Origin of the sequence: Methylobacterium mesophilicum (assembly GCF_036441335.1) — a bacterium.
GTDB classification, from domain to species: Bacteria; Pseudomonadota; Alphaproteobacteria; order Rhizobiales; family Beijerinckiaceae; genus Methylobacterium; species Methylobacterium mesophilicum_B.
In genome coordinates this window covers 1-52342 of record NZ_MLBW01000018.1, presented here as the reverse complement: position 1 = coordinate 52342, position 52342 = coordinate 1, and the positions used below count along the sequence as shown (strand labels likewise).

General features: G+C 72.2%; 58 protein-coding genes and 1 tRNA gene. 32 read left to right on the top strand and 27 right to left on the bottom strand.

Going from position 1 to position 52342, the window contains the following annotated elements; genetic code table 11:
* The coding region (locus tag MMR14E_RS13610; RefSeq protein WP_331315013.1) for a peptidylprolyl isomerase at nt 1-804 on the top strand (804 nt) is incomplete at its 5' end.
* Nucleotides 805-849: 45 nt separating this feature from the next.
* On the opposite strand, the gene MMR14E_RS13605 is transcribed toward MMR14E_RS13610, so the two are convergent.
* Both MMR14E_RS13605 and hemH read right to left on the bottom strand, forming a co-directional pair.
* The gene (locus MMR14E_RS13605) at nt 850-1008 is read right to left on the bottom strand and encodes a hypothetical protein (protein ID WP_012317739.1); all 159 of its coding nucleotides are present in this window, start codon (nt 1006-1008) and stop codon (nt 850-852) included.
* A 93-nt stretch (nt 1009-1101) separates the two neighbouring features.
* The gene (gene hemH / locus MMR14E_RS13600; protein WP_331315012.1) at nt 1102-2184 is read right to left on the bottom strand and encodes a ferrochelatase; all 1083 of its coding nucleotides are present in this window, start codon (nt 2182-2184) and stop codon (nt 1102-1104) included.
* A 284-nt stretch (nt 2185-2468) separates the two neighbouring features.
* Between hemH and MMR14E_RS13595 the strand changes: the two genes are divergently transcribed.
* Nucleotides 2469-3158 (top strand): uracil-DNA glycosylase, encoded by a 690-nt coding sequence (locus MMR14E_RS13595; RefSeq protein ID WP_331315010.1) that lies wholly within the window; start codon nt 2469-2471, stop codon nt 3156-3158.
* Nucleotides 3159-3183: 25 nt separating this feature from the next.
* On the opposite strand, the gene MMR14E_RS13590 is transcribed toward MMR14E_RS13595, so the two are convergent.
* Nucleotides 3184-3597 (bottom strand): hypothetical protein, encoded by a 414-nt coding sequence (locus MMR14E_RS13590; RefSeq protein WP_331315008.1) that lies wholly within the window; start codon nt 3595-3597, stop codon nt 3184-3186.
* Nucleotides 3598-4071: 474 nt separating this feature from the next.
* Between MMR14E_RS13590 and MMR14E_RS13585 the strand changes: the two genes are divergently transcribed.
* From MMR14E_RS13585 to MMR14E_RS13570, 4 genes are all read left to right on the top strand, one after another.
* A complete protein-coding gene (locus MMR14E_RS13585) occupies nt 4072-4341 on the top strand; it encodes a hypothetical protein (protein ID WP_331315006.1) in 270 nt (89 codons plus the stop codon).
* Between the two features lie 115 nt (nt 4342-4456).
* The gene (locus MMR14E_RS13580) at nt 4457-5269 is read left to right on the top strand and encodes an enoyl-CoA hydratase (protein ID WP_331315005.1); all 813 of its coding nucleotides are present in this window, start codon (nt 4457-4459) and stop codon (nt 5267-5269) included.
* Between the two features lie 127 nt (nt 5270-5396).
* Nucleotides 5397-5717, top strand: coding sequence for a hypothetical protein (locus MMR14E_RS13575; protein WP_331315004.1), 321 nt, complete (start codon nt 5397-5399; stop codon nt 5715-5717).
* Between the two features lie 65 nt (nt 5718-5782).
* The gene (locus MMR14E_RS13570) at nt 5783-7219 is read left to right on the top strand and encodes a phospholipase D-like domain-containing protein (protein ID WP_331315003.1); all 1437 of its coding nucleotides are present in this window, start codon (nt 5783-5785) and stop codon (nt 7217-7219) included.
* Here the strand turns inward: MMR14E_RS13570 and MMR14E_RS13565 are convergent.
* Nucleotides 7137-7922: an endonuclease/exonuclease/phosphatase family protein gene (locus MMR14E_RS13565; protein ID WP_331315002.1), complete on the bottom strand. Its 786-nt coding sequence runs from the start codon at nt 7920-7922 to the stop codon at nt 7137-7139. The two genes, MMR14E_RS13570 and MMR14E_RS13565, sit on opposite strands and share 83 nt — an antisense overlap.
* 535 nt (nt 7923-8457) lie before the next feature.
* Between MMR14E_RS13565 and secA the strand changes: the two genes are divergently transcribed.
* The 4 genes from secA to MMR14E_RS13545 all read left to right on the top strand — a co-directional run bounded on the left by secA (nt 8458) and on the right by MMR14E_RS13545 (nt 14797).
* Nucleotides 8458-11349: a preprotein translocase subunit SecA gene (gene secA, locus MMR14E_RS13560; RefSeq protein WP_331315001.1), complete on the top strand. Its 2892-nt coding sequence runs from the start codon at nt 8458-8460 to the stop codon at nt 11347-11349.
* Nucleotides 11350-11356: 7 nt separating this feature from the next.
* Nucleotides 11357-12028 (top strand): dethiobiotin synthase, encoded by a 672-nt coding sequence (gene bioD / locus MMR14E_RS13555; RefSeq protein ID WP_331315000.1) that lies wholly within the window; start codon nt 11357-11359, stop codon nt 12026-12028.
* 113 nt (nt 12029-12141) lie between these two features.
* The gene (locus MMR14E_RS13550) at nt 12142-14085 is read left to right on the top strand and encodes a KUP/HAK/KT family potassium transporter (RefSeq protein WP_331314998.1); all 1944 of its coding nucleotides are present in this window, start codon (nt 12142-12144) and stop codon (nt 14083-14085) included.
* Nucleotides 14086-14392: 307 nt separating this feature from the next.
* Nucleotides 14393-14797, top strand: a complete 405-nt coding sequence (locus MMR14E_RS13545) for a CsbD family protein (protein ID WP_331314996.1) — start codon at nt 14393-14395, stop codon at nt 14795-14797.
* A 109-nt stretch (nt 14798-14906) separates the two neighbouring features.
* On the opposite strand, the gene tolB is transcribed toward MMR14E_RS13545, so the two are convergent.
* The 4 genes from tolB to tolQ all read right to left on the bottom strand — a co-directional run bounded on the left by tolB (nt 14907) and on the right by tolQ (nt 18856).
* Nucleotides 14907-16244: a Tol-Pal system beta propeller repeat protein TolB gene (gene tolB, locus MMR14E_RS13540; RefSeq protein ID WP_331314994.1), complete on the bottom strand. Its 1338-nt coding sequence runs from the start codon at nt 16242-16244 to the stop codon at nt 14907-14909.
* 68 nt (nt 16245-16312) lie between these two features.
* The gene (tolA, locus tag MMR14E_RS13535; RefSeq protein WP_331314992.1) at nt 16313-17656 is read right to left on the bottom strand and encodes a cell envelope integrity protein TolA; all 1344 of its coding nucleotides are present in this window, start codon (nt 17654-17656) and stop codon (nt 16313-16315) included.
* A gap of 9 nt (nt 17657-17665) precedes the next feature.
* Nucleotides 17666-18112, bottom strand: coding sequence for an ExbD/TolR family protein (locus MMR14E_RS13530; protein ID WP_020093363.1), 447 nt, complete (start codon nt 18110-18112; stop codon nt 17666-17668).
* A 27-nt stretch (nt 18113-18139) separates the two neighbouring features.
* Nucleotides 18140-18856 (bottom strand): protein TolQ, encoded by a 717-nt coding sequence (tolQ, locus tag MMR14E_RS13525; RefSeq protein WP_012317751.1) that lies wholly within the window; start codon nt 18854-18856, stop codon nt 18140-18142.
* A 308-nt stretch (nt 18857-19164) separates the two neighbouring features.
* Here tolQ and MMR14E_RS13520 point away from each other — a divergent pair, with 308 nt between their 5' ends.
* Complete coding sequence (locus MMR14E_RS13520; protein ID WP_331314991.1) at nt 19165-19953, top strand: HpcH/HpaI aldolase family protein; 789 nt, start codon at nt 19165-19167, stop codon at nt 19951-19953.
* A gap of 12 nt (nt 19954-19965) precedes the next feature.
* Here MMR14E_RS13520 and ybgC read toward each other — a convergent pair whose 3' ends face one another.
* From ybgC to ruvB, 3 genes are all read right to left on the bottom strand, one after another.
* Nucleotides 19966-20418 (bottom strand): tol-pal system-associated acyl-CoA thioesterase, encoded by a 453-nt coding sequence (gene ybgC, locus MMR14E_RS13515; RefSeq protein WP_331314989.1) that lies wholly within the window; start codon nt 20416-20418, stop codon nt 19966-19968.
* A gap of 90 nt (nt 20419-20508) precedes the next feature.
* The gene (locus tag MMR14E_RS13510) at nt 20509-21234 is read right to left on the bottom strand and encodes a DUF4142 domain-containing protein (protein WP_331314987.1); all 726 of its coding nucleotides are present in this window, start codon (nt 21232-21234) and stop codon (nt 20509-20511) included.
* A gap of 368 nt (nt 21235-21602) precedes the next feature.
* Entirely contained in the window at nt 21603-22658 is a 1056-nt protein-coding gene (ruvB, locus tag MMR14E_RS13505) for a Holliday junction branch migration DNA helicase RuvB (RefSeq protein ID WP_331314985.1), read from the bottom strand.
* A gap of 291 nt (nt 22659-22949) precedes the next feature.
* On the opposite strand from ruvB, the gene MMR14E_RS13500 reads away from it, so the two are divergent.
* Both MMR14E_RS13500 and MMR14E_RS13495 read left to right on the top strand, forming a co-directional pair.
* On the top strand, nt 22950-23180 hold the full coding sequence (locus MMR14E_RS13500) for a hypothetical protein (RefSeq protein WP_331314984.1): 231 nt from the start codon (nt 22950-22952) through the stop codon (nt 23178-23180).
* Between the two features lie 149 nt (nt 23181-23329).
* Nucleotides 23330-23719: a hypothetical protein gene (locus MMR14E_RS13495; RefSeq protein ID WP_331314983.1), complete on the top strand. Its 390-nt coding sequence runs from the start codon at nt 23330-23332 to the stop codon at nt 23717-23719.
* Here MMR14E_RS13495 and MMR14E_RS13490 read toward each other — a convergent pair.
* On the bottom strand, nt 23691-24047 hold the full coding sequence (locus tag MMR14E_RS13490) for a hypothetical protein (RefSeq protein WP_331314982.1): 357 nt from the start codon (nt 24045-24047) through the stop codon (nt 23691-23693). The two genes, MMR14E_RS13495 and MMR14E_RS13490, sit on opposite strands and share 29 nt — an antisense overlap.
* Nucleotides 24048-24121: 74 nt before the next feature.
* Between MMR14E_RS13490 and MMR14E_RS13485 the strand changes: the two genes are divergently transcribed.
* Together MMR14E_RS13485 and MMR14E_RS13480 are read left to right on the top strand one after the other, a co-directional pair.
* Nucleotides 24122-25018 (top strand): diguanylate cyclase, encoded by an 897-nt coding sequence (locus MMR14E_RS13485; protein WP_331314981.1) that lies wholly within the window; start codon nt 24122-24124, stop codon nt 25016-25018.
* A gap of 212 nt (nt 25019-25230) precedes the next feature.
* The gene (locus MMR14E_RS13480) at nt 25231-25917 is read left to right on the top strand and encodes a response regulator transcription factor (protein ID WP_331314979.1); all 687 of its coding nucleotides are present in this window, start codon (nt 25231-25233) and stop codon (nt 25915-25917) included.
* A 35-nt stretch (nt 25918-25952) separates the two neighbouring features.
* Here the strand turns inward: MMR14E_RS13480 and MMR14E_RS13475 are convergent, their stop codons facing one another.
* The gene (locus MMR14E_RS13475; protein WP_331314977.1) at nt 25953-27164 is read right to left on the bottom strand and encodes a DNA topoisomerase IB; all 1212 of its coding nucleotides are present in this window, start codon (nt 27162-27164) and stop codon (nt 25953-25955) included.
* A 137-nt stretch (nt 27165-27301) separates the two neighbouring features.
* Here MMR14E_RS13475 and MMR14E_RS13470 point away from each other — a divergent pair, with 137 nt between their 5' ends.
* From MMR14E_RS13470 to MMR14E_RS13455, 4 genes are all read left to right on the top strand, one after another.
* Nucleotides 27302-28465, top strand: a complete 1164-nt coding sequence (locus MMR14E_RS13470; protein ID WP_331314975.1) for a glycosyltransferase — start codon at nt 27302-27304, stop codon at nt 28463-28465.
* A gap of 2 nt (nt 28466-28467) precedes the next feature.
* Nucleotides 28468-29127, top strand: coding sequence for a methyltransferase (locus MMR14E_RS13465; protein WP_331314973.1), 660 nt, complete (start codon nt 28468-28470; stop codon nt 29125-29127).
* Between the two features lie 184 nt (nt 29128-29311).
* Entirely contained in the window at nt 29312-29878 is a 567-nt protein-coding gene (locus MMR14E_RS13460) for an NAD(P)H-dependent oxidoreductase (RefSeq protein WP_331314971.1), read from the top strand.
* Between the two features lie 67 nt (nt 29879-29945).
* Nucleotides 29946-30560 carry a cytochrome b gene (locus MMR14E_RS13455; protein WP_331314969.1) on the top strand — a complete coding sequence of 205 codons (615 nt, stop codon included), beginning with the start codon at nt 29946-29948 and terminating at the stop codon, nt 30558-30560.
* Nucleotides 30561-30602: 42 nt separating this feature from the next.
* Here the strand turns inward: MMR14E_RS13455 and MMR14E_RS13450 are convergent, their stop codons facing one another.
* Both MMR14E_RS13450 and MMR14E_RS13445 read right to left on the bottom strand, forming a co-directional pair.
* A complete protein-coding gene (locus MMR14E_RS13450) occupies nt 30603-31526 on the bottom strand; it encodes an AprI/Inh family metalloprotease inhibitor (protein ID WP_331314967.1) in 924 nt (307 codons plus the stop codon).
* Nucleotides 31523-32488, bottom strand: coding sequence for a 2-hydroxyacid dehydrogenase (locus MMR14E_RS13445; protein ID WP_331314966.1), 966 nt, complete (start codon nt 32486-32488; stop codon nt 31523-31525). Before MMR14E_RS13445 ends, MMR14E_RS13450 begins: the two co-directional genes overlap by 4 nt.
* 244 nt (nt 32489-32732) lie before the next feature.
* On the opposite strand from MMR14E_RS13445, the gene leuC reads away from it, so the two are divergent.
* Both leuC and MMR14E_RS13435 read left to right on the top strand, forming a co-directional pair.
* Nucleotides 32733-34145: a 3-isopropylmalate dehydratase large subunit gene (leuC, locus tag MMR14E_RS13440; protein WP_331314964.1), complete on the top strand. Its 1413-nt coding sequence runs from the start codon at nt 32733-32735 to the stop codon at nt 34143-34145.
* A 67-nt stretch (nt 34146-34212) separates the two neighbouring features.
* A tRNA-Leu gene (locus MMR14E_RS13435) sits at nt 34213-34297 on the top strand.
* A gap of 712 nt (nt 34298-35009) precedes the next feature.
* Here MMR14E_RS13435 and MMR14E_RS13430 read toward each other — a convergent pair.
* The 4 genes from MMR14E_RS13430 to MMR14E_RS13415 all read right to left on the bottom strand — a co-directional run bounded on the left by MMR14E_RS13430 (nt 35010) and on the right by MMR14E_RS13415 (nt 36613).
* Complete coding sequence (locus tag MMR14E_RS13430) at nt 35010-35144, bottom strand: hypothetical protein (RefSeq protein WP_012317769.1); 135 nt, start codon at nt 35142-35144, stop codon at nt 35010-35012.
* Nucleotides 35145-35516: 372 nt separating this feature from the next.
* Nucleotides 35517-35732 (bottom strand): hypothetical protein, encoded by a 216-nt coding sequence (locus MMR14E_RS13425; RefSeq protein WP_331314962.1) that lies wholly within the window; start codon nt 35730-35732, stop codon nt 35517-35519.
* A gap of 4 nt (nt 35733-35736) precedes the next feature.
* Nucleotides 35737-36138 carry a DUF393 domain-containing protein gene (locus MMR14E_RS13420; RefSeq protein ID WP_331315014.1) on the bottom strand — a complete coding sequence of 134 codons (402 nt, stop codon included), beginning with the start codon at nt 36136-36138 and terminating at the stop codon, nt 35737-35739.
* A gap of 22 nt (nt 36139-36160) precedes the next feature.
* Entirely contained in the window at nt 36161-36613 is a 453-nt protein-coding gene (locus MMR14E_RS13415) for an anaerobic typically selenocysteine-containing protein (protein ID WP_331314961.1), read from the bottom strand.
* A 250-nt stretch (nt 36614-36863) separates the two neighbouring features.
* Between MMR14E_RS13415 and MMR14E_RS13410 the strand changes: the two genes are divergently transcribed.
* Nucleotides 36864-37919 (top strand): zinc ribbon domain-containing protein, encoded by a 1056-nt coding sequence (locus tag MMR14E_RS13410; RefSeq protein ID WP_331314960.1) that lies wholly within the window; start codon nt 36864-36866, stop codon nt 37917-37919.
* A gap of 25 nt (nt 37920-37944) precedes the next feature.
* On the opposite strand, the gene MMR14E_RS13405 is transcribed toward MMR14E_RS13410, so the two are convergent.
* A complete protein-coding gene (locus MMR14E_RS13405; RefSeq protein ID WP_331314958.1) occupies nt 37945-39024 on the bottom strand; it encodes a tartrate dehydrogenase in 1080 nt (359 codons plus the stop codon).
* Nucleotides 39025-39161: 137 nt separating this feature from the next.
* Between MMR14E_RS13405 and MMR14E_RS13400 the strand changes: the two genes are divergently transcribed.
* From MMR14E_RS13400 to MMR14E_RS13385, 4 genes are all read left to right on the top strand, one after another.
* Complete coding sequence (locus MMR14E_RS13400) at nt 39162-39896, top strand: response regulator transcription factor (protein ID WP_331314956.1); 735 nt, start codon at nt 39162-39164, stop codon at nt 39894-39896.
* Complete coding sequence (locus MMR14E_RS13395) at nt 39896-41269, top strand: HAMP domain-containing sensor histidine kinase (RefSeq protein WP_331314955.1); 1374 nt, start codon at nt 39896-39898, stop codon at nt 41267-41269. The genes MMR14E_RS13400 and MMR14E_RS13395 overlap by 1 nt, the downstream gene beginning before the upstream one ends.
* A gap of 181 nt (nt 41270-41450) precedes the next feature.
* Nucleotides 41451-41714, top strand: coding sequence for a GCG_CRPN prefix-to-repeats domain-containing protein (locus MMR14E_RS13390; protein WP_331314954.1), 264 nt, complete (start codon nt 41451-41453; stop codon nt 41712-41714).
* An 84-nt stretch (nt 41715-41798) separates the two neighbouring features.
* Nucleotides 41799-42128, top strand: coding sequence for a GCG_CRPN prefix-to-repeats domain-containing protein (locus MMR14E_RS13385; RefSeq protein ID WP_331314953.1), 330 nt, complete (start codon nt 41799-41801; stop codon nt 42126-42128).
* A 30-nt stretch (nt 42129-42158) separates the two neighbouring features.
* Here MMR14E_RS13385 and MMR14E_RS13380 read toward each other — a convergent pair whose 3' ends face one another.
* The 4 genes from MMR14E_RS13380 to MMR14E_RS13365 form a co-directional block, all read right to left on the bottom strand.
* Nucleotides 42159-43145, bottom strand: coding sequence for an inorganic phosphate transporter (locus MMR14E_RS13380; protein WP_331314952.1), 987 nt, complete (start codon nt 43143-43145; stop codon nt 42159-42161).
* 15 nt (nt 43146-43160) lie between these two features.
* The gene (locus MMR14E_RS13375) at nt 43161-43802 is read right to left on the bottom strand and encodes a DUF47 domain-containing protein (RefSeq protein ID WP_331314950.1); all 642 of its coding nucleotides are present in this window, start codon (nt 43800-43802) and stop codon (nt 43161-43163) included.
* Nucleotides 43803-43920: 118 nt separating this feature from the next.
* Nucleotides 43921-44175 (bottom strand): hypothetical protein, encoded by a 255-nt coding sequence (locus tag MMR14E_RS13370; protein ID WP_331314948.1) that lies wholly within the window; start codon nt 44173-44175, stop codon nt 43921-43923.
* Nucleotides 44176-44295: 120 nt separating this feature from the next.
* Nucleotides 44296-44508, bottom strand: a complete 213-nt coding sequence (locus MMR14E_RS13365) for a hypothetical protein (RefSeq protein ID WP_331314946.1) — start codon at nt 44506-44508, stop codon at nt 44296-44298.
* Between the two features lie 239 nt (nt 44509-44747).
* Here MMR14E_RS13365 and MMR14E_RS13360 point away from each other — a divergent pair, with 239 nt between their 5' ends.
* The 3 genes from MMR14E_RS13360 (at nt 44748) to MMR14E_RS13350 (ending at nt 46037) form a co-directional block, all read left to right on the top strand.
* Nucleotides 44748-44960, top strand: coding sequence for a hypothetical protein (locus MMR14E_RS13360; RefSeq protein WP_331314945.1), 213 nt, complete (start codon nt 44748-44750; stop codon nt 44958-44960).
* Nucleotides 44961-45096: 136 nt separating this feature from the next.
* Nucleotides 45097-45321 (top strand): hypothetical protein, encoded by a 225-nt coding sequence (locus tag MMR14E_RS13355; protein ID WP_331314943.1) that lies wholly within the window; start codon nt 45097-45099, stop codon nt 45319-45321.
* Nucleotides 45322-45839: 518 nt separating this feature from the next.
* Nucleotides 45840-46037, top strand: coding sequence for a hypothetical protein (locus tag MMR14E_RS13350; protein ID WP_331314942.1), 198 nt, complete (start codon nt 45840-45842; stop codon nt 46035-46037).
* A 79-nt stretch (nt 46038-46116) separates the two neighbouring features.
* Here the strand turns inward: MMR14E_RS13350 and MMR14E_RS13345 are convergent, their stop codons facing one another.
* A complete protein-coding gene (locus tag MMR14E_RS13345; RefSeq protein WP_331314940.1) occupies nt 46117-46833 on the bottom strand; it encodes a cache domain-containing protein in 717 nt (238 codons plus the stop codon).
* Between the two features lie 112 nt (nt 46834-46945).
* On the bottom strand, nt 46946-47821 hold the full coding sequence (murI, locus tag MMR14E_RS13340; RefSeq protein ID WP_331314938.1) for a glutamate racemase: 876 nt from the start codon (nt 47819-47821) through the stop codon (nt 46946-46948).
* 286 nt (nt 47822-48107) lie between these two features.
* On the opposite strand from murI, the gene egtB reads away from it, so the two are divergent.
* The 3 genes from egtB to MMR14E_RS13325 are packed head-to-tail and all read left to right on the top strand — an operon-like array spanning nt 48108 to nt 51457.
* Nucleotides 48108-49376, top strand: coding sequence for an ergothioneine biosynthesis protein EgtB (egtB, locus tag MMR14E_RS13335; RefSeq protein WP_331314937.1), 1269 nt, complete (start codon nt 48108-48110; stop codon nt 49374-49376).
* Nucleotides 49377-49394: 18 nt separating this feature from the next.
* A complete protein-coding gene (gene egtD, locus MMR14E_RS13330) occupies nt 49395-50369 on the top strand; it encodes an L-histidine N(alpha)-methyltransferase (protein ID WP_331314935.1) in 975 nt (324 codons plus the stop codon).
* Between the two features lie 26 nt (nt 50370-50395).
* Nucleotides 50396-51457: an adenylate/guanylate cyclase domain-containing protein gene (locus tag MMR14E_RS13325; RefSeq protein WP_331314933.1), complete on the top strand. Its 1062-nt coding sequence runs from the start codon at nt 50396-50398 to the stop codon at nt 51455-51457.
* A 48-nt stretch (nt 51458-51505) separates the two neighbouring features.
* Here MMR14E_RS13325 and MMR14E_RS13320 read toward each other — a convergent pair.
* A partial coding sequence (locus MMR14E_RS13320) for a flavin monoamine oxidase family protein (protein ID WP_331314932.1) occupies nt 51506-52342 on the bottom strand: 837 nt, incomplete at its 5' end.

Here is a 52342-nt window from a genome sequence, read left to right as displayed (position 1 = left end):
GCTTCCCCCGCGGCGGCCCCGGCCGCGGCGCCGAGCGCGGACGCGGTCGTGGCGAGCGTGAACGGCAAGCCGATCACGCAGGGCGACCTCGCCATCGCGGCCGACGACCCGGCCCTGTCGCTGCCCGGCGTCGACGAGGCCCAGAAGAAGAACCTGCTCGTCGACTACATGGTCGACCTGCGCGTCGGCGCGCAGGCCTCCGAGGCCGCCAAGATCGGCGACACGCCTGAGTTCAAGCGCAAGCTCGCCTACTTCCGCGACAAGCTCCTGCTCGACGACTACCTGGAGCAGGAGGCCAAGCGCGCGGTCACGCCCGAGGCGGAGCACGCGATCTACGACCAGACCGTCAAGCTGATGAAGCCCGAGGAGGAGGTGCACGCGCGCCACATCCTCGTGGACAACGAGGCCGAGGCCAAGAAGATCGCCGCGCGGATCAAGGGCGGCGAGGATTTCGCCAAGGTCGCCGCCGAGGCGTCGAAGGATCCGGGCTCGAAGGCCGAGGGCGGCGATCTCGGCTGGTTCACCAAGGAGCGGATGGTGCCCGACTTCGCCAACGCCGCCTTCGCGATGAAGCCCGGCCAGGTGTCCGACCCGATCAAGACCCAGTTCGGCTGGCACGTGATCAAGGTCGAGGAGAAGCGGACCAAGCCGCAGCCGACCTTCGACGAGCTCAAGGAGCAGATCGACCAGCACCTGATCCGCAAGGCGCAGCAGGACATGATCCTGAAGCTCCGCTCGGAGGCCAAGATCGACCGCGCCGACGCGCCCCCGGCCGCGCAGACCGCGCCCGAGCCGAAGAAGTGACGGTCTGAGACTGACCGGCGCGGCCCCGGGGGCCGCGCCGCGTCGTCAGTACGGCCGATCGGGAACGAGGTAGCTGGACTGCGCCGGCGCCGGCTGGGGCGTGATCCCGAGCGCCGAGAGTTCGGCGCTGCGGCGCCCCTCGGCGATCCTGTCGAGCACCGCGATCAGCAGCCACGGGCACGCGATGCCGATGAAGAACGCCATGTGATCCTCCCGCGCCGAACCGAGGGGCCCGTTCGGCTTAGGAAAATAATAGGCGGGCCGGGCCGCGCCGCAAGCGGCACACCGGCCGGGATCTCAGATCCAGCCCTGGAGCTCGCGGCGGACGACGTGCTCGATCACCCGCATGCCGAGGTCGCTGTCGTTCAGGCAGGGGATGTAGGCGAAGCGCTCGCCGCCGTTCTCCTCGAAGTAGTGGCGGTTCTCGCCGTCGAGCTCCTCGAGGGTCTCCAGGCAGTCCGCCGTGAAGCCCGGGGCGACGATCGCCATCCGCTTCACGCCCGACTTCGCGAGCTCCATCACGGTCTCGTCGGTGTAGGGCTTCAGCCACTCCTCGTTGCCGAAGCGCGACTGGAAGGTCACGCGCATCTTGTCCGGCGACAGGCCCAGCGCCTCGCGGATCAGCCGCCCGGTCTTGTGGCACTGGCAATGGTACGGGTCGCCCTTGAGCAGATAGCTCCGCGGCACGCCGTGGAACGAGGTGAGGATCACCTCCGGCTCGAAGTCGAGCTTGGCCAGACCCTCGCGGATCGAATCGGCCATGGCGGCGATGTAGACCGGGTCGTCGTGATAGGGCGGCGAGACGCGGACGGTGGGCTGCCAGCGCATGTCCATCAGCGCCCGGAAGGCCTGGTCGCAGGCCGTGGCCGAGGTCGCGGCGGCGTATTGCGGGTAGAGCGGCACCAGCAGGATGCGGTCGCAGCCCTGATCGAGCAGCGCCTGGATCCGGCCGGCGACCTCGGGCTTGCCGTAGCGCATCGCCCAGTCGACGACCACGGACTCGCCCATGGCCGCCTGCAGGCGCTCGCACTGGCCGCGGGTGATCGTCTTCAGCGGCCCCTCGTTGAGCGCGTTGTTCCAGACGCTGGCGTAGTCGCGGCCCTTCGGCCCGGGGCGCTTCGTCAGGATGATCAGGTTGAGGAGCGGCCACCAGATCAGCCGGGGCACCTCGATCACCCGGCGGTCCGACAGGAACTCCTTGAGGTACCGGCGCATCGGCCAGTAGGACGTGCCCTCGGGCGTCCCGAGATTCATCAGGAGCACACCGACGCGGCCCCAGGCGACCTTCGGGTGGTCGGCCGGAAGGGTATCCGACGCGGGCTGCAGCGGTGCGAGGGGCCGGCCATTCGCCAGCGCGGCGGGTTCGACGCGTTCGTTCATGGCAGCGTTCCGGCGCCGCGCGCCGAGATCCTTCCTCTGGTTTCCGACATCCGGCGGCCGGCGCGTTCGCCTGAACCGGGCCGGAGGCTTAAAACTCCGTCGGGTGCGCTTCCATGTAGGGTGCGAAGCCGCCCTGCGAAGACCGGACGCGCGATGCCGCACCGCGATCGGCGGCACGCTCGACCCCCGTCCCTAAACACGGGCGGCTCCCGGCCGCAACCGCCGCGCCCATGACGGCGCCCGCCCGCCCCCTATCTGCGCGGGGGATCCGACCGCGAGAGACCATGATCGACACGCCCGTCGCCGACGCCCTCACCGCCTTCCGCGCCTCCGGCTCGTCGTGGCTCGGCCTGCCCTTCTTCGCCGACGGGGAGGCCGACGCCGTGGCGGCGCGGGTCGATGCGCGAATCGCCGCGGGCGCGCGCGTGCTGCCCGCGCCGGACCGGATCTTCCGCGCCCTGTCCGAGACCCCGCTTCAGGAAGTGCGCGTCGTCATCCTCGGGCAGGATCCGTACCCGACCCCGGGGGACGCCAACGGTCTCGCCTTCTCGTTCGTGGGCGCCGGCCGCCTCCCCGCCTCGCTGAAGGCGATCCTGGCGGAGGCGGGCTCCGACCGCGCCGCGGGCGGCGACCTGACGCCCTGGGCGCGGCAGGGCGTGCTGCTGCTCAACAGCGCGCTCACCGTCGAGGCCGGCAAGGCCGGGGCGCATCTGCGCTACGGCTGGGCCGCGCTGACCGACGCGGCGGTGCGCGCCGTCGCGGCGCGTCCGGAGCCCGCGGTGTTCCTGCTCTGGGGCGCCCAGGCGCGGGCCAGGGCCGCGCTGATCGACGCCACCCGCCACGGCGTGTTCGAGAGCGGACACCCCTCGCCGCTCAACCGCGCCCGGGATTTTCCCGGTTCCGACCCGTTCGGCCGGGCCAACCAGTGGCTCGTGGCGCGCGGGTGCCGGCCGATCGACTGGCGCCTCGGCTGAGGGCGGTCGCGCTTCCGGGCGTGACCTATTGCGGCTTCGCGGGCGCGGCGGGCTTTGCGGGCGCGGCAGGTTCCTGGCCCGCGGGCAGGAGGACGTTCTTGGCCACCGTTCCCTCGGGCCCGTACTCCCCCGCGACCGCGATGCAGGCCTGGTCGCGGTTCTGCGCCATCTGATTCGACATCAGCGTGAACATCGTCTGCACCCGGTTGCCGAACGGACCCCGCGGCTGAACGTCGGCGATCTGCACGTTCTGCTTCGCCAGCAGGGCCTCGAACTGGTCGCTGCCGATCCGATAGCCGCAGACATTCGACGCCGCGAAGATGTAGGCGGCGAATTCCAGGGCCCGGGGTGCCGGGGCGTTCCGGATCTGCGCCTGCGCCGGCAGGGCCGCGAGCGTGGCGGCGGCGAGGAGGGAGATCCGGGTCGTTGTGGAGCGCATGCGCGGCGGTTCCTCGATCGGGGCAGCCTCTGGCGGGCGGCCTCTGGCGGGCGGGACATAGGCCGGACCCGCGCGCGCGCCAATGCGACCGAAGATGCGGGCAATTCGGCCGTCCCCGTTCACGGCCCGTTGGCCATAGGCCCAGTCGGCCGGCCCGCGCGCCGACGAAAAAGCGGTCGTTTTTCCACGGAAAGCCGGCGCGTGAGAGAGTGTTAACCTGCTCGCGTCACGCCAGGGCCTGCAGTGTGTCCAAATTCAGGCGGTCCGCATCGCATGTACGGCGTCCAATCCCCGGCGGCCTCCATCCCTCTCCCGGCTCGAGACGCCGACCGGCGCGCCCGGCCGGGCGCGCAAGGAGCCGCCAGCGCGGAGCGGCGTGTCGGGCCGGCCGTCCCGGTCGCCGCGGTCTGTCCGCACCGCTTCTCGCGCTGGGCCTGGGGCGAGGGCCTGCGGGCCGGTCAAACCGTCGCGCTCATGGTTCAGGATCTCGGGCAGGCGGAGGCCATGCGCCTCGGCCTCACCCGCCTCGGCCTGCGCGTCGTCTGCCTCGACTGCGCCGGCCGCGACCAGGCGCTGGCCGACAGCCTGTCCGCGTCGGACGCCGCGCTGGTGGTGGTCGATACGGCGCTCGCCGACGCCTATGCCGGCGTGATGGGCCGGCTCGCCGCCTATCCGGCGGTGTGGTGGAACGGTCCGGGCGCCGACTACGCGAGCCTCGACCTCGCCCTGGCCGAGCAGGCCTGACAGCCTCCTCACCGCCGACGGCAGGTCGCGGCGTCGCGAACCTGAGATCGGCGTGCTACCGTCCGGCGACGCGACCGGCCCCGCGCCAGGGAGGCCGGCGCCGGGAGACGCCGCCATGTCCGCAGCCCTTGCCACGGCCCCAGCCGCCAGCCCGGAGGCGCCGGTGCTGCTGCGCAGCGACGCCGACGGGGTCGCGACGCTGACGCTGAACCGGCCGCAGGCGCGCAACGCCCTTTCGATGGCTCTGATGGGCGCTCTCCTGGCCCAGCTCGACGCGATCCGCGCGGATCCGTCCGTGCGCGTCGTGATCCTGCAGGGCGCCGGCCCCGCCTTCTGCGCCGGCCACGACCTCAAGGAGATGCGTGCCGACCCGTCCCGCGAAGCCACCGAGGCGGTCTTCCGCACCTGCGCCCGGCTGATGCTGAGCCTCACGCGCCTGCCGCAGCCGGTGATCGCCCGGGTGCACGGGATCGCCACCGCCGCCGGGTGCCAGCTCGTCGCCACCTGCGATCTCGCCGTCTGCGCCGAAGACGCCCGCTTCGCCACGCCCGGTGTTCAGATCGGACTGTTCTGCTCGACCCCGATGGTCGCCCTGTCGCGGGCCGTGTCGCGCAAGGCCGCCCTGGAGATGCTGCTGGTCGGCGAGCCGATCGACGCCGCTGAGGCCGTGCGGATCGGCCTCGTCAACCGCGCCGTGCCGCAGGCGGAGCTCGACGCGGCGGTGGGCGCCCTCGCGGCCCGGATCGCCGGGAAGGCCCGGCGCGTCCTGGCGATCGGCAAGGAGGCGTTCGGCCGGCAGATCGAGATGGGCCTGGAGGACGCCTACGGCTACACGGCCGAGGTCATGGTCCGGAACATGATGATGGCCGACGCGCAGGAGGGGATCGACGCCTTCCTGGGCAAGCGGCCGCCCCGCTGGGAGCCGTGAGCCGGCCTCCTGGCGCGATACGACGCAGGCCGTTCGGCGCGTGGCGCGTAGGTGATGGCGCCGCCCTGCCCTAGGATCAGGGTCTGTCCGATCCTGCCGGGCTCGGCGCCGCAACGCGGAACGGCTGATGAGCACCCTCGACCTGCTCGGTCTGACGCTGTCCTTCTACGGCACGATGCCGCCGCCGCGCCCGCCGCGGCCGAACCGCAACGGCGCGACCTGGGCCGCCGCCGTGATCTTCGGCGGCGTCTGCATCGCGACCATCGGGCCGATGATCACCATCTGGAGCTTCCACCGGCCCTACGCCGAGGCCAAGGCGCGCTGCATCGCCTCCGGCGGCCGGGTCCTGTACGGGGCCCTCGACGGCAGCGGACCCTATCGCTGCGAGCGGCCCGCGGCCGCCGCGGCCGCCGCACCCATTGCGCATCCGGCCAAGCCGGCGGATTGATCCCCCCGGCGCACGGGCTTTAGGTCGATCCGGCGCCTCCCGACGCGAACCCGGATAGCCTCACCTTGGAAAACGCGATCACCCGCTGGGTCCAGTCGACCGCCCTGATGCGGTCGGATGTCGAGGCCCTGATCGGCTTCGCGCTGGCGATCGGCGTCACCCTGCACGCCCTGCTGCGCAAGCGCCGGGTCAGCGTGGCGGTGGGCTGGATCGGGCTCGCGTGGCTGTCGCCGATCTTCGGCACCGCCCTGTACCTGACCTTCGGCATCAACCGCGTCTCGCGCCGCGCGCGGCGGCTGCGGACCAAGCCCTCCGACGCGACGCAGCTGCCCGACACCGACGACGCCGTGGTGCCGGAGGCGCTCTGGCCCCTCGACCGCGCGATCCGCCGGATCACCGGCCTGCCGGCCTTCGCGGGCAACACCGTGCAGATGTTCCGCAACGGCGACGCGGCCTACCCGGTGATGCTCGCGGCGATCCGCGAGGCCCGGACCAGCATCGGTCTGTCGAGCTACATCTTCCGGGACGACGCCACCGGCGGCGCGTTCTGCGACGCGCTGGTCGAGGCGCAGGCCCGGGGCGTGAAGGTCCGCGTCATCATCGACGGGATCGGCGGCGGCTACTTCCGGGCGCCGGTCTACCGGCGGCTGACGGCCGCCGGGGTGCCGGCGGCCCTGTTCATGCACTCCGCCCTCCCCTGGCGGATGCCCTTCCTCAACCTGCGCTCGCACAAGAAGCTGCTGGTCATCGACGGGCGGACCGCCTTCACCGGCGGCCTCAACATCTCCCACCCGAACCGCGTCGCCCTGAAGCCCGAGCACCCGATCCGGGACACCCATTTCCGGATGACCGGCCCCGTGGTCGAGCAGCTCGCCGTCGCCTTCGCGGCCGACTGGGCCTTCGTGGACGGCGAGATCCTCGACGGCCCCCCGTGGTTCGTCGACCTCGAGCCGTGCGGACCGAGCGTCGCCCGGGCGGTGACCTCCGGCCCGGACGCGGACGTCGAGAAGATCGAGCAGGTCATCCTCCAGGCGCTGGCCTGCGCGCGCCGGTCGGTGCGCTTCGTGACGCCCTACTTCCTGCCCGACGAGCTGGTGACCGGCGCCCTCGCCCAGGCCGCGACCCGGGGCATCACCGTCGACGTGATCATCCCGCGGGTCAGCGACCACCCGTACATCGACTGGGCGACCCGGGCGCATCTCGACCCGCTGCTGCGGGCCGGCGTGAACGTCTGGCTCGACGAGCCGCCCTTCGACCATTCCAAGGCGATGGTGGTCGACGACGTCTGGTGCTTCGTCGGCAGCGCCAACTGGGACATGCGCAGCTTCCGGCTCAACTTCGAGCTGAATGTCGAGATCATCGACGCGGAGCTCGCGGCCGACCTCGACCGGTTCATGCGCGGCAAGATGCAGGCGCGGCTCAGCCGGGAGGATCTCGCCGCGCGCGTCCTGCCGATCCGTCTGCGCGACGCAGGCGTGCGACTGCTGCTGCCATACCTTTGAACCGGGCGGGGGCGTGCGCCTCCGGCGCCGGGCCCAGATGGACGACGATCGGCCGGTGATCGGAGCGCCCCCGCGGCAGCACCGCGTGCGCGTGGCAGACGAGCCCGCGGGCGAGGCAGCGGTCGAGGCGCAGCGGCAGGACCTCGACCATCGCGTGGGTCGATTGCCGCGGCCCGACGTCGCGGAAGCCCGGGATCAGCGCCGGGCCGACGATGTTGTAGTCGCCGAGCACGGCCGCCCGCGGCGGCAGCTCGCTGACGATGCGGCGGAGCTGGCGCCGGTTCAGCATCTGACCGTGCGACAGGTGGACGTTGGCCACGCCGAACTCGCCGAGATCGAGGATCTGGCAGACTCGGTGCACGAGGGCGCCGGACGGCAGCGCGATGACCCGGGGCGGGGCCGCCCAGGGCTTCGGGCTCCACATGGCGAGCCCGTGGATCCGGCCCGGCAGGGGCGCCCAGGCGTAGTGGCCGCCGATCCGGTCCAGCAGGAAGCCGATGGCGCGGGTCGCCTCCTGCATCAGCAGCAGGTCTGGCTTCTCCTGCGCCACCAGGGCGGCGACGTCGTCCACCGCCGCGCCGGTGCGCCGCAGCAGGTTCCAGCTCACGATCTTGAAGGGCTGGTGCGGCCGCTCGGCGGGGCGGATCGGCGTGACGGCTGACGGTGCGGGGACGGAGCGGGCCGGGCGTGCAGCAGGATTCATCGGGCCGGTCTCGTACCTCAACGCGCGGCGCTCCCGCCACCGCCACGCTCTAACGCGCCCGGAGCCGGGACGTTCGACCGCGCTCGCGCCGGACCCGGGCGTGCCGCGGCCGGCCGGGTCGCGGTCCGACCCGCCCGCCCAACGGGGGAAGCGGCGGCCGGCGTGCCGGCGGCCGGGGTCGGGGCCTTCTGGGGCGCCTGGGCCAGCGCCAGTCCCGGCATCGCGATCATGACGGCGAGCGCGCTGACGCGCCGGAGAAGGGCGGTGTTCGGCATACGGGCGAAGTCCTCGGCTCACGTCTCGGCGGCGCGCCGGATCGGCCGGGGCCGCGCCGCGGCACAGGTGGCCCGCGTCGGGCGAGAAGGCAAGCGCGGCCATTTCACCGGTGCCGGAACCGTGACCGTACCGGCATGCGTTGAGGGCTGCCCCTTCCAGGTGCGCCGGGCGATGTTTACCTCTATAAGCCCGGCCAACTCCGTCCAGGCCGGCCCGCCACGCTCACCCGTGGGCGGGCTCGCGCGTCCGCAGGTCCACGATGCTCGGCTCCATCGCCAAGAAGATTTTCGGCTCCTCGAACGACCGCCGCGTCAAGGGCTACCGCCCGCGCGTCGCGCAGATCAACGCGCTGGAACCGGAGATCCAGGCCCTCTCGGACGAGGCCCTGCGCGCCCGCACCGACATGCTGAAGGCCGAACTCGCCAACGGCAAGAGCCTCGACGACATCCTCGTGCCGGCCTTCGCCACGGTGCGCGAGGCGGCCAAGCGCGTCTTCGGCCAGCGCCACTTCGACGTGCAGCTCATCGGCGGCATGGTGCTCCACGAGGGCGGCATCGCCGAGATGAAGACTGGCGAGGGCAAGACCCTGGTGGCGACGCTGCCGGTCTACCTCAACGCCCTGGAGGGCAAGGGCGTCCACGTCGTGACCGTGAACGACTACCTCGCCTCGCGCGACGCCGAGTGGATGGGTCAGGTCTACCGGTTCCTGGGCCTCTCCGTCGGCACGATCGTGCACGGCCTCGACGATGCGCAGCGCAAGGACGCCTATGCCTGCGACATCACCTACGGCACCAACAACGAGTACGGGTTCGACTACCTGCGCGACAACATGAAGTACGAGATGTCCCAGCTGGCGCAGCGGGGGCACAACTTCGCGATCGTCGACGAGGTCGATTCGATCCTGATCGACGAGGCGCGCACGCCGCTGATCATCTCCGGTCCGGTCGACGACCGGTCGGAACTCTACGTGGCGGTCGACGCGCTGATGCCGCGCCTGCGCAAGGAGTTCTACGACCTCGACGAGAAGCAGCGCACGGTCTCGCTGACCGAGGAGGGCAACGAGTTCATCGAGGAGGCGATGCGCGAGGCGGGCCTCCTGAAGGAGGGCGACCTCTACGACGCCCACAACGTCACGCTGGTCCATCACGTGAACCAGGCGCTTCGCGCCCACACGCTGTTCACCCGCGACAAGGACTACATCGTCAAGAACGACGAGGTGGTGATCATCGACGAGTTCACCGGCCGCATGATGCAGGGCCGGCGCTACTCGGAGGGGCTGCACCAGGCGCTCGAGGCCAAGGAGCGGGTCACGATCCAGCCCGAGAACCAGACGCTCGCGTCGATCACCTTCCAGAACTACTTCCGCCTGTACAAGAAGCTCGCCGGCATGACCGGCACGGCCTCCACCGAGGCCGACGAGTTCGCCGAGATCTACAAGCTCGACGTGGTCGACATCCCGACCAACAAGGAGGTCGAGCGCGTCGACGAGGACGACGAGGTCTACCGGACGGTCGGCGAGAAGTACGAGGGCATCATCGCCGAGATCGACAAGGCGCATGCGCGCCACCAGCCGATCCTGGTCGGCACCGGCTCGATCGAGAAGTCGGAGCACCTCGCCGAGATGCTCAAGAAGGCCGGCTACAGCCTGCTCGACTATTCCGACCCGAACGCGCTGACCGACGTCTACGCCGCCGCCCGCGAGGGCCGGGTGACCAAGCGCTTCGCCGTGCTGAACGCCCGCTTCCACGAGCAGGAGGCCTACATCGTGGCCGAGGCGGGCGTGCCGGGCGCGATCACCATCGCCACCAACATGGCCGGCCGCGGCACCGACATCAAACTCGGCGGCAACCTCGAGATGCGGATCGAGAAGGAGCTGGGGCACCTCGCCGATGGTCCGGAGCGCGACGCCGCCATCGCGGCGATCAAGGCGGAGATCGCCGAGAACCGCACCAAGGTGCTGGCGTCCGGCGAGCCGGCCGATCCGGAGGCGGGTCGCAAGAAGGCGCTGCCCGGCGGCCTCTACATCATCGGCACCGAGCGCCACGAATCGCGGCGCATCGACAACCAGCTCCGCGGCCGCTCCGGCCGCCAGGGCGATCCCGGCCGCTCGAAGTTCTACCTGTCGCTTCAGGACGACCTGATGCGGATCTTCGGCTCCGACCGCATGGACGGGATGTTGCAGAAACTCGGCCTGGAGCAGGGCGAGGCGATCATCCACCCCTGGATCAACAAGGCCATCGAGAAGGCGCAGCAGAAGGTCGAGGCGCGCAACTTCGACATGCGCAAGAACGTGCTCAAGTACGACAACGTCATGAACGACCAGCGCAAGGTCGTGTTCGAGCAGCGCCGCGACTTCATGGGCCAGGACAGCGTCCGCGAGACCGTGGACGAGATGCGCGAGGGCGTGATCGACGATCTCGTCACCCGGCACATCCCGGAGAACGCCTACGCCGAGCAGTGGGACGTCGCCGGCCTGCGCGAGCAGGTGAAGGACATCCTCAACCTCGACGTGCCGGTCGAGGATTGGGCCAAGGAGGAGGGCATCGCCGACGAGGAGATGCGCGAGCGCCTGCTCAAGGCGGCCGAGGCGGCCTACGCCGAACGGACCGAGAAGAACGGCGCCGAGGTCACGGCCTATATCGAGAAGCAGGTCCTGCTGCAGACGCTCGACCATCTCTGGCGCGAGCACCTCGTGACGCTGGACCACCTCCGGCAGGTGATCGGCTGGCGCGGCTTCGCCCAGCGCGACCCGCTGAACGAGTACAAGTCCGAGGCTTTCGACCTGTTCAACGGGCTCGTGACCGCCCTGCGCGAGCAGGTCACCGCGCAGCTCTCGCGAGTCGAGATCATGATGCAGGAGCCGCCGGCGGACTACCCGGCCGGCGGTCCGGCGCTGCCGCCGATGTTCGCCCAGCATCTCGACCCGGTCACCGGCGAGAACGAGATGGACTACGCCGGCCTCGGCTCGGGCAGCGACGGCGGCGGGGGCCCGGCCTACGGCTTCGCGGCCCAGGGCCTCGCGGCCGACGGCGCCGTGCTGGAGCGCGACCCGACCGACGCCGCCACCTGGGGCCGCGTCGGCCGCAACGAGCCGTGCCCCTGCGGCTCGGGCAAGAAGTACAAGCACTGCCACGGCACCCTCCAGGCCTGAGGCGGCGATGCCGGCGCGGGCTCTGTTCATCGCCGGGGCGGGAACCGAGATCGGCAAGACCTACGTCACCGCCGCCCTGACCCGGCGCCTGCAGGCGCAGGGACGGGCGGTGCGGACGGTGAAGCCGCTCGCGAGCGGTGTCCCGCCTCTCAGCGATCCCGGCTTCATCGAGAGCGACACAGCCCGGTTGCTGGACGCGCAGGGCCTCGCCCTGGACGAGGAGGCCGTGGAGGCCTGCTCGCCGTGGCGGTTCTCGGCACCGCTCTCGCCCGATCAGGCCGCCGTGCTGGAGGGGCGATCCCTGGACCTGGCCGACCTCGTCGGCTGGTGCCGCGATGAGATCGCCCGCACCGACGGCACGCTGCTGATCGAGGGCGTCGGCGGCCTCATGAGCCCGGTCACCGAGGCCGCCACCGGCCTGGACTGGCTGCGGGCCCTCGGCCTGCCGGCGCTGCTCGTGTCCGGGAGCTATCTCGGGGCGATCAGCCACGCGCTCACCGCCTGCGAGACCCTGCGCTTCCACGGCGTGACGCTGCGCGCCGTGGCGGTCAGCGAGAGCCCGGGCGCTCCGGCCCCCGCCGCGACCGTGGCCGCCGCGATCGCGCGGCATGCCGGGGCACCCGTCGTCTACCTGCGGCGCGGTGACGCCTGCCCGGACGAGCTGGCCGCCCTGATCTGAGCGCCATCGCGCCGTTGCTGGACGGCGCGGCCGCTGCCCCTAGCTTCACCGCTGCGGCGTCGCTTCCGGTTCCCGAATCGTCGGGGCCGGGTGGCGCCCTGGGGAGCCCTGCGGTGAGTCAGACCCTTGCGCCGGCCGCGAGTCCCCGACCCGATACCGGCACGGTCGACGCGGAAGCGGCGCGCGACCGGCTCCGGCCGGCCCTCGTCCTGGGCGCGCTGGGGGTGGTCTACGGCGACATCGGCACGAGCCCGCTCTACGCGTTCAAGGAGGCCGTGAAGGCCGCGACCAGCGGCGGCGCCTCGGTGCCGGCCGCCGCCACCGGCGCGGTGTCGCTGATCCTGTGGTCGCTGATCCTGATCGTGTCGCTGAAATACGCGGTGCTGATCCTGCGCGCCGACAACCGGGGCGAGGGCGGCATCGTCGCCATGCTGGCGCTGCTCGGTGCGCGGCAGGCCCGGCCGGGGACGTGGAAGGCGCTGCTGCTGGTGGTCGGGCTGGTGGGCGCGGCCCTGCTCTACGGCGACGGCGCGATCACGCCGGCGATCTCGGTGCTGTCGGCGATCGAGGGGCTGAAGATCGACGCGCCGGCGCTCGGGCCTTACGTGGTGCCGATCACCCTGGTGATCCTGGTCGGGCTGTTCCTGGTCCAGCACAAGGGCGTGGCCGCCATCGGCCGGGTGTTCGGGCCCGTCATGCTGGTCTGGTTCGTCGTGCTCGGGCTCCTCGGGATCGCCGGGATCGTCGCAAAACCGGAGATCCTGGCGGCGGCCAACCCGTTCCGGGCCGTCGATTTCATGCTCCACGCCGGCTGGCACGTCAGCTTCGCGATGCTCGGCGCGGCCTTCCTGGCGGTGACCGGCGGCGAGGCGATGTACGCCGATCTCGGCCATTTCGGCGCCCTGCCGATCCGCGTCGCCTGGTTCGTGCTGGTCCTGCCGGCGCTGGTGCTCAACTATTTCGGTCAGGGCGCCCTGCTGATCGCCGCGCCCGACGCCCTGGAGAACCCGTTCTTCCGCCTCTGCCCCGACTGGGGCCATCTGCCCCTCATCGCACTGGCCACGATGGCGACCATCATCGCCTCGCAGGCGATCATCTCGGGCGTGTTCTCGCTGACGCAGCAATCGGTCCAGCTCGGCTTCCTGCCGGCCATGCGCATCGTCCAGACGGCGCACGAGGAGCGCGGCCAGATCTACGTGCCGGCGGTGAACTGGCTGCTGGCCGTGGCGACCCTGACCGCCGTGGTGGTGTTCGGCTCCTCCGACGCCCTGGCCGGCGCCTACGGCATCGCCGTCTCGATGCTGATGGGCATCACCACGCTGCTCGCCGCGCTGATCGCGCTCCGCTGGGGCTACAACCCGGCCCTGGTCCTCGCGGTCAACGGCTTCTTCCTGGCCATCGACCTCGTGTTCTTCGCCGCCAACAGCGTGAAGATCCTGGAGGGCGGCTGGTTTCCCCTGGTGCTCGCCGGCCTCGTCGCCGCGATGATGCTGACCTGGAAGAAGGGCAACGAGCTGGTCGAGGAGGCGCGGGCCGCCCTGCGCCTGCCGGAGGACGTCTTCCTCGCCGGTCTGCAGCACCGCGACCTGCTGCGGCTGCCGGGCACGGCCGCGTTCCTCTCGGCGGCCGAGCACGGCATCCCGCTGCACCTCTCGCGCTTCGTGGAGCGCAACCACGCCCTGATGGCGCGCATCCTGATCATCACGGCGCTCTACGAGGAGACGCCCACGGTCCCGCGCGACCAGCGCGCCCACGTGACGATCCTGGCGCCGGATTTCTACCGGGTGATCCTGCGCTACGGCTTCATGGAGGAGGCCTCGATCCCCGAGGGGCTGGCCTGCGCGGTGGAATCGCGCCACCTGCCGCCGCACGTCCTCGACGACATGACCATCTTCGTCGGGCACGAGACGATCATCCCGCGACGGGACAAGCGGGGGATGGCGCCCTGGCGGGAGAACCTGTTCGCCTTCATGCAGCGCAACGCCGAGCGCACCGGCGCCTTCTTCGGGGTGCCGACCCGGCAGGTGGTCGAGGTCGGGACCGAGATCGAGATCTAGGCCCCGCCCAGGGATATTCCCGCGGCCCGGCAAGTCGCCGCGGCGGCGCGGCCCAGACCAGGCCGAGTTGCGGCGAGAGATCGGGACGACGGCCCGCGCGCGATGTGCATGGATCGCCCGCCCGGCATTGGCGTCGTAGTGGCCGTGGTCGTCGATCCGGCCCGGACCTGTTTCCGCCACGGGCGCGCCGAAGCACGGAAACTTGAGGCCGCGCCGCGGCGCCGCAGGGAACCGTAGCCTTCCGCCGTCGTTCCGCCCCGACGCAGGCGTCGCGCCCCCGGGGCGCGCGCCGGATAGGAGAGACAGCATGAACAGGGATCATCTCGAGGGCGGCGTCCGCCATCTGCGCGGCCGGATCAAGACGGCGGCGGGCGCGGTCCGCGGCCGGGCCGGCGATCAGCTCGACGGCGCCTACGACCAGGCCGCCGGCGCGGCCCAGTACGCCTACGGCGAGGCCCGGGACACGGTCCGCGACCTGCGCCACGGCGGCGAGCACCTCGTCGAGGAGGGTCGCGCCCGGTTCCGCGACGTCAGCGAGCGCGGGCACGCCCTGGCGGACGAGGCGCTCGAGCGCGGCCAGCACTACCGCGACCGCGCCGTGCGCCACGGCCGCACCCTCGCNCGGCATGACGGCCGCGGCGAGCGTGGCTGCGCGAGCCGGCGCCGCACAGCGCGCGAATCCCCTCTCGCGTGCGGGAGCGGGACACGGTGAGGGGGCGAGGTGCGGCCGTCACGACCGGAGCCGCCGTCCGCCCGAACCGTATCACCACGGTCGGGAACGGCCCCGGAGCCCGGCTCGTGAGCCGGGCTCCGCGACGGGCTCAGCGGCCCGACAGCAGCGGCGACCAGGTCGGGTCGGACGCGTAGGCGGGCGTCGGAACCGGTTGCTCCACCTTGCCGGTGATGTCGACCATGAACAGCTTGCCGCCGCCCTGGCCGCCCGGATCGCGGAAGAACAGCACGTACTGGCCGTTCGGCGCGAAGGTCGGGCCCTCGTTGTGGAAGCCCTCGGTGAGCACGCGCTCGCCCGAGCCGTCGGGCTTCGAGACGCAGATGGCGAAGCCGCCGTTGCGCTGGCGCGTGTAGGCGATCAGGTCGCCGCGGGGCGAGAAGGCCGGCTGCGAGGCCGAGCCGGGGCCGAAGGTGATCCGGTGCGGGTTCGAGCCGTCCGACCCCATCACGTAGACCTGCTGGGAGCCGCCGCGGTCGGACTCGAAGGCGATCTGCGACCCGTCCGGCGAGTAGGTCGGCGAGGTGTCGATCGCCATGCCGTTGGTGATCGAGCGCTGGGCCTTCGAGGCGAGGTCCATCGTCACGATGTCGGCGTTGCCGCCCTGCTGGACGCTCATCACGATCTTGCGGCCGTCCGGCGAGAAGCGCGGGCTCGCGCTCATCGAATCGACGTTGCCGAGCGCCTGGCGGGTTCCTGTCTCCAGGTTGATCATCTGCACCCGCGGCTGGTGGCCGGTGGCCTGGGCCATGAAGGCGATGTCCTGCGTGGCCGGCGAGTAGCGCGGCGCCACGATCGACATCTCGCCGGTGGTGATCGCCCGGACATTGGCGCCGTCCTGGTCCATGACCATCAGGCGCTTGCGGCGGTTCTCCTTGGGGCCGGTCTCGTCCACGAAGGCGATGCGGCTGTCGAACCACGGCCCGAGGCCGGTGATCTTGGTGTAGACCCCGTCCGAGATCAGGTGGCCGGTGCGCCGGACGTTCGCGGCGTCGGTGCCGTATTGCTGGCCGGTCATCTGCTGGCCGTTGGTCACGTCCCAGAGCCGGAACTCGACCTTGACCCGGCCGCCCTCGCGGACGACCCGGCCGGTCACGAGACCCTGCACGCCGGTGGCGCGCCACTTCTCGAAGTTCGGCGCGGCGTCGAAGTTCGGCTGCTCGGGGAAGCGGGCGTGGTCGAGCGGCGTGAAGTAGCCGGAGCGGCGCAGGTCGTTGGTGACGACGCCGGAGACGAGACCGGCGAGGCTCGGGTCGCCGCCGAAATCCGCGATGGCGATGGGCATCGGCTGGAAGTTGCCGCCGCCGATGCGCAGCTGCAGCTGCGCCTGGGCGGGCCCGGCCAGGACGGCCGTCAGCAGGGTGAAGACCGCGATCAGGCGCGCGGCGAAGGACGTCGGGAGGCGCCCGACGGAGGGCAGGTGCAGCATGGTGGGTCGGATCCGAGTGACGATCTGACGAGGCGGCCGGAACAGGGCGGAAGAAGGGCTGGAAGCCCTCAAGTCGCCGTGAACTCGAACTCCGCGTTGATGGCCTTCCAGTCGTTGTAGTACGGCGCGTAGGTGGCCGGGATGTTGTACGGCGCGCACCGGCGGACCGCCCGGAGCGCGGCCTGGGCGATCGACTGGTCGACCGCGCTCGCCCCGCCGCGCATGATCCGCGGCTCGGTGCTGAGGGAGCCGTTCGGGTTCAGGCGGATGTCGAGCACGGGCAGGACCACGCCCTGGGCCGCGCCGGGGGGCGCCGAGTAACAGCGCTCGATCTGCTGCTGGAGCAGGCCGACCAGGGCGTCGCGCAGCGACGGCGACAGGCGCTGCGCGTTGCCGGTCGCGGCGCCGAGCGCCGCCACCTTCTGCACCGCGTGGCCGGTGGCCCCGGTCGACTGCGACGGCGCCTTCGAGGCGAGCATCGATCGGATGTCGCCGGCGTTGAACTTGTCGGCGAGCTCGGCCTGCTTGCGCGCCTTGGCCTCGGCATCGGCCTTGGCCTTCGCGTCCGCCATGGCCTTGGCCTTCGCCTTGGCGGCGGCCTCGGCTTTGGCGGCCGCCGCGGCCTCGGCCTTAGCCTTGGCGGCGGCCTCCGCCTTCTCGCGCTCGGCTTCGGCCTTGGCCTCCGCGATCTCCTTCTGGCGCTCGGCTTCCGCCTCGGCCTTGGCCTTCGCGTCGGCGGCCTTCTTGGCCGCCTCCTTGGCCGCCTCCTTGGCGGCTTCGGCCTTCTTCGCGGCGGCGGCCTTCTGGGCGGCCGCCGCGGCCTCGGCTTCCTGCTTCTCGATCAGCTTCTCGAGCTGCTCGCGCTTCTCGGCCTCGGCCTTCGCGACGGCCTCGGCCTTGGCCTTGGCCTCGGCCTTGGCGGCGGCAGCCTTCTCCGCCGCGGCCTTCTCGGCCGCCTTCTCTGCGGCTTTCTCGGCCGCCTTGGCGGCGGCCTTCTCGGCGTCGCGCTTCTCCTGCGCCGCCTTCTCCGCCGCCTTGGCGGCCTGGGCCGCCTCCTGCGGGTCGGGCTCCCCGCGCAGCGGCATCTCGTCCGCGTTGGCGAGCTTCATCTCGGCCGTGCGGGTCGGCGCGGTGGGCGCGTCCTGCTTGGAATTCTCGGGCTCGCGGTCCTCGAACTTCTCCGCCTTGCGGTCGGCCCGCGACGTCGCGTTCGGCATCGGCTTGTCGGCCTGGCGCTCGCCCTTGGTGATCTCGGAGAACTGGTTCTCGGTGATCACCTCGACGGGCACGCCTTCCTGGGCCTCCGGCAGGGCCGGGGCCGCGACGCTGACCAGCGCCAGCGCGAGGAGCGCGACGTGAGTGCCGGCGGAGATCCAGACACCCGGTTCCTTGCGGTCGAAGCGGAACTCCACGGGACGGCCCTACTGATGCTCAGGCTCGGTGACGAGGGCGACCTTCTTGAAGCCGCCACCGGTCACGATCGCCATCACCTGTGCCACGCGACCGTAATCGACGCGCTTGTCGCCGCGCACGAAGACGCGCTCCTCGGTCCCGGTCTTGGCGGTCTCCATGAGCTTCGGCACGATCGAGTCGTCGGTGAGCTCGTCCTCGCCGAGGAAGACCTGGCCGGTCTGGCGGATCGACAGGGTGATCGGCTTCACGTCGGAATTGAGCGGCGAGGCCTTGGATTGCGGCAGGTCGAGGGGGACGCCGACGGTCATCATCGGCGCCGCGACCATGAAGATGATCAGGAGCACGAGCACGACGTCGATGAACGGCGTCATGTTGATCTCGTTGATGGGTCCGCCGCGGCGGCCCCGGCGCCGGCGGCGCTTGCCGCCCTGCGATGCGCCCGCTGCCATGCCCATGAATCGGTCTCCTCTGGATCAGCCGGTTCAGGCGGCGAGCGGCAGCCGCTCGTCGATCTGGCGGGAGAGGATGGCGGAGAACTCGTCGGCGAAGCTCTCCAGCCGCGACTGCGCCTTGGAGACCTCGGCCTGGAGCTTGTTGTAGGCGAGCACCGCCGGGATCGCGGCGAACAGGCCGATGGCGGTGGCGAACAGAGCCTCGGCGATGCCGGGGGCGACGACCGCGAGCGAGGTGTTCTTCGAGGCCGCGATCGACGTGAAGGCGGTCATGATGCCCCAGACCGTGCCGAACAGGCCGATATACGGGCCGGCAGAGCCGATCGAGGCGAGGAACAGAAGGCGGGATTCCAGCCGCTCGACCTCGCGGTGGATGGTGACGTCGAGCTGCTTCTCGATGCGCTGCGACAGCGACTGGATCTGCCGGCCGGAGCCCTCGAAGCTGCGCTTCCACTCCCGCATGGCGGCGACGAAGACGGCGGCGAGGCCCGTGGCCGGCCGGTCGTTGAACGAGCGGAACAGCTCCTCCAGCGAGCGGCCGGACCAGAACGCGTCCTCGAACGCGTCCATCTCGGCCTTGGTCCGGCGGAACAGCAGCGTCTTGTCGACGATGATCGACCAGCACCAGATCGAGGCGCTGAGCAGCCCGATCATCACGATCTTCACGACGAAGTGGGCCTGCAGGAACAGGCCGAGCAGCGTCATGTCGGCGACAGGCGCGGCCTGCATCGCGTCGGCTGGGTTCATCCGTCGAGGTCTCCTGCTCCGGATCGCGATGCGCCGGGCGAGGCCCGCGTCCGCCGGATCCGTGAGCGATATCAAGGCTGTCGCCCGCGAATCTGTCGAAAGTAAGGGCCGTCGACGGCCCCCGCGCCCCGCCGCGGCATAGCCTCCGTTAAGGGCGCGGCAGGGTTAAGGATCGGTTTCGATCCGGGCGATCCTGAGGCATGCAACGCTGGCGGCCGGGCCGTCCGGGCTGGACCTGTCGAAAGCGCCTCCCGTATGGTCGCGGCCCGCGGCGCCGAGTCGACAGCCCTGAGATACGCAGGACGCGCATGACCCTCCCCGTTCCCAGCCTGCCCGATCTGCTGCCCACCGGACCGGCCCGGTTCCTGGGCTGGTCCATGATCGCCGACCCGATGCTGGCCGGCTTCCTGGCGCGCGCCGGCTTCGACGCGGTCCTGCTGGATCAGCAGCACGGCACCTACGATTACAAGACATCGTGTGCGGCGATCACCGAGATCGCCCTCGCCGGCAAATCGACCCTGGTGCGCGTGCCGGTGGGCGACTTCGCCATGGTCTCGCGGATGCTCGACGCGGGCGCGGCCGGCGTCGTGGCGCCGATGATCAACACCGTCGCGGATGCCGAGGCCCTGGCCGCCGCCGCGAAATTCCCGCCGGTCGGCCAGCGGAGCTGGGGACCGGACCGGGCCATGTGGCTCTCGGGGCTCCGGAGCGGCGCGGACTACCTCGCGGGCGCCAACGACCGGGCGCTCACGATCGCCATGTGCGAGACCGAGGCGGGGATCGCCGACCTGGAGGCGATCCTCGCCGTGCCGGGCATCGACGGCGTCCTGGTCGGCCCCGCCGACCTGTCGATCGCCCTGTCGAAGGGGGCGGCCATCGACCCGCTGGGATCGGCGGTGACGGCGGCCCTCGGCGAGATCGCGCGCAAGACCCGTGCGGCGGGCAAGATCCCCTGCGCCTTCGCGCCGTCGCCGGCCCGGGCCCGGGAGATGGTCGGGATGGGCTACCAGCTGGTCTCGGTCGAGTACGACGCGCTGACCATCGTCAACGCCTTCGCCCGGGTCCTCTGCGAGGCCGACCCGTCGCGGGCCGGCTGACGTCGATCCTGCCTAGGCGCCGTCGCCCGGTGCGAGCCGCTGCCGCAGCGCGTCGGGCAGGCGGACGGCACGGCCGTCGCGCACGCAGGCGACCGTGACCTCCGCGGAGACCAGCACCGCGTCGCCCAGCCGCACCTCCTGCGCGAGCTGCATCGACGCGCCGCGCAGGGCGCGCGTGCGGGTAACGACGGTCAGCAGGTCGTCCATCCGGGCCGGGCGGAGGAAGTCGAGGCTCATGCGCCGCACCACGAAGACGAGGCCGCGCGCGTCGCGGTGCAGGTCCGACTGGTCGCCGGCGAGTTCCCGCAGCAGCTCAGTGCGGCCGCGCTCAAGGAAGCGCAGGTAGCTCGCGTGGTAGACGAAGCCCGAGAAATCGGTGTCCTCGTAGTAGACGCGCACGCCCAGCCGGTGCGGCGGGGTCTCGTCCTTCGCGGGTCCGTCGGGGCCGGGCTCGATCGCGCTCATGCGCCCCTTTAGCGACGGGCGCCGCGGGGGCGCAACACGACGAGGGCCGCCCTGGGGCGGCCCTCGCGCGGATCACGCGACGTGCGCGGTTCAGCCGCCGATGCGGGCCGCGATGGTCGCCGAGTGGGCGTGCTCGTCGGCGATGTACGGCAGGGCCTCGGTGGCGAACCGGCGGCCCTGGGCGTTATCGCCCTGCTTGGCGTAGGCGTCGTAGAGCGCCAGGGTGCGGGCGTCCGAGCGGGCCTGCTGGTCGATGTAAGTGCGGTCGAAGGCCCGGCCGGTCGGGGCCGCCTGGAGCTGCGCCAGCCGCGCCTGACCGCGCTCGCCGAGGGCGACGCGACGGCCCGGCTCGGCCGGGCTGTTGTCGACGATGCCGACCGCGCCGAGGGCGCCGCCGACGATCCCGGTGCCGATATTGGCGGCCACCGTCACCGGCGCGAGCACGAGGCCGACCGGGTTGCTCAGGTCCGTGCGGATGCCCTGGTTGTCGGACACCACCGAGCCGTTCCGGGTCAGGGAGGTGTTCGGCGGCAGCAGCGCGTCCGTGGTCGCCTTGCGCTCGACGAGGACGCGGTTGGCGTAGTTGCGGACCTGCGGGTTGCGCGACCGCTGAAGGGCGATGCGGCTCGCCTCGATGCTGGCGGCGTCCGAGCGGAGCGCCTCGGCCCGGAAGGCGGGCGTCTCGGTCGCGGCGGCGCCGACGCCGTCCTGGTTGGCGAAGGGCAGCACGCGGATCGGCAGGGCGTCCTGCGCGAAGGCGGGCGCCGAGATGGCGGCGACGGACAGGCCGAGCACGGCGAGCGTAAGTTTCTTCATGGCGGAAGTTTATCCCTGACGTTGTTCTTGAGATCTCGAAGATCTGCCGCGACCAGAGAGACAGGGCCTCGATCGGGACAGCCTTGCCGGCGCCGAGCGGACCCGGCGCGGTCGCCTCCACAACTGTCGCGTTTCGGCGCTGTTCCACGGGCACCAGCACTTTTTCCTGTGCCGCGATCCGCGAGAGCCGCGCCTAAGCTTGGCAATATTGAATGACAATGGTCCGGGAAAGGGGTTTTCGCGCAGGGACTTGGCGACAGCGCGGCGCGAGACGATGCCGGACGCGGGACGGATCGCGGCGCGCGCCGTGCATGTGCAGAGGGAAACGCTGATCCGAGTTCAATGCATGGAGGGGGTCGCGGTCATCCTCACGGCTCCTCGTCGCCGAAGAAGCCGAACTGCCCGGAGGTCTCCCGTTTCGGTTCCGGCATCTGCATGTGCCGGTAGGCGTGGCGGGTGAGGACGCGCCCGCGGGGGGTGCGCTGCACGAAGCCGCGCTGGATCAGGTAGGGCTCGATGATGTCCTCGATCGCGTCCCGGGGCTCCGACAGGGCCGCCCCGATCGTCTCGATGCCGACAGGACCGCCCCCGAACGCGCGCGCGATCAGGCTCAGGTACTTGCGGTCCATCACGTCGAGACCCGCCCCGTCCACGTCCAAGAGCTGCAGTGCCCGGTCGGCGATCGCTCGCGTCACCGTCTCGGCCTCCGCCACCACCGCGAAGTCCCGCACCCGCCGCAGCAGCCGCCCCGCGATCCGCGGCGTGCCCCGCGCCCGCCGGGCGATCTCGTTGGCGCCCTCCGCCGACATGCCCAGGCCCAGCACCCGCGCGCCGCGCGCCACGATCTGCTCCAGCTCGTCGATCTCGTAGAATTCCAGCCGGATCGGGATCCCGAACCGGTCGCGCAGCGGCGTCGTCAGCAGGCCCGCCCGCGTCGTGGCGCCCACCAGGGTGAACTTCGGCAGCTCGATCTTGACCGAGCGCGCCGCCGGGCCCTCGCCGATGATCAGGTCGAGCTGGTAATCCTCCATGGCCGGGTAGAGGATCTCCTCGACCGCCGGGTTGAGCCGGTGGATCTCGTCGATGAACAGGACGTCGCGCTCCTCCAGGTTGGTGAGCTGGGCGGCCAGATCCCCGGCCTTGGCGATCACCGGTCCGGAGGTCGAGCGGAAGTTCACGCCCAGCTCGCGCGCCACGATCTGCGCCAGCGTGGTCTTGCCCAGGCCCGGCGGCCCGACGAACAGCACGTGGTCGAGCGCCTGGCCGGTCTTCCTCGCCGCCTCGATGAACACCTGCATGTTCGCCCGCGCCGCGCGCTGGCCGATGAACTCGGCAAGGCTCAGGGGACGGATCGTCTGATCCACGTCCTCGGCGCGCTTCTCCGGCGTCAGGATGGCGTTGGTCGGAGGCTTCGGCTTGCTCATGAACCCTGCTTGGTGGACCGTGCCGCGCGGCCCGCGATGGACGGTCTCACGGGACGGCTGGGCACCGGCGCGTCCGGTTTTGTTCTTCCTTACCCGCGAAAGCCCGGAAGTCTAAGTGCCGTAGCCGGGCGCTCGGCCGGGCCGAGAATGGAGCGTCACCACTGCGGATGTGAGCGAGCGCACGGGCCGCCGCCGACGATGGGGCAGCGATGCAACCGCGATGCAACCGAACGGCCGGCCCGCGCATTCCTGGACCAAACCTTCAAGCATGGCCGCAGGGCGCATTTCCCCATGAGACTCCGTACGATCGCTGCCGCCGCAGCCGGCACCGTCATGCTCGCCGTGCCGCTCGCGGCCCAGGCCGCCACCGGCCCGGCCGAGACCAAGGTCGCCGAGGCCGCTCCGCAGGTTCACCCCGTCTCGGTCGAGCGGGACGACGACGTCACCTGCAGCCGCGCCCGCCGCCGCCTGTGGATCGAGGGCGAGGGCTGGGTGGTCCGGCGGATCACCACCTGCCGCTGACCCGCCCGCTACCGGGAACCGACTGGCTGGGCATGACCGGGCCGTTACGCACTCTGCGCGGCTGGAGCCGCGGAACGGCCGGTGATCCGGTCTGTTGGCCCCGCATCCGGCGCGGACCGCGCGCGCCGTCACCCATCGGAGCCGGCCCCATGGCGAACCGGATGATCCTGACCCTGCTCGCCCTCGCGGCGGCCGCGCCCGCCTCGGCGCAGACTTTCCGGGGCTCCGATCCCTACGCAGCGGTCGCCTACGCGCCGGGTTACGCCGCCGATCCGGGTTTCGCCGGCGAATTCGTGCGCGGGACCTATATCGGCGCCCCGCTGACCCGCGTGCCGCGCCCGACCCAGATCGTGCCCAGTCCCTGGAGCTACGGCACCTACGGCGTCCCGACAGTGACCGGCATCCCGGCCGCTCCGGCGGCACAGCCGACCCTCACGGTGATCGACGCCGCCCCCCGCACGCGCCGCGGCGCGCGCGCCGTCGGCACCGGTCCGGTCTCGGGGGCCCGGGTCATCGCGGTTCAGGTTCCCCGGCGCTGAGCGCCGCGAACCACGCCGCGTAGGGCGTGTTGCGGACGAGATGCCTGTTGAGGTCGGGGGCACCGTCCGTCCACCAGACCGGCCCGCGCTCGCCGAGCGCCTCCTTCGAGGCCTGGACCTCCGACCTGGCGGAAGCCAGAGCGTCCGCAGCGCCGGGCTCGCCCGCGCCCTCGGCCCGCTTGGCCTCCTTCACGCCCCGCCGCGCAGCCATCAAGCGTTTCACCAGCGCCGCCCGGCAGGTTTCCGACAGGTCGGGATTCGCGCGGCGCCACAGACGTTCCCGGACAACGATGTAGCGCCGATCCGGAGTGGTAATGGTCACGCTCATACCGGGGTTCAGCTCCGTTGGGGGGAGATTAAGCCTTCCGGCTTACACCGCGGATATCAGTTGCGGGTCACGCCATGCAGATCGTCATCGTCGACTCGAGCCGCGTCGTGCTGCAGATCATCGCGTCCCTGATCGAGCCGCGTGGCCACGCGGTGCACCCCTTCACGGATTCGGAGCGGGCGCTGGAGTTCCTGGCGGCGACGCCCACGGTCCGGGTCCTGATCACCAGCCTGGAGGTGCGGCCGCTCTGCGGGCTCGAACTCTGCTGGTCGGCCCGGCTGCTCGCGGAATCCCGCGGGCCGCTGCACGTCATCACCATGTCGTCGGCCCGCAACGTCCGCAGCCTCGCCGAGGCCCTCGACAGCGGCGCCGACGACTTCATCGAGAAGCCGCCGAGCGCCGAGGAGCTCAACGCGCGCCTGCGCGCGGCCGAGCGTCTGACCACCATGCAGGAGGAACTGATCCGGCTCGCCGAGACGGATCCGCTGACCGGCTCCTTCAACCGGCGCGCCTTCTTCAACCGCGCGCGCGCCGCGGCGGCGCAGGATCCGAGGCCGGGGGCCGTCTCGGCGATCCTCCTCGACATCGACCACTTCAAGCGCATCAACGACGAGCACGGGCACGATGTCGGCGACGTGGCGATCAGGGCCGTGGCCGAACTGATCGCCGAGACCGGGATCGCGGGACGCCTCGGCGGCGAGGAATTCGCCGTCATCCTGCCGGGCCGCGGGCTCGCGGAAGCCGTGGTGCAGGCCGAGCGCCTGCGCGCCGACGTCCAGGGCTTGCAGATCCGCGGGGCCAAGGGTCCGATCACGCTGAGCTGCAGCTTCGGTGTCAGCACGTGGCGGCACGGCGACAGCGTCGAGGCCCTGGTCAAGCGGGCGGACGTCGCGCTCTACGCCGCCAAGGGCGGCGGCCGGAACCGTGTGGTCCCGGATCAGGGCGAGGGCGCCCGCGCCGTCGCGGGCTGACACGGACCGGCCGTCCCGGATCGGCACAGTCCGTCGGACGGTGTCCCGCGGTCGTCCCAGATCGGCGCACTGATTCGCCGAGTATCCGTTTCCGGGCATCGATTCTGCCAATATAAAGCTTAATATTCGCGAGTTGTTGCTGGAACGGATCTTGGAACTTCGCCTTCGATCCCGGCCGCCTGTATCAAGCCGGGAGAGAGAGGTGCGAGGTCATGAGTACGGCCGTTGGCGTCCTGATCCTGGATGAGCCGGAGGACCTGAGCGCGACGGTTCGCGCCACCCTCGAGCACATGCCCGAATTCCACACCATCGGCGAGGCCGATCTCGACCGCGCCGACGCCGGCAGCAGCGTCGCCCTGGTCTTCCTCGACGAGATCCGGCTGGCCGACGGGCTCGCCCGCATCGTCGCCCTGAAGGAGCGCCAGCCGGCACTCCGCACGCTGGTCGCCTTCGGCGCCCTCACGGCGGACGACCTCCGCGCCCTGCTGGCCGCGGGCGCCGACGCCTTCGTGGCGCGCTCCAGGTCGCCGCGCGAACTCGGCGCGGCGCTGCTGGCGCTCGCGGAGGGCTCGGACGTCCTGATCCCGCCGGAGCAGCCGGTGGCGATGCCGCCGGAGGCGGGCGACAGCCTCGGGCTGACGCCCCGCGAGGCGGAGGTGCTGCGCTTCCTCAGCTCCGGGTTCAGCAACAAGGAGGTCGCGCGGCGGCTGGCGCTCAGCGTGCGCACGGTGGAGACCCACCGGCTCAACCTGCGGCGCAAGACCCAGACCGGCCGGCTCAAGGACCTCGTCTCGCTGGCTCGCCAGCTCGGCCTGGCCCCGGTGGTCGATTCCGGCGATCAGGTCCGGCGCGGCACCGACAACCGCTCCTCGGGCAACGACAGCCAGTCCCGGCACTGACAGGGGGCCCGGGCGGTCTCGCGGAGACCGCCCCCCTAAGCGGCCGCGGCCGCCTTCCGCGCTCGGGACGCGCGCTCGACCGCCGCCCTGCTCTTGGACCGCTCGGGCGCCTTCGCGCCCCGGCCCAGCGCGTCCGCAGGCTTGACCCGACCCTTGGCCTTGACGACACCCTCGGTGGCGGAGAGGCGCGCCTGCAGGAGACCCAGCACCGCCGCCTCCTCGGGCCGGAGGCTGGAGAGGTCCTCGCTCAGCTCCGATTCGACCGCGTCCTTCACCTGCAGGAGCAGGCCGCCCTCCAGGTAGCAGTCGAGGATCTGCGGGTGGATGTAGCACTTGCGGCAGATCGTCGGCGTGTTGCCGAGACGGCCGGCGACGCTCTCGATGGCCGCGCGGACGTTGCGCTTGGCCCCCGCCTCGCTGTCGAAGGTCTCGAACTCCCGCAGCGCCAGCGCCGCCAGCACCGTGCCGGCCCAGGTCCGGAAATCCTTCGCGGTGAAGTCCTCGCCGGTGATCTCGCGCAGGTACGCGTTCACGTCCGAGGAGGTGACGTCGCGCTGCGTGCCGTCCGGGTCCAGATACTGGAACAGCTCCTGCCCGGGCAGGTCCTGGCAGGCCTTGACGATCCGCGCGACCCGCCGGTCCTTCAGCGAGACGTCCCAGGTCTTGCCGCTCTTGCCCTTGAAGCGGAACGACAGCGCCGAGCCCTCGATCCGGACGTGGGGGTCGCGCAGGGTCGTCAGGCCGTAGCTCTTGTTGGTCCGCGCGTAGTCGTCGTTGCCGACGCGGATCAGCGTGGTCTCGAGCAGGTGGACCACGGTGGCCAGCACCTTGTCGCGGGGCAGGCCCGGCCGCCTCATGTCGGCGTCGACGCGCCGGCGGATCCCCGGCAGCGCGTCCGCGAAGGCCATGATCCGCGAGAACTTGTCGGCCTCCCGGGCCTCCCGGAAATCCGGGTGGTAGCGGTACTGCTTGCGCCCCTTGGCGTCGCGGCCCGTCGCCTGGATGTGGCCGTTGCGGCGGGGACAGATCCAGACATCCGTGTAGGCCGGCGGGATGGCGAGGCCGCGGATGCGTTCCAGCACCGCCTTGTCGCGCACCGGCGCGCCCTTGGCGTCGAGGTAGCGGAAGCCGGTGCCGCTCCGGCGGCGGGTCAGCCCGGGCCGGCCGTCATCGACGTAGACGAGCCCGGCCTCCTCGGCCGCGGCGCGGAGGTCTCCGCCGCTCTCCGCCGTCTCGACGCACGCCATGAACAGCCCCTCCCATCGACGCCGCCCGGCTGCCTCGCCCGGCGAGAAGGCCTCTGACAACCGGCGGCACGCGACCGCCGTTCCGGGGCTGCACATCCGCCGCAGGACGCCGCCCGCCGCCGTGCTAGAGGGGGTGGATGCAGTCCGATGCCGCCCCCGGGAATCTGCCCGTTCCGATGCGCCGCCTGGTCTTCGTGGTGACCGAGGACTGGTTCTTCGCCTCGCATTTCCTGCCGATGGCCCGCGCCGCCGTCGGCATGGGTCTCTCGGTCGCCGTCGTGACGCGGGTCCGCCTGCACCGCGCCGCCATCGAGGCGACCGGCGCGCAGGTCGTGCCCCTGGAGGCCGAGCGGGCGAGCCTCAACCCCATGGCCGCGGGCTACGCGGCCGGGCAGCTCGCGGCGATCCTCAAGGCGCTGAAGGCCGACATCGTCCACTGCATCGCCCTCCGGGGCATCCTGGTCGGCGGCACGGCCGCCGCCATGGCGGGCATCCCGTCCCGCGTCTTCGCCCTGACCGGCCTCGGCCTGGTCGGCGCCCGGAGCGACCGGCTGGGCCGGGCGGCCCGCCTCGCCCTGCGCGCGCTGATCCGGGGCCCGCTGGCCTCGTCGCGGACGCGCTTCCTGTTCGAGAATCCCGACGACGCCCTCGCCCTGGGCCTCGATCCGCTCGACCGGTCGGTGACCGTGGTGGGCGGCGCCGGCGTCGATCCGACGATCTTCGTCCCGCAGCCGCTGCCGCCGATGCCGCCGCTGCGGGTGGCCGTCGTCGCCCGGATGCTGTGGTCGAAGGGGATCGACGTCGCCGTCGAGGCGGTCCGCCTCGCCCGGAGCCAGGGCGCAGCGGTGGAACTGGCGCTGTATGGCGCGCCGGACCCGTCGAACCGGCGGGCGATCGGCGCCGACACCCTGCGCGCCTGGAGCCGCGACGGCATCGTCTGGCACGGGCCGACGACCGACGTGGCGGGGGTCTGGGCCGGACACCACGTCGCCTGCCTGCCGTCCCGCGGCGGCGAGGGTCTGCCGCGCACATTGCTGGAGGCGGCCGCCTGCGGCCGCGCGCTGGTCGCCTCCGACGTCCCGGGCTGCCGCAGCCTCGTGCGCGACGGCGTCGAGGGCCTGCTGGTTCCCCCGGACGACGCGCCGGCCCTGGCCGCCGCGCTGGCGCGCCTGAGCGGCGACGCCGGTCTCGTCGCCGGACTGGGCGCGGCCGCGCGGGCCCGGATCGAGATCGGGGGCTTCACCGAGACCGCGGTGACCGACCAAGTCCGCGCCGTGTGGCGCGACCTGCTGGAGGCCTGACCGTGCGCGCACCGGACGATCCCGCCGGCTTCATCCGCACCAACACCCGCCTGCTGCCCGTCCCCCACGCGCCCGAGATCCGCCTGCACGTCGCCGACGAGGCGACCGATCTCTGGCAGCGGACCGAGGAGGAGTTGCAGGCGATCGGGTTGCCGCCGCCGTTCTGGGCGTTCGCCTGGGCGGGCGGCCAGGCGCTCGCCCGCTACGTCCTCGACAACCCGGACGTCGCGGACGGCGCGCGCGCGGTGGATTTCGCCTCGGGGTCCGGCCTCGTCGCGATCGCGGCGGCCCGCGCCGGGGCGCGCCACGTCGTCGCCAGCGACCTCGACCCCTTCGCCGTGGCGGCGATCGGGCTGAACGCCGCGGCCAACGGCGTCGGCGACCGCGTCGCCGCGATCGCCGACGATCTCCTCGCCACGGATCCCCGGGCCGATCTCGTCCTGGCGGCCGACGTGTTCTACGAGCGCGACCTCGCCGAGGCCGTGACCGCCTGGCTCGTTCGCCTGCAGGCGCGCGGCGTCACCGTGCTGATCGGCGATCCGGGCCGCACCTACCTTCCGCGGGACCGCCTCGACTGCCTCGCGACCTACGAGGTTCCGGTCTCGCGCGCGCTGGAGGATTCCGAGATCAAGCGCAGCCACGTCTGGCGGCTCCGCGGATGACGGATCCGCCGAGACGGTCCTGCCGGACCGCCGCCCGCGCGGCCGCGCCGAGGCTTTATCCGGCGCGGGAATGCGTTACCGTCGACTCGACCCGCGTCGCGTGCCGCGCATGCGCCAGGGTGTTCGGAGTCCCGGATCAGGGCGTGCTGCGGCGGAAGGTTTCGTGGTGAGTGTCGAGTCGAGTGTGAAGCCCAGCCGTGCCCGCGTCGTCGCCTTCTCGGGCAGCGCCAAGCGACCCTCGCGCACCCGCATCCTGGTCGAGGCCCTCGGCGCCGAACTCGGTCGCCTGCGCGGGATCGACCTCGCCGTGTACGACCTGATGGATGCCGGCCCGGGCCTCGGCGCGACGCAGCGGGACGACCTCTCGGCGCCCGCCGCGCGCCTCGTCGAGGCGATCGAGGCGGCGGACGCGCTGATCGTCGGGACGCCTGTCTACCAGGGCGGCTATGCCGGGCTGTTCAAACACGTCTTCGACTTCGTCGACCCGGCCCGGATGATCGGCATGCCGGTGGCGCTGACCGCGACGGGCGGGGGCCTGCGCCACGCCCTGGTGGTCGAGCACGGGCTCCGACCCCTGTTCGGCTTCTTCGCGGCCCACGTCGCGCCGACCTCGGTCTATGCCGGGTCGGACGACCTGGTGGACGGCCGCATCGTCGACGAGACCGTGGCGATCCGGCTGCGCGCCGCGGCCGCGGAACTCGCAGCCCTGCTCGACGTGTCGCGGGCGACCGCGACCGGCGTATCCGTCTGACGGGAGACTATTCCGGCCGGAGGCGAGCCCTAGATCGGAGCGGGACCACGCTCATCCGCGAGGGATCATGTCAGGCTCTCCGCTCACGGCCGGCAAGGCGCCGACCGCGCTGCCCGCCACCTACGTCACGGCGTCCGGACTGCCGCGCTACCATCCGGTCTCCCAGGCGCTGCACTGGCTGAACGCCGCCCTGGTCCTGGCCGTACTGCCGCTCGCCTGGGTCGCGATCAGCCTGCCGCCGACGCCCGCCAAGGGCAGCATGTTCGTGCTGCACAAGTCGGTCGGCCTGACGATCCTGGCGATCGTCGTCCTGCGGATCGTCTGGCGGATGATCCGGCCCGCGCCGCCGGACCCGCAGGCGCCGCGGCTCCTGACGCTGATCGGGCGCATCAACCATGTCCTGCTCTACGCGATCTTCCTGATCATGCCGATCAGCGGCTACCTGCTCAGCGCGCTGTCCGGGCGCGACACGCCGTATTTCTGGCTGTTCACGATCCCCGGCCTCCCGAAGGACGAGGCCACGCAGAAGATCTTCGAGTCGATCCACGTCTTCGGCCAGTGGCTGGTCTACGCGCTCGTCCTGCTCCACATCGCCGGCACGGCGTGGCACCTCGTCATCCGGCGCGACGGTCTGCTGGAGCGGATGCTCCCGGTCCAGGACGGGCGCGGCTCGTCACGCTGACGCGCCCGTCATCGGACGCGCGGTCGCCGCCGCGCGGTGCGCTCAATCGACGCGGCGCAGGACGAAGGTCGTGCCGACCTCGGGATCGCGCCGCCACCGGCCGTCGCCGCTCGGCACGAGGTCGATGCTGTGGCCGCGCTTGGCGGTGAGCGTCATCCGGCCGTTCGTGTAGCGCCAGCGCACCGGATCGAACACCTCCAGGCCGCTGTCGTGGCAGCCGGGGACGATGTGCACGCCGCCGCCGACCCCGTCGAGGTTGATCCGGCAGGTATCGCGCTGCTGGAAGCGGTCGAGGGCGTAGAGGCCCGGCGCCGGACCCGCCGAGGCGGTCGCGGCCGAGGCGGTCGCCGGCGGCTGCAACTCGGCCGGGACCCGGGCCGCGGTCTGGAGCGGGGAGGGGGCCGGGGTCGCCGGATCCGCGGGCGCGGTCTCGGGCACGGTCTCGGGCGCCGCCGCCGCGTCGGCCGGCCGCATCGCGACGATGTCGAGGGGAACGAGACTGTAGCGCTCGCCGCCCTCGGCCTGGGCGACGAGGCTGCGCTGGTCCGGCCGCTTGGCGAAATCGAGGACCGGGCGGACGTTGCGGTCGACGAGGCGGACGGCCCCGTCGACGAAGAGCCAGCCGGCGACGCCGTTCAGGACCGGCAGGGCGCGTCGGCATCCGGCCGGGAAGCGCAGCCGCTGCCCCGCCTCGCCGCTGTCGAGCACCAGCGTCATGACGCAGCGGCGGTTGGTGCCGTCCCGCGACAGGTCCCAGGTTCCGGGCACCTGCCCGAGCTTCTCGGGGAGGCTCGGCGGCGCGGTCGGAGCCGGGGGCGCCGCCAGCGTCTCCGCGGCCGGAGGAGGGGACGGCGGTGCGGCCTCCTCGGTGGCGGCGGGCACGTCCTGGGCGGCGGCCGGCCGGACGATCGCGGCGGTCGCGATCAGTGCCGATGCGGCCAGCAGGGCGGCCCGAGCCTGTCTCACGCGGTCGGTCTCCAGGGTGTCTCGGCGACGGGCGTCAGCGGACCCCGTCCCTCGAACCACGAGACGACGTTGTCGACCACGAGTTGGGCCATCGCCGCGCGGGTGTGCTCGGAGGCCGACCCGACATGCGGCAGCAGCACCGTGTTGTCGAGGGCGGCGAGATCCGCGGGCACGTGCGGCTCGTTCTCGAAGACGTCGAGGCCGGCGCCGAGGATCGTGCCCGCCTTCAGCGCCGCGGTCAGCGCCGCCTCGTCGACGAGGGTGCCCCGGGCGACGTTGATCAGGATGCCCTCGGGACCGAGCGCCTCCAGCACGGCCGCGTCCACGAGGTTGCGCGTGTCGGCGCCGCCGGGCGCCACCACGACGAGGATGTGGACCGCGCGGGCGAGGCCGATCAGCGTATCGTGATAGGTGTAGGGTATGTCGGCCTGCCGGCTGCGGCCGTGATAGTCGATCGCGACGCCGAAGCTCTTCAGGCGGTGGGCGATCGCCCGCCCGATCCGGCCGAGACCGAGGATGCCGACCCGCCGCCCGCGCAGGGACGCCGTGAGCGGGAAGGGCGCCTTGGGCCAGTGCCCGTCCCGCAGGTAGCGGTCGGCCTGGGGGATCCGCCGCAGCGTTGCGAGGGTGAGGCCGAGGGCGAGGTCGGCGACCTCGTCGGTGAGGACGTCCGGCGTGTTGGTGACGACGATGCCGCGCCGCTGCGCCCCGGCGGCGTCGACGGCGTCGTAGCCGACGCCGAAATTCGCGATCAGCTCGAGATTCGGCAGCCGGTCCATGAGCGCCCCGTCCACAGCGCCGCCGACGCAGAGCGCCCGGATCCGCGGGCCGACCTCGGCGAGCAGCGCCTCCGGGTCCGCGGCCTCCGCCAGCCGGTGGACCCCGTAGCGTCCCGCGAGGGCCTTCTCCACGAGCGGGTGCATCTTCCGGAGAAACAGGATCTCGATCGGGGCCTCAGCCATCGTTCACTCCCACCTTCGGCCGCCCGTCCGTGTCGGCCGCCTCCCCCGTCCCGGCATAGAGCCTGTGCGGGGTGGGGCGCCAGCGCGCCGGAGCCGCCGGCGGTGACAGCCGCGCGGATCAGCCGGGCGGCCGTTCGGCCGGCACAGGGCCTGCCTCTTTCGAAAACCGCGCGCGATGCCTACTAAGGACCACGCATCATCGCGAGAGTTCTGCACCGACCCCACTCGCCGAAGACGAAGACCGATGACCAGCCCGCGCACCCTCTACGACAAGATCTGGGACGACCACGTCGTCGATGTCCAGCCGGACGGCTCCAGCCTCCTCTACATCGACCGGCACCTCGTCCACGAAGTGACGAGCCCGCAGGCGTTCGAGGGTCTCCGCGTGGCCGGCCGCAAGGTGCGCCATCCGGAGAAGACGCTGGCCGTGGTGGACCACAATGTCCAGACCTCGGACCGCTCGCAGGGCATCGACGATCCCGAGAGCCGCACGCAGCTCGAAGCGCTCGCCGAGAACGTGCGCGACTTCGGGATCGAGTTCTACGACGCGCTCGACCGGCGCCAGGGCATCGTCCACATCATCGGCCCCGAGCAGGGCTTCACGCTGCCCGGCCAGACGATCGTGTGCGGCGATTCGCACACCTCGACGCACGGCGCCTTCGGGGCGCTGGCCCACGGGATCGGCACCTCGGAGGTCGAGCACGTGCTCGCCACCCAGACCCTGGTGCAGCGCAAGGCCCGGAACATGCGCGTCACCGTCGACGGCACGCTGCCGCCCGGCGTGACCGCGAAGGACATCATCCTGGCGATCATCGGCGAGATCGGGACCGCGGGCGGCACCGGCCACGTCATCGAGTACGCCGGCGAGGCGATCCGCGCCCTCTCGATGGAGGGACGGATGACGATCTGCAACATGTCGATCGAGGGCGGCGCCCGCGCCGGCATGGTCGCCCCCGACGCGACGACCTTCGCGTACGTGAAGGACCGCCCGAAGGCGCCGAAGGGCGCGGCCTTCGACGCGGCCCGCCGCTACTGGGAGAGCCTCGTCACCGACGCGGGCGCGCATTTCGACCGCGAGGTGCGCCTCGACGCGGCCAACCTGCCGCCGATCGTCAGCTGGGGCACGAGCCCCGAGGACGTGATCTCGGTGCAGGGCCGCGTGCCGGACCCGTCCGAGATCGCCGACGAGAACAAGCGGCAGTCGAAGGAGAAGGCGCTCGCCTACATGGGCCTGACGCCGGGGACCCGGATCACCGACATCACCCTGGACCGGATCTTCATCGGCTCCTGCACCAACGGCCGCATCGAGGACCTGCGCGAGGTCGCGCGGGTCGTCGGCGACCGGAAGGTGCACGAGGGCGTCTCGGCGATGATCGTGCCGGGCTCCGGCCTCGTGAAGGCGCAGGCCGAGGCCGAGGGTCTCGACAAGATCCTGAAGGCGGCGGGCTTCGACTGGCGCGAGCCGGGCTGCTCGATGTGTCTCGGCATGAACCCGGACAAGCTGCGTCCGGGCGAGCGCTGCGCCTCGACGTCGAACCGCAACTTCGAGGGCCGCCAGGGTCCGCGCGGGCGCACGCACCTCGTGTCCCCGGCGATGGCGGCGGCCGCGGCGGTCGCCGGACACTTCGTCGACATCCGGGAGTGGCCGCAGGGCTGAAATCGCGATTGACGCCGGCGGCTCCGTTGCCTAAACGGAGCCGTCGCCGGCCGATGGCCGACGGCGAGCCCAGGTGGCGGAATTGGTAGACGCGCTGGTTTCAGGTACCAGTCTCGCGAGAGGTGAAGGTTCGAGTCCTTTCCTGGGCACCAAATGCCTGACAGCAGCCCGCCAACGCATTGGCGGGCTTTGTTGTTTCTAGGGTGCGGACGTCCCGGACCGGCCTGCGGGAGCCCGTGGCGTCCCGCCGGCCGTAGGGCCTGGACGGTCCGCGTGCCGGTTGCGCCGTCTCGGCTTCCGTCCGGACGACGAACGGGGCACAGCGCCTCCGCCGCGTGGGCCGCGGCGCCCGGATCCGACCATTTCCCGTTGAAGACAGAGCCGGCGCGGTCACTCCCGCGATTGTCTCCCGCTCCGAGCGAAGCGTCGGCGCGACGGGCCCGAACGCATCCGTGCCGTTGACGGCGCGTGACGGGTGCTGGCCCTTGCCCGACGCGCACGCACGGAGGATCGGGCGGTCGGAAGCTGCCACCCGCCGAACGGGAGTCTCGACGGCGATGCCTGCGGGCTCTCGGGCGGATCGTGCCTTCGACGATCCGACGGGCTTGGCGGCGTCCCGGTCATCCGACAGGTCGCCCCGGGCTCGGGCGGGTCGCCGATCGCTTCGGGGACCGGAACCAGGCGCCGTCCCGCGCGTAGACCGAGCCTCGACATTCCCCCAGCGAGACCACCTCGAACCGCCCGGCCCCGGCCGAGGCGGTTTTTTCGTGCCGGGCGTTCCGCTCGCGCGGCGCTTGCGGCGGCGCGTCGTCCCTCCAGGGATCCACTCAGCCCCGCCGGCACCGCCGCGCGGGGCTCTTTCGGTCAGGCCGCGGTGACGCGCCTGTAGCTCGCGGCGAACGCCTCGGCTTCCTCGTGCGTCAGATCGGTGACCACGAGCCCCGGCGCGTAGACCGTCCAGCGGCCGTCGTTGTCCTCCGACATACGGATCTCGACCACCGCGGACCTCCTCGATCTCGAGTAGAAGCTCGCTGTCAGACTGACGATTTCCTGTGCCGGATCAATACCTCTTACGATGCTGGAGGCGCCCCGGCGCGGACGCGCCCGGCCGATCGGCGCCGGCTCTGGCTGCCGAATCCCCGAGCGGGACCGCCGCGCCGCGGCACGCGGCACGGACCGGTAACCCCGGTCGGTCAAGCTGTGCGCGAGCCAAGTTGCGTATCGGCTCGGCTCACCCGCTGGTGAGATCAGGCGCTCCCCCGCCCCGTGAGCAGATCGGGGCGGGGCCGAGAGCGCGGTCGGCGGCCCGGCAACCGGTCTGCCGTATCCCGCGGCCCTGTCCGACCCGGAGCCCGCCGCCGCGCGTGACCGCTACAGCCAGCGCTCGTCGAGGTCGGTCGCGTTCCGGTCCGCCACGGGCTGCGTCTCGTCGCCCTCGGCGAAGACCACCACGTCGTCCGGTCCGACATCGCGGGTCGCGTAGAAATCCCAGCGCCGGTGGATCACGCGCGGGCCGCCGAAGATCCGGAAGGCGTTCCAGTACCGGTCGTCCCGGAAGCCGACGTAGTGGACGCAGCGGGTGCCCATCGACTCACCGCAGACGGGCCAACAGCCGGGCCAGGCGCGGCCGCAGCGGCAGCGACAGCCGGTAGGCCAGCTCGGCGAGCGGGAGTATCGGACGGACGCCGAGGACGCGCAGCTCGACCAGACGGCCGAGCCAGCGCCAAGCGGGCAGGGTCCGCCAGAGGCGCGCGAACGCGGCGGCGCCGGAGATCAGCCGCCCGTCCGCGGTCCGGACGTGGAAGCGGCGCAGGGCTCGGTCCCGGTCGAGATCCGCGCCGAGCGCCGGCTCGGGCGCCCCGCGACCGACGTCGACGAAGGCGAGCCGGTCCGCGCCGGCGCAGCCGCGATACTGGTCGATCTCGGCGCGGCACAGCGGGCAGCCGCCGTCGTAGTAGACGGTGATCGGCCCGTCGGAGCGCTCGTCGGCCATAGCCGCGCCGGTGGTCACGGTCTCAGTTCGCCGGCGGGCTCAGGACCAGCCTGCCCTTGAAGGGCGCGTCGGCGTTGCGCGTGCTGGTGCAGGCGTAATCCTCCTGCCCGGCCTTCATCGTCCGCAGGCGCAGCGTGCCTCTGCCGTTCTGCTTGACCGTGTAGCCCTTCTCGCTGGCGACATGCACGAGGTCGCCGTCGGCGTGCAGCACGAGGCCGTTCTCGAACTGCCCGGGCGCGGTGATCGTAACCGGCGCGTCGGCGCTGCTCACGATGTTCAGCGCGACGTTGGTGTCGGCCGGAAGCTTCAGCTCGGCCGGGTCGCAGACCGGCTTGCCGTCCTTCATGCTGATCGTCAGCTCCACGGGCGGCATCGCGTCCGTCGCGGGCGGCGGCAGGGGCTTGCCCTGGGCCAGGGCCGGTCCCGCGGCCAGGAGAGCCAGGAGCGTCGCCGATCCGCGCGCGAGTGTCCGCATGAGGTCAGTCCCGATTGGAAGGGTCGGCGCGGTCCGCCGAGCACACCGCCGGGAAAGGCGGTTCGGTCCGCGACGTTCCCGGGCGCAACGCCGCACCCGGGCGGCGTGGGAGGATCCCGCTCGCGCGCGGAGCGGCCCGTGATCGCGCCCGCGGGCGGGCGGGGTGACCCTGCCGCCGGCTCGGCCCGGATACCCGAAGCGCGGCGCGGGGTATAAGGACCCGCTTCGGTTTTCGGCGAGGTCGATTCGCGTGCGGTCCGGTTCAAGGCTCTCCGAACGCTGGTTCACGCTGGCGCTCTGGCTCGTCGCGCTGGTCTTCGCGTGGTTCCTGATCGGTCTCGGATCGCTGGTCGTCGGCGATCTGCCGCAGGTGGAGCACCGCTACACCCTCGACCAGTTCCTCGACACCGAGCAGGGAACGGCGTCGGCCGAGGCCCTCAAGCAGATCCGCCGGGAGCAGGAGGACAATCGCCGGACGGTCGAGCAGGATCAGCTCGCCCTTGAGGCGGCGCAGTCCGCATCCGAGGGTGCGCGCGAGACCTTCGCCAACTGGCTGAAGACCCGCGACGCCACCCAGCGGGTCGACCAGGATCCCGGGCTCATCGCGCGCACCCAGCAGCTCGACGCGCTGAAGGCCGCCGAGCGCGCCATCGAGGAGCGGCTCGCCGTCCTGGCGCGGACGGGTCTCGCCCTGTCGGAGCGCGAGGCGGCGCAGCTGCGCGTGGACACCGATCTGCGGGCCGCGGCGCAGACGCGCCTCGACGCGGCCGAGCGCGGCCAGGAGCTGCGCGTCTTCGGCTACCGGCTGGCCCTCACGCTGCCGCTGCTGGCCCTCGCCGGATGGCTCCTGCTCAAGCGCCGCCGCACCCGCAACTGGCCGTTCGTGTGGGGCTTCGCCTTCGCGGCCGCATTCGCGTTCTTCGTCGAGCTCGTGCCCTACATGCCGAGCTACGGCGGCTACGTGCAGTACGGCGTCGGCGTGATCGTCACGCTGGTCGCGGGTCGCGCGGCGATCAACGCGCTGCACGCCTACCGCGCCCGGCAGGCCGTGGTGGAGGCGCGCCCGGACGCCGAGCGGCGGACCGAGATCGCCACCGACCAGGCCCTGGCGCGCCTCGCCAAGAAGGCGTGCCCAGGCTGCGAGCGGCCGATCGCCCTCGACGACGCGAGCACGAACTTCTGCCCCCATTGCGGGCTCGGCATCTTCGCGCACTGCCCGTCCTGCGCGCAGCGCAAGAGCACCTTCGAGCGCTTCTGCCGGGCCTGCGGCACCCGCAGCCCGGATCTCGCGAGCGCGGTGTCCTGAGGCCGCCCGAACCTGCCGGCGCGCCTCAGGCGTTGTCGCCCCGGATTGCCGCGATGACCGCGTCGGTGACCTGACGCGTCGTCGCCGTGCCGCCGAGGTCCGGCGTGTGCAGGTTCGGATCCGCCGTGACCCGCTCGACCGCGCGCATCAGCCGGTCGGCCGCCGGCTTCTCGCCGAGGTGCTCCAGCATCTGGCACGCCGTCCAGAAGGTCGCGATCGGGTTCGCGATGCCCTTGCCGGTGATGTCGAAGGCCGAGCCGTGGATCGGCTCGAACATCGACGGGAAGGTCCGCTCCGGGTTGATGTTGGCGGTCGGCGCGATGCCGAGCGAGCCGGCGAGCGCCGCCGCGAGATCCGACAGGATGTCGGCGTGCAGGTTCGTCGCCACGATCGTGTCGAGAGTCTCGGGCTTCGTCACCATGCGCATCGTCATGGCGTCGACCAGCATCTTGTCCCAGGTCACGTCCGGGAAGTCCGCGGCGACCGCGGCGGCGATCTCGTCCCACATCACCATGGCGTGGCGCTGAGCATTCGATTTGGTGACGACGGTCAGCAGCTTGCGCGGACGGGAGCGGGCGAGTTCGAAGGCGTAGCGGATGATCCGGTCGACCCCCGAGCGGGTCATCATCGAGACGTCGGTGGCGACCTCGTTGGGATGGCCCTGGTGGACCCGACCGCCGACGCCCGCGTACTCGCCCTCCGAGTTCTCGCGCACGATCACCCAGTCGAGTTCCGGGCCCGAGACGTTGCGCAGCGGGCTGGTGATGCCCGGCAGGATCCGGGTCGGGCGGACGTTGGCGTACTGGTCGAAGGGCTGGCAGATCGCGAGCCGCAGGCCCCAGAGGGTGATGTGGTCAGGCACGTCCGGCGCCCCCACGGCGCCGAAGAAGATCGCGTCGTGGTTCCGGATCTGCGCGCGGCCGTCGGCCGGCATCATCACGCCGTGTTTCTTGTAGTAGTCCGAGCCCCAGTCGAAATGGTCGAAGCGGAAGGCGAAGGACCCGGTCTTCTCGGCCAGCGCGTCGAGCACCTCGATGCCGGCGGCGATGACTTCGACGCCGATGCCGTCCGCCGGGATGGCCGCGATGGTGTAGGTCTTCGTCATGGGTGTCTTCCCAGAAATCTTCGGGGGTCGGGCGAGAAGGCGGGCGCGGGCTCGAGGTCCGGATCGGGACGTGTAACGTTTTGTGACACCGCGCAGTTTCGCGTTGCCGTGCCGCCGGCCGCCCCTATGCTCGCCCCATGCACGAGGGCACCACCATCGCCATCGTCGAGGACGATCCCGACATTCGCGCCCTGCTCGCCGGCTACCTGGAGGGCGAGGGGTTCCGCGCCGTCGCCCTCGACGGGGGCGCGGCCCTCGACCGCCTGATCGCGGCGGGCCCCGCGCCCGACCTCGTCGTCCTCGACTGGATGCTGCCCGGCGAGGACGGGCTGTCGATCTGCCGGCGCCTGCGCGAATCGGACGGTCCGCCGGTCGTGATGCTGACCGCCAAGGACGAGGACATCGACCGGGTGCTCGGCCTGGAGATGGGCGCCGACGACTACGTCTCGAAGCCGTTCAACCCGCGGGTCCTGCTGGCCCGCATTCGCGCGGTCCTGCGCCGGGCCCACGGCGCCGGCGGCCAGCCCGCCGAGGCCGCGTCCGAGCGGCTGAGTGTCGCCGACCTCGTTGTCGATCTCGCGGCCCGCACGGTGCTGACCGGCGACCCCGCCGCCGAGATCCCGCTGACCAGCGCCGAGTACGACCTGCTCCAGTGCTTCGTCACCCGGCCGCAGCGGGTGCTCTCGCGCGACCAGCTCCTCGACTGGACCCGCGGCCGGACCGCCGACGCCTTCGACCGCACCATCGACGTTCAGGTCAGCCGCCTGCGGCACAAGCTCGACGCCGCGGGCAGCTGCGCCGCGTCCCTGCTCAAGACGGTGCGCAACGCCGGCTACATCCTGGCCGCCCCGGTCCGCTCCGGCACGCCGTGATGGGCCGTGTCGGGCTCCTCGGGCGCATCATGCTGCTCCTGCTGGGCGCCCTCTCCCTGCTCGTCCTCGCCACCGTGGCCCTGGATCACTGGCAGCGCCGGGAGGAGCGGCTGCCCGCGGGCTCGCGCTTCCCGCGGGTCGACCAGGCCGCCGGCATCATGACGCTGCTGCGCGACGCGGATCCCGCCCAGAGGCCGGCCATCCTGAAGGCGGTGAGCGGCGAGGTGCTGCGGGCCGAGATCGTCGACGCGCCACCCGACACCGTCGACCTGATCCGCGAGCCCCGCCTGGAAACGCGGATCCGGCGGATGACGGCCGAGCCCGCCGACCGCGTCCAGGCCTACACCGACAACGCCCTGCTGCGCCGCGGCGTCGATCCGGCCCACATCGACCAGGCGGAGCGCTCCGGACCGGTCGGACGCCTCGCGATGGCGACCTACCGGCTGCCCGACGGCCGGTACGCGGTGATCACGGCGGCCCAGCACCACCGCTCGCTGATGCCGTGGCTGTTCGGCCAGCCGCTGAGCCTCTGGGTGGCGGTGCTCGGCGCCGCGGCGGCGGGTCTCGTCCTGGTCGGCACGCGCCACGAACTCGCGCCGCTGCGGCGCCTGACCGATGCGGTCTCCCGGTTCGACGGCCGCGCCCCGGAGCGGGTGAGCGCGCCCCGGGGGGCGCCCGAGATCCGGCGTCTCGCCCAGGCGGTGCAGGGCATGCAGGAGCGGATCGCCGGCCTCATGGCCGAGCGCTCGCTGCTGATCGGCGCCATCTCGCACGACCTCAAGACCTATCTGACGCGGCTGAGGCTCCGCGCCGAGGTGGTGGCGGAGCCGCTGCTCCGGGACAAGCTCGTGGCGGATCTCGACGCCATGACCGAACTGCTCGACGCGTCCCTGGGATTTGCCCGCGGCACCGCCGTCGAGGCGACCCGGGCGCCGGTGGATCTCGCCGATCTCGTCGCCGTCGAGGTGGCCGAGCACGCCGCTCAGGGCGCCGCGATCACCCTGACCGGCGAGGAGGTGCGGGACGCCACCGTGGCCGGCGACGCGGTCGCCCTGCGCCGGGTCGTGGCCAACCTGATCGGGAACGCCGTCAAGTTCGGACGCTCCTCGGTGGCGGTGGCGGTGAGCCGGGCCGGGACGGTCTGCCGCATCGTCGTCGAGGATGACGGTCCGGGCATTCCCGAGGCGGAGCGGACGGCGGTGTTCAGCCCGTACTACCGGATCGAGCGCTCGCGCAGCCGGAAGACCGGCGGGACCGGCCTCGGCCTCGCCATCAGCCGGCAGATCGCCGAGGCCCACGGCGGCACGGTGGTGGCGGAAGCCCGTGCGGGCGGCGGCGCGCGGCTCGTCGTGACCCTGCCGAGCCTGTCCTGAACGCGGGCGGCAACGGGCCCGCAACCGGCCGTTACACATCGTTACAGGACGGCGCGGCGCGGTCACATCCGGGAAGCGCGCGCGAACGAACCTTCGCTCACACGCCGCGGCGAATCCTCCGCCCCGGCGACGGCAGCCGGCCCCGGGCCGGACTGCCCGATCGAGCAGAAGGAGATCATCGATGTTGAAGGTTCTCGCCCCGGCCGCGCTCCTCGTCGGCCTCGCGGTCCCCGCCTCGGCGCTGCCGCTGGTGCAGGACGCGGTCTCCGACGGCGCCGACGGCGCCCGGATCATCCAGGTCTACGGCGGCTGCGGACCCTACGGCCATCGCGGCCCCTACGGCGGCTGCCGCACCGGCGGCCAGTGGGGCGGCTACGTTCGCGGCCGCTCGTGCCCGGCGGGCTTCCACATGGGACCCTACGGGCGCCGCTGCTGGCCGAACTGAGAGGCCGCGATAACCGCTCGCCCGCACCCTTCCGCGTCCGGCCCCGCGGCCGGACTCCCGTGGAGACTCCGCTGGAGTTGAGTCATGATCCGCACCCTCGTCATGCCCGTGGCGCTCGCCGCGGGAGTTCTGATGGCCGGTTCGCCCGCCGAGGCGCGCGACGGCTGCGGGCCCGGTTTCCACCGCAACGTCTACGGGTGGTGCCGGCCGAATCTGGGCTACAGGCCGTTCGTCTACGTCCCGGTCTATCCGCGCGTCGGCTACCGGTGGCACTACGGCTACCGCTGGCACCGACGCTTCGCGTGGGGCGGCGGCTATCGCTGGGGCGGCTTCCGCCATGCCGGCTGGCATGGCGGATGGCACGGAGGATGGCGTGGCGGCTGGCACCATGGCGGCTGGCATCACCGCTGGTGATCCCGTGCCGGATCCGGCCGCGACCCGCCCTCAAGGCAGGACGAGGCCCGACGCCGCGTAGGTCAGGGCCGCGACCAGGGCCGCGGCCGGCATCGTGATCACCCAGGCGATCACGATGCCCTGCGCGACGTTCCAGCGGACCGCCGAGACGCGACGCGCCGCGCCGACGCCGACGATGGCGCCCGTGATCGTGTGGGTGGTCGAGACCGGGATGCCGAAGGCGGTCGCGGCGAACAGCGTCGCGGCGCCGCCGGTCTCGGCGCAGAAACCCTGCATGGGCGACAGCCGCGTGATCTTGGAGCCCATCGTGTGGACGATGCGCCAGCCGCCCAGAAGGGTGCCGAGGGCCATGGCGGTCTGGCAGGACAGCACCACCCAGAGCGGCACGTGGAAGGCCCCGCTCTCGCCGTGGGCGTAGAGCAGGGCCGCGATGATGCCCATGGTCTTCTGGGCGTCGTTGCCGCCGTGGCCCAGGGAGTAGAGCGAGGCCGAGACGAACTGCAGGCCCCGGAACAGGCGGTCCACGGCGTGCGGCGTCGAGCGGACGAAGATCCACGAGACGGCCAGCATCAGCAGCAGCCCCAGGGCGAAGCCGAGGGCCGGCGAGAGGACGATGGCGGCGCTGGTGGCGATGACGCCGGGCCAGACGATCACGCCGACCCCCGCCTTGGCGATGCCGGCGCCGAGCAGGCCACCGATCAGGGCATGGGAGCTGGAGGACGGGATCCCGGCGTACCACGTGACCAAGTTCCACGTGATGGCGCCGCCGAGCGCGCCCATGATGACCCGGTCGTCCACCGTGGCGACGTCGATGATGCCCGAGCCCACCGTCCCGGCGACGTGCAGGCCGAAGACCAGGAAGGCCACGAAGTTGAAGAACGCCGCCCAGAACACGGCGTAGCGGGGCGCCAGCACGCGCGTCGACACGATGGTGGCGATGGAGTTCGCGGCGTCGTGAAGCCCGTTCAGGAAATCGAAGACCAGGGCGAGGGCGATGAGGACGACGAGGAGCGTCACGCGGCGACCTGCGGCTCAGACGTGTTCGACGACGATGCTGCTGATCTGGTTCGCGACGTCCTCGAACCGGTCCATGACCTTCTCCAGGTGGCCGTACAGCTCGGACCCGACGAGGAAGGCCATGGGGTCGCGTCCCGAGGCCCTGAACAGGGCCTTCAGCCCGTCATTGTGCAGGTCGTCGGCGCGCCCCTCCAGCTCGATGACGCGCTCGGTCAGGCTGTTGAGCGCGGCGGCGTTCTCGCCGAGGGCCCGCAGCTTCGGCAGCGCCTCGGCGGTCACCTGCGCGGCCTCCTGGATGACCGCCCCCATCTCGCGCATCGCCGGCTCGAAGGTGGTCACCTCGAAGAGCTGGACCGCCTTGGCGGTCTTGAGCATCTGGTCGATGGCGTCGTCGAGGGAGCCGACCAGGGCCTGGATGTCGCCGCGGTCGAACGGCGTGATGAAGGTCCGGCGGACCGCCAGCAGCGCCTCGCGGGTGATCCCGTCCGCCGCGTCCTCGTGGGCCGCGATCGCCGCGTAGGCCGCCGGGACGGCCTGAGTCCCGTCGAGAAGGCCTCGCAGGGCGGCCGCGCCGTCCTCGAGCGTTCGCGCGTGACGCTCGAAGAGGTCGAAGAACCGGTCCTCCCGCGGCATCAGGGCGCGAAACCAAGCCAGCATGTCGTGTCCGGATCGAGAGGTCGGCGTGTCGGCCGGGTGCGACGACACCCGGCAGTCACAACGGGCGAAGATGCCGACCCGATCCGGAAGTCGGCAAACAATCCTGCGGGCGTTCCGCTCAGCGGGACCGGCTGGCGGCGTGGAGCCAGCCGAAATCCACCGGGTAGCCGAGCCCGTGCAGCATCTTCACCCGCTTCCACGAGGCCGACCGCGCCGAGACCGCGTCCTGCCCGGCGTCGATCTCGGCGCTCTCCATCTCCTGGAGTTCCTGGGTCAGCGCCTCGCGCAGGCCTGTGGCCTTCATGTTGCCGAGTGCGGCGGTGAACGCCTGCTCGGCGATCCGAACCTGATCACAAATCTGACGCACGCTCATCAGTACCGATCCCTCCAGCCCGGCATGAACACTGCACTTCCGCAGTCGATCGGAAGCTATCACGCGAGCCGGCGGCGGGAGACGTACGTCTTTGGTGCATCATCTCCGGTGCCGCGACCGTCACCGCAGGGGGAGCAGGCCGGGGCGCCGCATCGTCCGCGGCGGGCGCGGCCAGCGCCGCTTGCGCCCGAAGATCCGGCGCGGATCGGAGAGGCGCGCGTCCACCTCCATCTTGCGCCCCGAACGCGGCGGGACGCTGGCGCCGATCGCCACCAGCGCGGCCGACCCGATCAGCGCGACGAGTACCGCGCCCCAGAACACGCTCTCGAACATCAGGCACTCCCGAACCGGAGTCCCGCCGCAGACCGTTCCGAGCTGCGGACGATTGCGGAGGAAGCTAGACCATTCCCACGAATGTAATCAACGCCGCGTATCGTTCTGTATTCAACTGTCGACAACTGATTGCGCCGCCCCTGCGCCCGCGGCCGTCGCGGATCCCTGCCCTTGCGCAGGATCAATGCGCCCGCCGCCCCGGTCTCCGAACGTCCTCGCGCGGAAACGGAGCCCGGACCATGCGCCTCTATCGCGTCACCTTCTACAAGACCGTCGCGGACGATACCGGCCACGAGCACCGGGTGCGGCAGCACGCGGTCCTGGTCCGGGCGCCGTCGGACGTGTCGGCCATCTGGCAAGCCAAGGCACTCCTCTGCGCGGACGCCCGGGTCGTCGACTGGCGCCTGCGCGCGGACAGCTGCGAGGTCAAGGCCCTCCCGGTCGCCGCGTAGGTCGACCGCACCGGGCCTGCGCGCGGCAGGATCGGACTATCCCCGCCGGCAAAGCTTAAATCTTAAATTATGCAAATATTCTTCGGTCTCTAACGTACTATATTGCACCGAGTCGCCATCCGCCCAAGATGATGCGATGACAGATGCAGCTCATCAACCTTCGCAATACGTGATCACAGCCTCGGCGCAGCGCGGCGATCTGCGTCAGACCCGGAAACGGGCCGCCAGCGCCGTGGTCCTGGCGCGATCCTGGATCGCGGCCGGCTACGAGGCCGTTAGGATCACCGATCCGTCGGGCAAGGTCCTCAGCCCCGAACGGTACCGGGTCAAGATCATGACCGGCGGCCGGCCCTATCACTAGCGCCAACCCTGTCCGTATCGGAACGGTCCGGAGGACCGGCAACTCCGGTCGATCCGCCCGCGCCCCGCGGCCCCATCCGTGCGCGAGGGGGGCCCGCGCCGCCTGCGGCGCGGACCGGGCCATCGCTCCGTTCCGAACGCGATCGGGAGCGACTCCAGCACCCGACGACGGCGGCCCCGCGACGACGGGGTGCGGCGGCCGCTCGGGCCCGGGACAGCGACAGGTCGGACCGACAAGCCTCCCGTCTGTCGGGGATCAAGGCTCCGAAGCTCGGCCGGTGCGGCACCGCACGCCGCGAAACCTTGCCGTCCCGCTGCGGCCCCATTCCGCTGCGACACCGCCCGGGTCGGCCCGTCGATCGCCAGCGCCCTGTCCCGGGGCCTCGCGGTGGCGGCGAAGATCCCGACGCCGGACCCCGCGCGCCTGCCCGCGCGGGCCGGGCCGATCGGGGCGGGTTTTACGAAGCGTTCATCCTCCGGGTGTCCGATCCGGGGGGCAGGGGCGGGAAAGCGGAAGCGATGCCGAGCGAGACCAACCGAGTGACTCAGGACGCCCCGGCACAGGAGCCGATCCTGGAGCTGTGGCGCATCCTCGCCCTCGCGCTGATCGTCGCGGCCGGCATGCTGTTCGTGCACCTCGTCGTCCCCGCCGAGGCCGACGCGGCCGCGGCCCCGATCGCGACGGCGCAGACCGCGGGCTCCCAGACCCTGCGATGACGGGCCCGGCCTGAGAGGGCCCCGACGCGGCACCCGGTCCGCTTCCGGCCGCGCGCCGCCTACTTGCCCCGCGCCGNGCCTACTTGCCCCGCGCCGCGCCGAGCGCGGCCTGATCCAGCGCGCTCGCTGCCGCCCTCAGCTCGCGCCGGGCCTCGGCGATCGCCGCAACCCTCTGGTCGCCCTGCGCAGTCAGGGCCTCCAGGAAGGCGGTCCAGTCCGCGCGGGCAGCGGCGGGGATCTGGCCGTCGAGCTTCTGGCGCAGCAGCGCGACGCGCCCCTCGGGCGTCGCGACCGCCGGGGCCGCGGCATCGGAATCGTACACGCCGACCGCGCAGGTCTGGTCCTCGGCCCGGGTGTAGTAGGTGGTCTTGGGCTCCTCGACGGTGCTGCCCGGCTTGGGGAACAGGTAGCGGATCACCGAGATCTCGCCGGGCTTCGCCGTGTCCAGCATCGTCCGGATGAAGTGATTGCCGGTCCGGTCGTGCAGGTCGCGGACGTCGTGCCCCTTCAGGATCGGGTTCGGATGGGCGGTCATCACGCCGTCCGGGCCGATACAGAACACGTAGGTGTCGGCGGTGCGAAACCCGCCGGTGCCGTCGGTGAAGTCCCGGAGCGCCCGGGCCCTGTCGGCCTTCAGCGCCCGGTCGACGCGCCCGAGCATCCAGGACGCGAAGCCGTTGGGGCTCGGATCGTCGCAGGAGACGGGAGCCTCACCGTCGCCGCAGGCCCAGGCCGGCGCGACCGGCCCCAGCACCAGCACTGCGAGAATCGCGAGTCGCGAAGCTTTCGACGCCATCGGCACCTCCCGAACGCGACATATCCAGTCGAGTCGGGACGATGAGAGACCTGTCAGACTGGATTGGCAATCATCCAAACAAGTCTTGACAGGGCGAAAGCGGCGCGGAGCGTCACTGCATCGGCAGCGGGACCGCCTCGACGCCGACGTCGCCGATCCCCCGGGCAGCGAGGGCCGCGCGCAGGGCGTCCGTCAGGCAGGTGCCGGCCGTGAAGGCGCCGAGCGCCGAACCGTGACGGTCCGCCTCACGGGGGAGGGGACCGATCAGCTGCACGACGCGGCGGGCGATGGCGGGCGCCGGATCGATCCAGGCCACCGGCCACGGCGCGACCGCCTGGAGGCGCGGCAGCAGCAGGGGATAGTGGGTGCAGGCGAGGCAGACCACGTCGGTGCGGCGCCCGTCCGCCTCCATGACGAAACAGGGGGCGATCTCGGCGGCGAGGGTGGCGTCGTCCACCGGCGCGCCCGCGAGCTCGGCCTCCGCGAAGGCGGCGAGGTTCTGCGAGCCGACCAGCGTCACCGCGCAGGCACCGGCGTAGGTCGCGATCAGGTCGTGGGTGTAGGAGCGGGCCACCGTGCCGGGCGTCGCCAGCAGGGTCACGAGCCGCGAGCGCGTCGCCTCGGCGGCCGGCTTGATCGGCGGGACGACCCCCACGAAGGGCGTGGTGAAGCGCTGGCGCAGCGCCGGGAGCACCAGCGTCGAGGCGGTGTTGCAGGCGATGACCACGAGGTCGGGCCGGTGGGTCGCGACCAGCCGCTCCATCACGGTGAGGACGCGGGCGACGAGGGTCGCCTCCGAGAGCCGGCCGTACGGGAAGGCGGCGTCGTCGCCGACATAGACGTAGCGGGCATCCGGACGGGCGCGCCGCACCGCGTCGAGGACGGTGAGGCCGCCGAGGCCGGAATCGAACACCAGGATGGTCGGCTCGGCGGCACAGCGCAGCGCGGCGGCGGACAGGCTGGCCCCGGCCATCAGATCGATCCGCATGAGAACCCCGGACTCCTCGAAGAGCGTCCCAAAATCTCGGCAGCGAGGGTTAAGGCGATGTCACTGCGGCGAGAGAAAGACCCGCGATCCCCAACCCGTTCCGTTAACCGCCGCGCCGCGGCGGCGAAGAGGCCCGGTCGGCCGCACGCCGACCGCGCTGGCGGGAAGCCGCTCGCGAGACTGCTCTTGCAGAGGTTGTCGGAACACGTCCGGAACATATCTTCTGCGCGCCGGCCGGGGTCGAGAAGGCATTTCTCGGTCAGGCCCGAAACAAGGGACCATCGTCATGGCAGCGACAGCCGCACTGCGCCCGGACGAGACACGCGACCCCGCGGCACCGGCCTTCCCGCCGCCGCACGTCACGGCCCGGCCGATCGACCGGGCCGCCTGGATCGCCGCCTACCGGCAGGTCCGGGGCGAGACCGAGCGCCGCGCCGCGCCGCTCTCCCCGGAGGACCAGCAGGTCCAGTCCATGGCCGATGCCAGCCCGACCAAGTGGCACCGGGCGCACGTCACGTGGTTCTTCGAGCAGTTCCTGCTCCGGGAGCACCTGCCGGGCTACGCGATCTACGACGCGCGGCTGCACTACCTGTTCAACTCGTACTACGTGGCGGCCGGCCCCCGTCAGCCGCGCATCCAGCGCGGCATGATCACCCGCCCGACCACGGCGGAGGTCGCGGCCTACCGCGCCCATATCGACCGGGCGGTCGAGGCCCTGCTGGGCCAGGCCTCCGAGCGCGCCCTGGAGGCGGTGCTGCCGATCCTGGAGATCGGCCTCTACCACGAGCAGCAGCACCAGGAGCTCCTCCTCACCGACATCCTGCACGCCTTCGCGCAGAACCCGCTCAACCCGGCCTACGACCCGGACTGGCGCTTCCCGCGGGCGGCGGCGCAGGCCGGCCAGGTCACCCTCGACCGCGCCGTCGCGTGGATCGGGCATGACGGGGAGGGGTTCTCGTTCGACAACGAGTCGCCGCGCCACGAGACGCTGATCCCGGCCGGACGCCTCGACCGGGCGCTGGTGACGAACCGCCAGTGGCTCGCCTTCATGGAGGATGGCGGCTACGCCAAGCCGGAGCTGTGGCTCTCGGACGGCTGGTATGCCGGGCCGGCGGAGGGCTGGGAGGCCCCCGGCTACTGGCGCCGGGACGGGGCGGGGTGGGCGACCATGACGCTGGGCGGCGAGCGTCCGGTGGACCTCGACGCGCCCGTCACCCATGTCAGCTACTACGAGGCCGACGCCTACGCCCGCTGGTCCGGCCGCTTCCTGCCGACCGAGTTCGAGTGGGAGGTCGCGGCCCGCGACGGCGGCCTGCCGGACGCCTTCGGCCTCGTCTGGCAGTGGACCCGCAGCGCCTACGTCCCCTACCCGGGCTACCGGCCGCTCCCGGGGGCGCTCGGCGAGTACAACGGCAAGTTCATGGCCAACCAGTTCGTGCTGCGGGGCTCGTCGGTGGCGACCCCCGCGGGCCATGCCCGGCTGCCGTACCGCAACTTCTTCTATCCGCACCAGCGCTGGCAGTTCACCGGCCTGCGCCTCGCCGACGCCGCCTGACGCGCCCCGGAGCCGCCCTTGACCATCAAGCCCACCTTCGCCGACGCGACGCCGGTCACGCTGGACGCGCCGCCGCTGAGCTTCCTCGACGACGTCCGTGCGGGCCTGTCCAAGCCGCAGAAGGCCCTCTCGCCGAAATACTTCTACGACGAGGCCGGGTCCGCGCTGTTCGAGGCGATCACCCGGCTGCCGGAATACTACCCGACCCGGACCGAGATCGGCATCCTCGACGCCTGCGGTCCCGAGATCGCCGCGCTGCTGCCGGCGCACGCGGCTCTGGTGGAGTTCGGCAGCGGCTCGACCGTGAAGCTGCGCCGCCTCCTGCACCACCTCGACACCCTCGCGGCCTACGTGCCGGTGGACGTCTCGGGCGAGTTCCTGCGCGGGCAGGCGGAGGCCCTGCGGGGCGACTTCCCGGACCTGCGGGTCGAGCCGGTCGTGGCCGACTTCACCCGCGACTTCGACCTGCCGGAGAGCCTGAACGGCCTGCCGCGCGCCGGGTTCTTCCCGGGCTCGACCATCGGCAACTTCGACCCGCACGAGGCCGAGGATCTGCTGCGCCGGTTCGGCCGGATCCTGGGGCCGGGCGCCCACATGATCGTGGGCGTCGACCTCGTGAAGGACGCGGCGGTGCTGGAGACCGCCTACGACGACGCGCAGGGCGTGACGGCCGCCTTCAACCTCAACCTCCTGACCCGGATCAACCGGGAGCTCGCCGGCCGCTTCGAGCCCGGCGCGTTCAGCCACAGGGCGGTGTTCAACACCGACGCCTCGCGGATCGAGATGCATCTTGTCGCCCGCGACGCCCAGGCCGTGCGGGTCGGCGCCGAAACCTTCGCGTTCGCGGCGGGCGAGACGATCCACACCGAGAGCAGCTACAAGTACACGCCGGCCACGTTCCGCGCGCTGACCGAGCGGGCGGGCTGGACGTGGCTGACGGTCTGGACGGACCCGGACACGCTGTTCTCGGTCCACGCGCTCCGGCTGGACTGAGCGGGGCCGGGCGGGACACGCGATCCATGCGTTACGGCCCGCCCTGGTTCCTGCTGGTGGCGCCCGCGCTGGGCGCCCTGGCGGGGCTCCTCTACGGGGTGATCTTCGGGATCGCCCCGCTGACCGGCACGGCGATCCGCGGCGCGATCATCGGCACGCCGATCCTGCTCTACGAGCGCCGGCTACTGGCGCCGCGGCTGCGCGACCGCGTCCGCGGCCTCGCGACGCCGCTGTTCCTGATCGCCACGGTGGCGCTCTACATCGCGCTGATCGTGCTCGGGAACGCGGTCGCCAGCACCGTGCTGAACCAGCTGTTCCGCTTCATGTACAGCGAGCGGAACGCGATGCTGATGTCGCAGTCCGGCCTGCTCTACGCGCTCTGCATCTCGGCCCTGGTCGTGTTCGTGTTCCGGGTCCGCGACCTGATCGGGCCCGGCGTCTTCGCCAACCTGCTGATCGGGCGCTACCACAGGCCGATCAGCGAGGAGCGGATCTTCCTCTTCCTCGACGTGACCGGGTCGACGCGCTTCGCCGACCGCCACGGCGACCGGGCGGCGCAGGCCTATCTCGGGCAGGTGTTCAACGCCCTGGCGCTGCCGGTGGCCCGCGCCCGCGGCTCGATCGACGACTACGTCGGCGACCTCGCGCTGGTGACCTGGACGATGGAGCGGGGCCTGCGCGACGCCGCCTGCCTGCGCTGCGTCTTCGCGTTCCAGGAGCGGCTCGCCGCCGAGGCGGAGACCTGGCGGGATCGCTTCGGGCAGGTGCCGCAATTCCGCGCCGCGCTGCATTGCGGCCCGGTCGTGACCGCCGAGATCGGGCTGGAGCGGCACAAGATCGCGTATTTCGGCGACGTCGTGAACACGACGGCCCGGCTGGAGGCGCTGTCGAAGACCCTGGGCGTCGACGTCCTCGTCTCGGCCGACCTCCTGGCCCGGCTGGGGCCGCTGCCGGCCGACCTCGTGGCGGAGGATCTCGGCGCCCACGCCCTGCGCGGCCGCGCCGAGCCCCTGGCGGTGGCGGCGCTCCGGCGCCGGGCCGCCGCCGCGGCGCCCGCGCGGCGGACGGGCCGCACCGCGACCGCCTGAGCGGGCCGCCGAGACGGGCCTCCGAGACGGACCACCGGGACGGGCAGCTCAGGCCCCCAGCGCCTTCAGCACCGCGCGGGCGGCGCGCTCGCCGTCGAGGGTCGCCCCGCCGACCGTCATGGCGCCGCCGCCGGCCAGCGCCTCGCCGGCGAAGAACAGGCGCCCGCCGACCGGCTCGCGGAGGCGGTCCCGAGCCGCGGCGTGGCCGGGCGCGACGATCGAGTAGGAGCCATGGGCGTGCGGGTCCGTCCACCAGCCGGCGAGGCGCCCCGCCTCGACGGCGCCGCGGGCGCCGCCGCCGAGGACCGCGACTAGGCGCTCGGTGGCGAGCGCCACCGCCTCCGCCTCGCCGGCCCGGCACAGGTCGCGCGCGAGGTCGCCGCCGAGATTGGCGACCGCCAGGGACCGGCCGAAGGGCTGCATCTCGAAGTAGATGGTCGGGCCGCCCGTCGCCACCGACACCGCGTCGCCGAGGTCGGCGCCGTCGAGGCGCGCGGGGTCGAGGCGCAGGCCGATCTTCGTGTAGGCGCCCATCGACAGCCCGTCGAGCGCCGTGCGGGCGGCGTCCGGCAGGTCCGGCGCGAAGGCCACGGCCCCGGCCTTGAGCACGCCGACCGGCACCGTGACGATGGCGGCCGCGGCCGCGATCGTGCCCCGCGCCGTCTCGACCCGGACCCCGCGGCCCGACCAGTCGATCGCCCGCACGGGGCAGCCGAGGCTGACCGGCAGGTCGGCGAAGTGCCGCGCCACGAGGTCGCCGTAGCCGTCGATCCAGAGGTCGGAGCCGGACCAGAGCCGGTCGTAGTCCACGGCCGAGACCCGCTCGGGATCCTCGCCGAGGGAGAGCCGGCTCAGGCCGGCCGCCGCCAGGGCGGCGTCGGGGCC

Bases quoted from the DNA above. Each gene is read 5' to 3' on its own strand.
- MMR14E_RS13605 (WP_012317739.1), bottom strand. From the start codon at position 1,008: ATGGCGTTCTTCATCGGCATCGCGTGCCCGTGGCTGCTGATCGCGGTG.
- hemH (WP_331315012.1), bottom strand. From the start codon at position 2,184: ATGAACGAACGCGTCGAACCCGCCGCGCTGGCGAATGGCCGGCCCCTC.
- MMR14E_RS13595 (WP_331315010.1), top strand. From the start codon at position 2,469: ATGATCGACACGCCCGTCGCCGACGCCCTCACCGCCTTCCGCGCCTCC.
- MMR14E_RS13590 (WP_331315008.1), bottom strand. From the start codon at position 3,597: ATGCGCTCCACAACGACCCGGATCTCCCTCCTCGCCGCCGCCACGCTC.
- MMR14E_RS13585 (WP_331315006.1), top strand. From the start codon at position 4,072: ATGGTTCAGGATCTCGGGCAGGCGGAGGCCATGCGCCTCGGCCTCACC.
- MMR14E_RS13580 (WP_331315005.1), top strand. From the start codon at position 4,457: ATGTCCGCAGCCCTTGCCACGGCCCCAGCCGCCAGCCCGGAGGCGCCG.
- MMR14E_RS13575 (WP_331315004.1), top strand. From the start codon at position 5,397: ATGAGCACCCTCGACCTGCTCGGTCTGACGCTGTCCTTCTACGGCACG.
- MMR14E_RS13565 (WP_331315002.1), bottom strand. From the start codon at position 7,922: ATGAATCCTGCTGCACGCCCGGCCCGCTCCGTCCCCGCACCGTCAGCC.
- secA (WP_331315001.1), top strand. From the start codon at position 8,458: ATGCTCGGCTCCATCGCCAAGAAGATTTTCGGCTCCTCGAACGACCGC.
- bioD (WP_331315000.1), top strand. From the start codon at position 11,357: ATGCCGGCGCGGGCTCTGTTCATCGCCGGGGCGGGAACCGAGATCGGC.
- tolB (WP_331314994.1), bottom strand. From the start codon at position 16,244: ATGCTGCACCTGCCCTCCGTCGGGCGCCTCCCGACGTCCTTCGCCGCG.
- MMR14E_RS13530 (WP_020093363.1), bottom strand. From the start codon at position 18,112: ATGGGCATGGCAGCGGGCGCATCGCAGGGCGGCAAGCGCCGCCGGCGC.
- tolQ (WP_012317751.1), bottom strand. From the start codon at position 18,856: ATGAACCCAGCCGACGCGATGCAGGCCGCGCCTGTCGCCGACATGACG.
- MMR14E_RS13520 (WP_331314991.1), top strand. From the start codon at position 19,165: ATGACCCTCCCCGTTCCCAGCCTGCCCGATCTGCTGCCCACCGGACCG.
- ybgC (WP_331314989.1), bottom strand. From the start codon at position 20,418: ATGAGCGCGATCGAGCCCGGCCCCGACGGACCCGCGAAGGACGAGACC.
- MMR14E_RS13510 (WP_331314987.1), bottom strand. From the start codon at position 21,234: ATGAAGAAACTTACGCTCGCCGTGCTCGGCCTGTCCGTCGCCGCCATC.
- ruvB (WP_331314985.1), bottom strand. From the start codon at position 22,658: ATGAGCAAGCCGAAGCCTCCGACCAACGCCATCCTGACGCCGGAGAAG.
- MMR14E_RS13500 (WP_331314984.1), top strand. From the start codon at position 22,950: ATGAGACTCCGTACGATCGCTGCCGCCGCAGCCGGCACCGTCATGCTC.
- MMR14E_RS13495 (WP_331314983.1), top strand. From the start codon at position 23,330: ATGGCGAACCGGATGATCCTGACCCTGCTCGCCCTCGCGGCGGCCGCG.
- MMR14E_RS13490 (WP_331314982.1), bottom strand. From the start codon at position 24,047: ATGAGCGTGACCATTACCACTCCGGATCGGCGCTACATCGTTGTCCGG.
- MMR14E_RS13485 (WP_331314981.1), top strand. From the start codon at position 24,122: ATGCAGATCGTCATCGTCGACTCGAGCCGCGTCGTGCTGCAGATCATC.
- MMR14E_RS13480 (WP_331314979.1), top strand. From the start codon at position 25,231: ATGAGTACGGCCGTTGGCGTCCTGATCCTGGATGAGCCGGAGGACCTG.
- MMR14E_RS13475 (WP_331314977.1), bottom strand. From the start codon at position 27,164: ATGGCGTGCGTCGAGACGGCGGAGAGCGGCGGAGACCTCCGCGCCGCG.
- MMR14E_RS13470 (WP_331314975.1), top strand. From the start codon at position 27,302: ATGCAGTCCGATGCCGCCCCCGGGAATCTGCCCGTTCCGATGCGCCGC.
- MMR14E_RS13455 (WP_331314969.1), top strand. From the start codon at position 29,946: ATGTCAGGCTCTCCGCTCACGGCCGGCAAGGCGCCGACCGCGCTGCCC.
- MMR14E_RS13445 (WP_331314966.1), bottom strand. From the start codon at position 32,488: ATGGCTGAGGCCCCGATCGAGATCCTGTTTCTCCGGAAGATGCACCCG.
- leuC (WP_331314964.1), top strand. From the start codon at position 32,733: ATGACCAGCCCGCGCACCCTCTACGACAAGATCTGGGACGACCACGTC.
- MMR14E_RS13425 (WP_331314962.1), bottom strand. From the start codon at position 35,732: ATGGGCACCCGCTGCGTCCACTACGTCGGCTTCCGGGACGACCGGTAC.
- MMR14E_RS13420 (WP_331315014.1), bottom strand. From the start codon at position 36,138: ATGGCCGACGAGCGCTCCGACGGGCCGATCACCGTCTACTACGACGGC.
- MMR14E_RS13415 (WP_331314961.1), bottom strand. From the start codon at position 36,613: ATGCGGACACTCGCGCGCGGATCGGCGACGCTCCTGGCTCTCCTGGCC.
- MMR14E_RS13405 (WP_331314958.1), bottom strand. From the start codon at position 39,024: ATGACGAAGACCTACACCATCGCGGCCATCCCGGCGGACGGCATCGGC.
- MMR14E_RS13400 (WP_331314956.1), top strand. From the start codon at position 39,162: ATGCACGAGGGCACCACCATCGCCATCGTCGAGGACGATCCCGACATT.
- MMR14E_RS13395 (WP_331314955.1), top strand. From the start codon at position 39,896: ATGGGCCGTGTCGGGCTCCTCGGGCGCATCATGCTGCTCCTGCTGGGC.
- MMR14E_RS13390 (WP_331314954.1), top strand. From the start codon at position 41,451: ATGTTGAAGGTTCTCGCCCCGGCCGCGCTCCTCGTCGGCCTCGCGGTC.
- MMR14E_RS13385 (WP_331314953.1), top strand. From the start codon at position 41,799: ATGATCCGCACCCTCGTCATGCCCGTGGCGCTCGCCGCGGGAGTTCTG.
- MMR14E_RS13375 (WP_331314950.1), bottom strand. From the start codon at position 43,802: ATGCTGGCTTGGTTTCGCGCCCTGATGCCGCGGGAGGACCGGTTCTTC.
- MMR14E_RS13370 (WP_331314948.1), bottom strand. From the start codon at position 44,175: ATGAGCGTGCGTCAGATTTGTGATCAGGTTCGGATCGCCGAGCAGGCG.
- MMR14E_RS13365 (WP_331314946.1), bottom strand. From the start codon at position 44,508: ATGTTCGAGAGCGTGTTCTGGGGCGCGGTACTCGTCGCGCTGATCGGG.
- MMR14E_RS13360 (WP_331314945.1), top strand. From the start codon at position 44,748: ATGCGCCTCTATCGCGTCACCTTCTACAAGACCGTCGCGGACGATACC.
- MMR14E_RS13355 (WP_331314943.1), top strand. From the start codon at position 45,097: ATGACAGATGCAGCTCATCAACCTTCGCAATACGTGATCACAGCCTCG.
- MMR14E_RS13350 (WP_331314942.1), top strand. From the start codon at position 45,840: ATGCCGAGCGAGACCAACCGAGTGACTCAGGACGCCCCGGCACAGGAG.
- MMR14E_RS13345 (WP_331314940.1), bottom strand. From the start codon at position 46,833: ATGGCGTCGAAAGCTTCGCGACTCGCGATTCTCGCAGTGCTGGTGCTG.
- murI (WP_331314938.1), bottom strand. From the start codon at position 47,821: ATGCGGATCGATCTGATGGCCGGGGCCAGCCTGTCCGCCGCCGCGCTG.
- egtB (WP_331314937.1), top strand. From the start codon at position 48,108: ATGGCAGCGACAGCCGCACTGCGCCCGGACGAGACACGCGACCCCGCG.
- MMR14E_RS13325 (WP_331314933.1), top strand. From the start codon at position 50,396: ATGCGTTACGGCCCGCCCTGGTTCCTGCTGGTGGCGCCCGCGCTGGGC.